The sequence below is a fragment of the Arthrobacter wenxiniae genome (assembly GCF_013376105.1).
In the GTDB taxonomy this organism is placed as follows: domain Bacteria; phylum Actinomycetota; class Actinomycetes; order Actinomycetales; family Micrococcaceae; genus Specibacter; species Specibacter wenxiniae.
In genome coordinates, this window is the sequence record NZ_JAAMFM010000015.1 from 1 (window position 1) to 56916 (window position 56916).

General features: G+C 67.4%; 51 protein-coding genes, 1 tRNA gene, 1 other RNA gene and 1 pseudogene (1 of these 54 only partly in view). 29 read left to right on the forward strand and 25 right to left on the reverse strand.

Annotated elements, in window-relative coordinates:
- The first annotated feature begins 90 nt into the window (after positions 1–90).
- The 7 genes from G6034_RS10995 (at position 91) to G6034_RS11025 (ending at position 4574) form a co-directional block, all read left to right on the forward strand.
- Positions 91–897 (forward strand): carbon-nitrogen hydrolase family protein, encoded by an 807-nt coding sequence (locus tag G6034_RS10995; protein ID WP_176635164.1) that lies wholly within the window; start codon positions 91–93, stop codon positions 895–897.
- 63 nt (positions 898–960) lie between these two features.
- Positions 961–1476 (forward strand): SUKH-4 family immunity protein, encoded by a 516-nt coding sequence (locus G6034_RS11000; RefSeq protein WP_176635165.1) that lies wholly within the window; start codon positions 961–963, stop codon positions 1474–1476.
- 79 nt (positions 1477–1555) lie between these two features.
- Positions 1556–1972, forward strand: coding sequence for a CoA-binding protein (locus tag G6034_RS11005; RefSeq protein ID WP_176635166.1), 417 nt, complete (start codon positions 1556–1558; stop codon positions 1970–1972).
- Between the two features lie 19 nt (positions 1973–1991).
- A complete protein-coding gene (locus tag G6034_RS11010; RefSeq protein ID WP_176635167.1) occupies positions 1992–2861 on the forward strand; it encodes a polysaccharide deacetylase family protein in 870 nt (289 codons plus the stop codon).
- A gap of 186 nt (positions 2862–3047) precedes the next feature.
- Complete coding sequence (locus G6034_RS11015) at positions 3048–3620, forward strand: dihydrofolate reductase family protein (RefSeq protein ID WP_176635168.1); 573 nt, start codon at positions 3048–3050, stop codon at positions 3618–3620.
- Positions 3617–4021 carry an MmcQ/YjbR family DNA-binding protein gene (locus G6034_RS11020; protein WP_176635169.1) on the forward strand — a complete coding sequence of 135 codons (405 nt, stop codon included), beginning with the start codon at positions 3617–3619 and terminating at the stop codon, positions 4019–4021. Before G6034_RS11015 ends, G6034_RS11020 begins: the two co-directional genes overlap by 4 nt.
- On the forward strand, positions 4005–4574 hold the full coding sequence (locus G6034_RS11025; RefSeq protein ID WP_343038023.1) for a DUF1990 domain-containing protein: 570 nt from the start codon (positions 4005–4007) through the stop codon (positions 4572–4574). The genes G6034_RS11020 and G6034_RS11025 overlap by 17 nt, the downstream gene beginning before the upstream one ends.
- A 68-nt stretch (positions 4575–4642) precedes the next feature.
- On the opposite strand, the gene purL is transcribed toward G6034_RS11025, so the two are convergent.
- The 3 genes from purL to purS are packed head-to-tail and all read right to left on the reverse strand — an operon-like array spanning position 4643 to position 7968.
- Positions 4643–6961 carry a phosphoribosylformylglycinamidine synthase subunit PurL gene (gene purL, locus G6034_RS11030; RefSeq protein ID WP_176635170.1) on the reverse strand — a complete coding sequence of 773 codons (2319 nt, stop codon included), beginning with the start codon at positions 6959–6961 and terminating at the stop codon, positions 4643–4645.
- Positions 6962–7714, reverse strand: a complete 753-nt coding sequence (gene purQ / locus G6034_RS11035) for a phosphoribosylformylglycinamidine synthase subunit PurQ (RefSeq protein ID WP_176635171.1) — start codon at positions 7712–7714, stop codon at positions 6962–6964.
- Positions 7711–7968, reverse strand: coding sequence for a phosphoribosylformylglycinamidine synthase subunit PurS (gene purS, locus G6034_RS11040; protein ID WP_176635172.1), 258 nt, complete (start codon positions 7966–7968; stop codon positions 7711–7713). Before purS ends, purQ begins: the two co-directional genes overlap by 4 nt.
- A gap of 335 nt (positions 7969–8303) precedes the next feature.
- On the opposite strand from purS, the gene G6034_RS11045 reads away from it, so the two are divergent.
- Positions 8304–10994 carry an exo-alpha-sialidase gene (locus G6034_RS11045; RefSeq protein ID WP_176635173.1) on the forward strand — a complete coding sequence of 897 codons (2691 nt, stop codon included), beginning with the start codon at positions 8304–8306 and terminating at the stop codon, positions 10992–10994.
- A 409-nt stretch (positions 10995–11403) separates the two neighbouring features.
- Here the strand turns inward: G6034_RS11045 and G6034_RS11050 are convergent, their stop codons facing one another.
- Positions 11404–12318 carry a 3-methyladenine DNA glycosylase gene (locus G6034_RS11050; RefSeq protein WP_176635174.1) on the reverse strand — a complete coding sequence of 305 codons (915 nt, stop codon included), beginning with the start codon at positions 12316–12318 and terminating at the stop codon, positions 11404–11406.
- A gap of 3 nt (positions 12319–12321) precedes the next feature.
- Entirely contained in the window at positions 12322–12786 is a 465-nt protein-coding gene (locus tag G6034_RS11055) for a MarR family winged helix-turn-helix transcriptional regulator (protein ID WP_176635234.1), read from the reverse strand.
- A gap of 91 nt (positions 12787–12877) precedes the next feature.
- Between G6034_RS11055 and G6034_RS11060 the strand changes: the two genes are divergently transcribed.
- Positions 12878–13102, forward strand: coding sequence for a hypothetical protein (locus tag G6034_RS11060; protein ID WP_176635175.1), 225 nt, complete (start codon positions 12878–12880; stop codon positions 13100–13102).
- A 134-nt stretch (positions 13103–13236) separates the two neighbouring features.
- Positions 13237–13455 carry a hypothetical protein gene (locus tag G6034_RS11065; protein WP_176635235.1) on the forward strand — a complete coding sequence of 73 codons (219 nt, stop codon included), beginning with the start codon at positions 13237–13239 and terminating at the stop codon, positions 13453–13455.
- 79 nt (positions 13456–13534) lie between these two features.
- Here G6034_RS11065 and G6034_RS11070 read toward each other — a convergent pair whose 3' ends face one another.
- Positions 13535–14821: an aspartate kinase gene (locus G6034_RS11070; RefSeq protein ID WP_176635176.1), complete on the reverse strand. Its 1287-nt coding sequence runs from the start codon at positions 14819–14821 to the stop codon at positions 13535–13537.
- Between the two features lie 289 nt (positions 14822–15110).
- Here G6034_RS11070 and G6034_RS11075 point away from each other — a divergent pair, with 289 nt between their 5' ends.
- Complete coding sequence (locus G6034_RS11075) at positions 15111–15401, forward strand: hypothetical protein (protein WP_176635177.1); 291 nt, start codon at positions 15111–15113, stop codon at positions 15399–15401.
- 90 nt (positions 15402–15491) lie between these two features.
- Here the strand turns inward: G6034_RS11075 and ilvD are convergent, their stop codons facing one another.
- A complete protein-coding gene (ilvD, locus tag G6034_RS11080; RefSeq protein WP_176635178.1) occupies positions 15492–17387 on the reverse strand; it encodes a dihydroxy-acid dehydratase in 1896 nt (631 codons plus the stop codon).
- 78 nt (positions 17388–17465) lie between these two features.
- On the opposite strand from ilvD, the gene G6034_RS11085 reads away from it, so the two are divergent.
- Positions 17466–18302 carry an MmyB family transcriptional regulator gene (locus G6034_RS11085; RefSeq protein WP_176635179.1) on the forward strand — a complete coding sequence of 279 codons (837 nt, stop codon included), beginning with the start codon at positions 17466–17468 and terminating at the stop codon, positions 18300–18302.
- Between the two features lie 80 nt (positions 18303–18382).
- Here the strand turns inward: G6034_RS11085 and recR are convergent, their stop codons facing one another.
- From recR to ffs, 3 genes are all read right to left on the reverse strand, one after another.
- Positions 18383–18982, reverse strand: coding sequence for a recombination mediator RecR (recR, locus tag G6034_RS11090; RefSeq protein ID WP_176635180.1), 600 nt, complete (start codon positions 18980–18982; stop codon positions 18383–18385).
- Positions 18983–19039: 57 nt separating this feature from the next.
- A complete protein-coding gene (locus tag G6034_RS11095; RefSeq protein WP_176635181.1) occupies positions 19040–22357 on the reverse strand; it encodes a DNA polymerase III subunit gamma and tau in 3318 nt (1105 codons plus the stop codon).
- 83 nt (positions 22358–22440) lie between these two features.
- Positions 22441–22536, reverse strand: an RNA gene (gene ffs / locus G6034_RS11100) — signal recognition particle sRNA small type.
- Positions 22537–22721: 185 nt separating this feature from the next.
- On the opposite strand from ffs, the gene G6034_RS11105 reads away from it, so the two are divergent.
- The 4 genes from G6034_RS11105 to G6034_RS11120 all read left to right on the forward strand — a co-directional run bounded on the left by G6034_RS11105 (position 22722) and on the right by G6034_RS11120 (position 25118).
- Positions 22722–22934 (forward strand): hypothetical protein, encoded by a 213-nt coding sequence (locus tag G6034_RS11105; protein ID WP_176635182.1) that lies wholly within the window; start codon positions 22722–22724, stop codon positions 22932–22934.
- Positions 22935–23323: 389 nt separating this feature from the next.
- Positions 23324–23408, forward strand: a tRNA-Ser gene (locus tag G6034_RS11110).
- 114 nt (positions 23409–23522) lie between these two features.
- The gene (locus G6034_RS11115) at positions 23523–24611 is read left to right on the forward strand and encodes an alanine racemase (RefSeq protein ID WP_176635183.1); all 1089 of its coding nucleotides are present in this window, start codon (positions 23523–23525) and stop codon (positions 24609–24611) included.
- Between the two features lie 24 nt (positions 24612–24635).
- Entirely contained in the window at positions 24636–25118 is a 483-nt protein-coding gene (locus G6034_RS11120; protein ID WP_176635184.1) for a glutathione peroxidase, read from the forward strand.
- Here the strand turns inward: G6034_RS11120 and G6034_RS11125 are convergent.
- On the reverse strand, positions 25115–26002 hold the full coding sequence (locus tag G6034_RS11125; RefSeq protein ID WP_176635185.1) for a Cof-type HAD-IIB family hydrolase: 888 nt from the start codon (positions 26000–26002) through the stop codon (positions 25115–25117). The two genes, G6034_RS11120 and G6034_RS11125, sit on opposite strands and share 4 nt — an antisense overlap.
- A gap of 120 nt (positions 26003–26122) precedes the next feature.
- Between G6034_RS11125 and G6034_RS11130 the strand changes: the two genes are divergently transcribed.
- Both G6034_RS11130 and G6034_RS11135 read left to right on the forward strand, forming a co-directional pair.
- A complete protein-coding gene (locus G6034_RS11130; protein WP_176635186.1) occupies positions 26123–26422 on the forward strand; it encodes a type II toxin-antitoxin system VapB family antitoxin in 300 nt (99 codons plus the stop codon).
- Entirely contained in the window at positions 26415–27188 is a 774-nt protein-coding gene (locus tag G6034_RS11135; protein ID WP_176635187.1) for a LytR C-terminal domain-containing protein, read from the forward strand. Before G6034_RS11130 ends, G6034_RS11135 begins: the two co-directional genes overlap by 8 nt.
- 9 nt (positions 27189–27197) lie before the next feature.
- Here the strand turns inward: G6034_RS11135 and G6034_RS11140 are convergent, their stop codons facing one another.
- The 5 genes from G6034_RS11140 to kynU all read right to left on the reverse strand — a co-directional run bounded on the left by G6034_RS11140 (position 27198) and on the right by kynU (position 32118).
- Entirely contained in the window at positions 27198–27824 is a 627-nt protein-coding gene (locus G6034_RS11140) for a TetR/AcrR family transcriptional regulator (protein WP_176635188.1), read from the reverse strand.
- A gap of 55 nt (positions 27825–27879) precedes the next feature.
- A complete protein-coding gene (locus G6034_RS11145) occupies positions 27880–29142 on the reverse strand; it encodes a type II toxin-antitoxin system HipA family toxin (protein ID WP_176635189.1) in 1263 nt (420 codons plus the stop codon).
- Positions 29139–29345, reverse strand: a complete 207-nt coding sequence (locus tag G6034_RS11150; protein ID WP_176635190.1) for a helix-turn-helix domain-containing protein — start codon at positions 29343–29345, stop codon at positions 29139–29141. The genes G6034_RS11145 and G6034_RS11150 overlap by 4 nt, the downstream gene beginning before the upstream one ends.
- 310 nt (positions 29346–29655) lie before the next feature.
- A complete protein-coding gene (locus G6034_RS11155; protein WP_176635191.1) occupies positions 29656–30624 on the reverse strand; it encodes a type IV toxin-antitoxin system AbiEi family antitoxin domain-containing protein in 969 nt (322 codons plus the stop codon).
- A gap of 216 nt (positions 30625–30840) precedes the next feature.
- On the reverse strand, positions 30841–32118 hold the full coding sequence (gene kynU / locus G6034_RS11160; protein WP_176635192.1) for a kynureninase: 1278 nt from the start codon (positions 32116–32118) through the stop codon (positions 30841–30843).
- Between the two features lie 235 nt (positions 32119–32353).
- Between kynU and G6034_RS11165 the strand changes: the two genes are divergently transcribed.
- Complete coding sequence (locus tag G6034_RS11165; RefSeq protein WP_343038025.1) at positions 32354–33667, forward strand: MFS transporter; 1314 nt, start codon at positions 32354–32356, stop codon at positions 33665–33667.
- A gap of 50 nt (positions 33668–33717) precedes the next feature.
- On the opposite strand, the gene G6034_RS11170 is transcribed toward G6034_RS11165, so the two are convergent.
- From G6034_RS11170 to G6034_RS11180, 3 genes are read right to left on the reverse strand one after another with little or no spacing between them, the layout of a single operon-like run.
- A complete protein-coding gene (locus G6034_RS11170) occupies positions 33718–34500 on the reverse strand; it encodes a nitrilase-related carbon-nitrogen hydrolase (RefSeq protein WP_176635193.1) in 783 nt (260 codons plus the stop codon).
- Positions 34501–34535: 35 nt separating this feature from the next.
- Positions 34536–35879, reverse strand: a complete 1344-nt coding sequence (locus G6034_RS11175) for an APC family permease (protein ID WP_176635194.1) — start codon at positions 35877–35879, stop codon at positions 34536–34538.
- Positions 35876–36766, reverse strand: coding sequence for a carbon-nitrogen hydrolase family protein (locus G6034_RS11180; RefSeq protein ID WP_176635195.1), 891 nt, complete (start codon positions 36764–36766; stop codon positions 35876–35878). Before G6034_RS11180 ends, G6034_RS11175 begins: the two co-directional genes overlap by 4 nt.
- A gap of 98 nt (positions 36767–36864) precedes the next feature.
- On the opposite strand from G6034_RS11180, the gene G6034_RS11185 reads away from it, so the two are divergent.
- Both G6034_RS11185 and G6034_RS11190 read left to right on the forward strand, forming a co-directional pair.
- The gene (locus G6034_RS11185; protein ID WP_176635196.1) at positions 36865–37617 is read left to right on the forward strand and encodes a FadR/GntR family transcriptional regulator; all 753 of its coding nucleotides are present in this window, start codon (positions 36865–36867) and stop codon (positions 37615–37617) included.
- Between the two features lie 77 nt (positions 37618–37694).
- Positions 37695–38021, forward strand: coding sequence for a hypothetical protein (locus G6034_RS11190; RefSeq protein WP_176635197.1), 327 nt, complete (start codon positions 37695–37697; stop codon positions 38019–38021).
- Positions 38022–38266: 245 nt separating this feature from the next.
- Here the strand turns inward: G6034_RS11190 and G6034_RS20310 are convergent, their stop codons facing one another.
- The 5 genes from G6034_RS20310 to G6034_RS11215 all read right to left on the reverse strand — a co-directional run bounded on the left by G6034_RS20310 (position 38267) and on the right by G6034_RS11215 (position 46483).
- Entirely contained in the window at positions 38267–39430 is a 1164-nt protein-coding gene (locus tag G6034_RS20310) for a Wadjet anti-phage system protein JetD domain-containing protein (RefSeq protein WP_176635198.1), read from the reverse strand.
- Entirely contained in the window at positions 39420–42794 is a 3375-nt protein-coding gene (locus G6034_RS11200) for an ATP-binding protein (RefSeq protein ID WP_176635199.1), read from the reverse strand. The genes G6034_RS20310 and G6034_RS11200 overlap by 11 nt, the downstream gene beginning before the upstream one ends.
- On the reverse strand, positions 42791–43483 hold the full coding sequence (locus G6034_RS11205; protein WP_176635200.1) for a DUF4194 domain-containing protein: 693 nt from the start codon (positions 43481–43483) through the stop codon (positions 42791–42793). Before G6034_RS11205 ends, G6034_RS11200 begins: the two co-directional genes overlap by 4 nt.
- Entirely contained in the window at positions 43480–44922 is a 1443-nt protein-coding gene (locus G6034_RS11210) for a DUF3375 family protein (RefSeq protein WP_176635201.1), read from the reverse strand. Before G6034_RS11210 ends, G6034_RS11205 begins: the two co-directional genes overlap by 4 nt.
- A 190-nt stretch (positions 44923–45112) precedes the next feature.
- Positions 45113–46483, reverse strand: a complete 1371-nt coding sequence (locus G6034_RS11215) for an FAD-binding oxidoreductase (protein ID WP_176635202.1) — start codon at positions 46481–46483, stop codon at positions 45113–45115.
- 144 nt (positions 46484–46627) lie between these two features.
- On the opposite strand from G6034_RS11215, the gene G6034_RS11220 reads away from it, so the two are divergent.
- The 3 genes and pseudogenes from G6034_RS11220 to G6034_RS11230 all read left to right on the forward strand — a co-directional run.
- A complete protein-coding gene (locus G6034_RS11220) occupies positions 46628–48517 on the forward strand; it encodes a plasmid pRiA4b ORF-3 family protein (protein WP_176635203.1) in 1890 nt (629 codons plus the stop codon).
- Positions 48518–48794: 277 nt separating this feature from the next.
- Positions 48795–50054, forward strand: a complete 1260-nt coding sequence (locus G6034_RS11225; protein ID WP_176635204.1) for an amidohydrolase — start codon at positions 48795–48797, stop codon at positions 50052–50054.
- A 639-nt stretch (positions 50055–50693) separates the two neighbouring features.
- Positions 50694–51095 (forward strand): annotated as a pseudogene (locus G6034_RS11230) (phosphatase); the annotation flags it as partial.
- A 356-nt stretch (positions 51096–51451) separates the two neighbouring features.
- Here G6034_RS11230 and G6034_RS11235 read toward each other — a convergent pair.
- Complete coding sequence (locus G6034_RS11235; protein WP_246295695.1) at positions 51452–52477, reverse strand: AraC family transcriptional regulator; 1026 nt, start codon at positions 52475–52477, stop codon at positions 51452–51454.
- A 112-nt stretch (positions 52478–52589) separates the two neighbouring features.
- Between G6034_RS11235 and G6034_RS11240 the strand changes: the two genes are divergently transcribed.
- From G6034_RS11240 to G6034_RS11260, 5 genes are all read left to right on the forward strand, one after another.
- On the forward strand, positions 52590–53357 hold the full coding sequence (locus G6034_RS11240; RefSeq protein ID WP_176635205.1) for an SDR family NAD(P)-dependent oxidoreductase: 768 nt from the start codon (positions 52590–52592) through the stop codon (positions 53355–53357).
- Between the two features lie 80 nt (positions 53358–53437).
- Positions 53438–54874, forward strand: a complete 1437-nt coding sequence (locus G6034_RS11245) for an extracellular solute-binding protein (protein WP_218063831.1) — start codon at positions 53438–53440, stop codon at positions 54872–54874.
- On the forward strand, positions 54875–55840 hold the full coding sequence (locus G6034_RS11250; protein WP_218063832.1) for a carbohydrate ABC transporter permease: 966 nt from the start codon (positions 54875–54877) through the stop codon (positions 55838–55840). It abuts the gene before it with no gap.
- Positions 55837–56679 (forward strand): carbohydrate ABC transporter permease, encoded by an 843-nt coding sequence (locus G6034_RS11255; protein ID WP_176635206.1) that lies wholly within the window; start codon positions 55837–55839, stop codon positions 56677–56679. The genes G6034_RS11250 and G6034_RS11255 overlap by 4 nt, the downstream gene beginning before the upstream one ends.
- Before the next feature lie 91 nt (positions 56680–56770).
- On the forward strand, positions 56771–56916 hold the beginning of the coding sequence (locus tag G6034_RS11260) for an NAD(P)-dependent alcohol dehydrogenase (RefSeq protein WP_176635207.1). The gene runs 874 nt beyond the window's last position; only the first 146 of its 1020 coding nucleotides appear in the window; it begins with the start codon at positions 56771–56773; the stop codon falls past the right edge of the window.

Sequence of the window (56916 nt, forward strand, 5' to 3'; positions counted from 1 at the left end):
GCGGAACTCACGTTCCGCCGTCGCCCCTCCTTTTTTGGGGGCCGGGAAGACTACGCTGGAGGTAAGTCAACCCACGGTAAGGAAGAAGTCATGAAGGTCAGCGTTGGACAGTTCAACCCGGGCGGCGAGGTGGCCGGGAACCTGGCGGTCATGCGCCGGCTGGCCGCGGAGGCCCGGGCGGACGGCGGGCGCCTGATTGTCTTCCCCGAGGAATCCATGTTTTCCGTGGGCCGCGTGGCGGGCGAGTTCGCGGCCGCCGTGGACGCGGAATGGACCACCTTTGTCCAGGGCATCTCCCGCATCGCGGCGGACGTTGGCATCGCCGTGGTTGCCGGCGGGTACGAATCCAGCGGCGAGGCGCGCCCCTACAACACGCTGGTGGCCGTGGACGAGGACGGGGCAATCCTGGGCACCTACCGCAAGCTGCACCTTTATGATGCGTTCTCCTACCAGGAGTCGCGGAAGATCAAGCCCGGCGACAACGGGGTGACCCTTGTGGACATCGGCGGCTTCCGGGTGGGCATCATGACCTGCTACGACATCCGCTTCCCGGAGGAAGCGCGGGCGCTGGCACTGGCGGGGGCGGACCTGATCTGCGTCGCCGCGGCGTGGTTCAAGGGGGACCACAAGGTGGAGCACTGGGAGACGCTGCTGAAGGCGCGCGCCATTGAAAACACGGTGTGGATTGCGGCGGCCGGCACCTCCAGCGACCACTGCATCGGCCACTCGGCGGTGCTGGACCCCATGGGCATTCCGCAGGACTTCCTGGAGGAGGAGGCGGAGGGCGTGGCCACGGCGGACGTGACGCACAAGCGCATCGAGGAAGTGCGCGAATTCCTGCCGGTGCTGCGCAACCGGCGCTTTGAGAGTAATGCGGCGGTGGTTCCGGCCCGGTAGAAATATTCCATTGACGGCACGGTTCCCGGTGGTTAGTGTCGGGATTAAGGGCAGGAGGAAGCCATGAACGATTCCAGAATTTGGGCGGCGCTTGAGCCGCTGCACCCCTCGGCGTTGGAGGACATGCCGATGGATGGCACCTGGCTGAAGCCCCCGTACCACAACGATCCCGCCGGACGCGCCGTGGTGTGCAACGACGACGACTTCCAGTTTGTGGTGGTCGACCGCAAGAAGGGCTCGGTGCTCTTTGTCTGCGAGGACGACGAATCCCTCATTGCCTCCAGCCTGGACACCTTCGTCCGCATCGTGTCCGCCTGGGGCTCCATTGACCGCGACGCACCCGGCCCGGAGGACGACGAGGAATTCTCGGCGGTCAGGAAGTCCTTCGAATCCCAGCTGAAGGTCCTGGACCCGCCGGCGGCCGGCCCCAACGAGTTCTGGTCCCTCTACACGGAGGAGCTGACCAGCGACGACTACGTGGACTTCGACGACCTTGACGACGACGAGGATGAGGAACCCGAAACCGACACCGGGGACAACGACCGCCCCGGCGCCGACGAGTCCTTCAGCGTCGCCTAACCACTGACCCCCATACCGTCACGGCCCGTTGGGCGCGGTCATCCCTCCGCTTGCGCCGTGGCGGCCTAATATTGGAGACATGGCCCACGTCAACGATCCCGCCACCGTCCGCCGCCTGCTGACCACCCCGGGCCGCTGGGCCGTGGTGGGGCTGTCCAACAACCCGCTGCGTGCCGCCTTGGGCGTGTCGCTGTTCCTGCAGCGGGACCTGGGCCAGGAGATCATCCCGGTGAGCCTGAAGGGCGACGACGTTCACGGCGCCAAGGGGTACAAGGCCCTGGCCGACGTTCCCGGAAACATTGACGTCGTTGACTGCTTCGTCAATTCGTCAAAGGTAGGGTCAGTGGTGGACCAGGCCATTGCCGTGGGTGCCAAGGCCGTGTGGCTGCAACTGGGCGTCATCGACGAGGCCGCCGCCCAACGGGCCGCCGACGCCGGGCTGGACGTCGTCATGGACACCTGCCCCAAGATCGAGGCCGGAATGCTGGGGCTCTAGACACCACCGAAGGACGCCCATGCCCCACCACCTCCGCACCGCGACCAACACCTCCCGCTGGATTGTCCTGGGCGCGGTGGTGGCAGTCCTCGCCGCACTCGCCGTCGGGGCCCTTCGCTTGTCCGCCGGAGTCACGACGGCGCCCGGCGCAGCCACGGCGGCAGCCACGGCGGCAGCCGCGGGCCCCGGCGCAACGGGCGTTCCGGCGTCGTCCGCGCCGGCGGCCGACACGGTGGACCCGAGGACGGGGCGCCACAGCACCCTGGGGACACTGGTGCCGGACTACACGCTGCCGCCGATTGAAAACGGCATGGTCCCGGTCATCACCAGCATCCCCACCGGGCAAAAGGTGGTGTTCCTGACCATTGACGACGGTGCGGTGAAGCGGGAATCGGACCTGGCGCTGCTGGAGAAGAATGGCATCAAGGCCTCGCTGTTCCTGGCGCACACCTTCATTGCCGGGCATGCTGCCTTCTACCACGCCTACCTCAACGCCGGATACCTCATTGAAGACCACACCATGACCCACAACCTGGGCTTCATCGGCCTCCCCTACGACCAGGTCAAGGCGGAGATCTGCGGCATGGCGGACTATGAGGAAAAGTACTTCGGCCGGCGCCCGGTGCTCTTCCGCCCGCCGGGCGGCCCGTACACCGAGGCCGTGCGCAGGGCCGCGGCCGAATGCGGCATGAGGGCCATCGTGGACTGGAAGGCGAAGGCGAACGCACGGTCCATGCAGTACCAGGTGGGCGGTGCACTTCGTCCGGGGGACATCGTGCTGATCCACTTCCGGCCCGAATTTCCGGCCGACCTGGCGGCCTTCATGAAGGCGCAGAAGGCTGCCGGACTGAAAGTTGTGCTGCTGGAAGACTACCTCGGCGTGAAATGACGGCCCGTGCGGACGCGGGACAGCTGGACAAGGAGAACGGAAGCATGGATATTTCCCGGCAGGACGCGGCCGAAGTCCTGACGGAGCGGCGCGCCCTGGCGGTGCTGCGTTCGGCGCCCCTGGGGGCGTTTTGCACAGGGTGATTTCGTCGCCGCGCATCGGCATGGTTCAGGTAGCGTGGAACCCATGACCCGCATTGTGTACTACACGGCCAGCACGCTCAACGGGTACCTGGCCGACGACGACAACTCGCTCGCCTGGCTCTTTGCCGTGGACGACGCCGGCTCCCCGGACATTGCGGCGTTCATGGCGGGGATGGGTGTTTTTGTGGAGGGATCCACCACCTACGAGTGGGTGCTGCGCGAGGAAAAGCTGTTGGAGAACCCTGCCAAGTGGCAGCAATACTACGGGGACAGGCCGACCTATGTGTTCACCTCCCGCGAGCTGCCCGTGCCCGACGGCGCCGACGTCAGGTTTGTTTCCGGCGCCGTTGCGGACGCCCTGCCGGGCATCATCGCGGACGCCGGTGCCCTGGATGTCTGGGTGGTGGGCGGGGGCGGGCTGGCCGGCCAGTTCCTGGACATCGGCGCCCTCGACGAGCTGGTCGTGACCATGGCCCCCGCACTGCTTCGCGGCGGCGCGCCGCTGCTCCCGCGCAATCTCGGTCCGGACCGGCTGGAACTGCGCAGCGCCGGCATGTTCGGCCAGTTTGCCCAGCTCACGTACGCCGTGAAGAAGCCCGGAACGGCCGCGCCATGAGCCTCGGTGCGGACGGGCTCCGGGCCGCGGCCCTAAGGTTTCCCGGCAGCTACGAGGACTTTCCCTTTGGGCCGGAAACGTCCGTCTTCAAGGTCAGGGCCCCCAGCGACGGGGACAGCCGGGCGGGAAAGGTGTTTGCGCTGGGCGACTTCAACCAGCCTGTACTGTCCATCAGCCTGAAGTGCGACCCCCTGCTGGCCGCCCAGCTGCGCTCCGCCAACCCGGGCATCGTCCCCGGCTACCACCTGAACAAGCGGCACTGGAACACGGTGGACTGCTCGGTGGTGGACGCTGGCACGGTGCTGGACATGCTGGAGGATTCCTACGACCTGGTGGTGGCCGGGATGACCAAAAAGCAACAGGCAGCCTTGGACTGGAGCGCGCGTGTTGCCAAAGGCTAGCCGCGACGGCTTGTTTTATCCGGAACTGGGCAGGACGCGCCTCATTGCCGAGGAACCGACGGGCTCCGGCACGTGGCCGGACGGCTTTGACCACGTGGACCGGCAGATCCGCGTGGGTTCCGGCGACGAAGCGTTCAAGGCGCTGGCCGAGGGAATCATGAGCTGGCAGATCCAACGGCGCGCGGGCCTGCGTGTCTCAGCTCCCCCGCGCGCCGTGGCCGGGGCACGGGTGGTGAGCGGCTTCGGCGTCGGGGACCTCCGGCTGCCGGTCCCGTGCCAGGTGGTCTGGGCGCTGGAGCGCACCGGCGTGCTGCGCAGCGACGGCACCGAGGTGGAGCTGGCAGGGTTCGGCTACGGCACGCTGCCCGGCCATCCGGCGCTCGGCGAGGAGGCCTTCCTCGCCATGAAGGCGTCCGACGGCGGCGTCTACTTCCGCCTCCTGGCGTTCAGCAAGCCGTCCGGGCTGCTGTTCAGGCTGGGCTCGCCGGTGACGAAGCTGACCCAGCGCAACGTCACGAGGTCCTACCTGCAGGCGGCCCGGTCCCTCGTTTAAGCAACTGTGACGCAGCAGGTGTGCGGAATTCGCCGAATTCGTGCACCTGCTGCGTCACAGTTTGGGGACTAGCCGAAGTGCTTCGGAAGGGTCCCCTCGTGCGCCTCGCGGAGCTCGTCCAGCGGGACGGTGAACAGGCCCTGGATGTCCAGGGCCCCGCCGGCCGCGTCCACCACGCCGATCCGGGAGACCGGGAAGCGGCGGGCGGTGCACATGTCGTTGAAGCGGACCTCTTCGCTGCGCGGAACGGCCACAATGGCGCGTCCCTGCGTCTCTGAGAACAGCATGGTGAAGGTGTCAACGCCGTCACGGGCGGCAACCTCGTCCAAGGCCACGCGGGCACCGGTGTTGAAACGGAGCGAGGACTCCACCAGGGCAGCTGCCAGGCCGCCTTCGGAGAGGTCGTGCGCGGCGTCGACCATGCCGTCGCGGGAGGCGTTGATCAGGATCTCGCCCAGTTCCCGTTCACGCTGCAGGTCCACCTTCGGCGCGGCGCCGCCCAGGTGGCCGCGGAGATTGGCCCACTCGGAGCCGTCCAGCTCGGCGGCCGTGGTGCCCAGCAGGTAGATGGCCTGCCCGTCCTCGGCCCAGCCCGACGGCGTGCGGCGGGCAACGTCGTCGAACCTGCCCAGCACGGCCACCACGGGGGTGGGGTGGATCGGCGTGCTGCCCGTCTGGTTGTACAGCGAGACGTTGCCGCCCGTGACCGGGATGCCGAGCTCCATGCAGGCGTCGGACAGGCCACGGATGGCCTCGGCCAGCTGCCACATGACGTCCGGGTCCTCGGGGGAGCCAAAGTTCAGGCAGTCGGAGACCGCCATGGGGATGGCGCCGGAGGTGGCGACGTTGCGGTAGGCCTCGGCCAGGGCCAGCTGCGCGCCGTGGTACGGGTCCAGGAAGGTGTAGCGGCCGTTGGCGTCGGTGGCCAGGGCCACGCCCAGGCCGGTCTCCTCGTCCACGCGGACCACGCCGGCGTCGTCCGGGAACGCCATGGCCGTGTTGCCGCCCACGTAGCGGTCGTATTGGTTGGTGATCCAGTCCTTGGAACACATGTTGGGGGAGGCGATGAGCTCCAGCACGGCGGCCTTGAGCTCCTCCGGGGTGGCGGGGCGCCCGGCGTCCTGCACGGAACCGGTGAAGGTGTCCGCCTGGAGGGCGTCCTGCCAGTCGGGGCGGGCGTACGGGCGATCATAGACGGGGCCGTCGTGCGCCACGGTGCGCGGGTCCACGTCGACGATGACTTCGCCCTCCCACTTGATGATGAGGCGGCCGGTGCCCGTGACCTCGCCGAGCCAGGAGTACTCCACGGCCCACTTGTCCATGACGGCCTCAAACGCGGCCACGTTGCCGGGGGAGACCACGGCCATCATGCGTTCCTGCGACTCGGACATGAGGATCTCACCCGGGGTCAGGGTGGGGTCGCGCAGCAGCACGGATGTCAGCTCGACCTCCATGCCGCCGTCGCCGTTGGAGGCCAGCTCGCTGGTGGCGCAGGAGATGCCCGCGGCGCCGAGGTCCTGGATGCCCTCCACCAGGGAACCCTTGAACAGCTCCAGGCAGCATTCGATCAGCACCTTCTCGGCGAAGGGGTCGCCCACCTGGACGGCGGGGCGCTTGGACGGCTTGGTCGAGTCGAACGACTCCGACGCCAGCACGGAGGCGCCGCCAATGCCGTCGCCGCCGGTGCGCGCGCCGAACAGGACCACCTTGTTGCCCAGGCCGGAGGCGTTGGCGAGGCGGATGTCCTCGTGGCGCATGACGCCCACGGCCAGCGCGTTGACCAGCGGGTTGCCCTGGTAGATCGGGTCAAAGACCATCTCGCCGCCAATGTTCGGCAGGCCCAGGGAATTGCCGTAGCCGCCGATCCCCGCCACGGCGCCGTGCATGACGCGGGCCGTGTCCGGGTGGTCGATGGCGCCAAAGCGCAGCGGGTCCATGACGGCCACGGGGCGGGCGCCCATGGAGATGATGTCCCGGACAATGCCGCCAATGCCGGTTGCGGCGCCCTGGTAGGGCTCCACGAACGACGGCGAGTTGTGGCTTTCGATCTTGAACGTGACGGCCCAGCCGTCCCCGAGGTTGGTGACGCCGGCGTTTTCGCCGATGCCCACCAGCATGTCCTTCTTCATTTCCTCGGTGACCTTCTCGCCAAACTGGCGCAGGTGGTTCTTGGAGGACTTGTAGGAGCAGTGCTCGCTCCACATGACGGAGTACATGGCGAGCTCCGCGCCGGTGGGGCGGCGCCCCAAAACCTTCACGACGTCGTCGTACTCGTTTTGCTTCAGGCCCAGCTCGGCCCAGGGCAGCTGGACGTCCGGGGTGGCGGCGGCGTTTTCAACGGTGTCGATGTTGAACTTCTGCGCAGAATCGGTGGATACGTCAGACATTTACTTGCCTCCCAGAAGCGTGTTCAGGACGGAGGTGAAGAATCCGAGTCCGTCGGTGCCGGTGTGGCCCGGGCCGTAGCCGGCCTCCACGGCGTGCTCGGGGTGCGGCATGAGGCCCACCACGTTGCCGGCGGCATTGGAGATGCCGGCAATGTCCCGGCGCGAGCCGTTCGGGTTGGCGCCCACGTAGCGGAAGGCCACGCGGCCCTCGGCCTCGAGGGCGTCAAGGGTTTTCTCATCGGCGATGTACTGGCCGTCCTGGTTCTTCAGGGGCACGGTGATGTCCTGGCCGGCCGCGTAGGCGTTGGTCCAGGCTGTGGCATTGTTTTCCACGCGCAGGACCTGGTCGCGGCACAGGAACTTGAGGTGGTCGTTCTTGATCATCGAACCGGGAAGCAGGTGCGCCTCGGTCAGGATCTGGAAGCCGTTGCAGATGCCCAGAACGGGCAGCAACGCGTCCGAATTTGCGGCGTCCACAATCTTGGCCATGAGTGGCGCGAACCGCGCGATGGCGCCGGCTCGCAGGTAGTCGCCGTAGGAGAAGCCGCCGGGAATGATGACGGCGTCAACACCGCCCAGGCTGGAATCGCCGTGCCACAGTTCGACGGCGGTGGCACCGGACACGCGCACCGCGCGGGCGGCGTCGCGGTCGTCGAGGGTGCCGGGGAAGGTGACCACGCCAATGCGGGCACCGTTCAGGGGCGCGCCGCCCTGGCCCGCCGGGTACGAGCCGATTAGGGGGGTTTCAGTCATGGCTGGTCCGCCACCACTTCGACGTTGACCACGTCTTCGATGACCGGGTTGGAGAGCATGGTTTCCGCGGCCTCGCGGGCCTGGGCAAGGATCTCATCGGTCACGTCGCCCTCAACCGTCAGTTCAAAGCGCTTGCCCTGGCGGACGGAGGAGAAGGCGTTGAAACCCAGGCGGGGAAGGGCGCCAACAATGGCCTTTCCCTGCGGGTCGAGGATTTCGGGCTTGAGCATGACATCAACAACGATCCGGGGCATCCGTTGGACTCCTGTTTAAAAGGGGGTGGCCGCGGAGTGCCGTCTTACGCCGTCCTTGGCCAGGCGATTGCGGCCTGAAAACCGGTAGATGAAGCGCTCCGCGAGCTTGCCCCTCCATTCTAGACGAGTGTTTGCCAACTCCCGGAATCGGTGGCGGGCGGCATTGGCGGCGAAACATTGCCTCGAGTTCTTGCGCGCGGCTATCCATGTGATCCATCACATAGTACGGTGGTACCACATCCCACCTCCCGGGTCATCGGGACGGGACAACCTTGAACGGGATGTGCTTTCGTCCAATTCATTACGGCCCCTTGATGGCCGCTCGAAAGGATCACATGAAGTCCACCGAGAAATTGCGCCGCTGGAAGAGCGGGCCCCGGATTGCCGTCGCCGGCGCGCTGAGTGCAGGCCTGCTCGCGACCATGGTGTCGCCCGCCCTGGGCGCTGTCCCGGCCGCCGTGCCTGCCGCCGCCGTGCCTGCCGCCGCCCCGAGCTATGCGGAGCAGGTGCTTGCGAGCAACGGCGACAACGCCATCGATCCCGTCCTGGGCAGGTACTACCGCATCCCGGCCTTGGCGGACCTCGGCAACGGCGTGCTGCTGGCCGCCTACGACGGCCGCCCCGACGGCGGGGATTCGCCGTCGCCCAACTCGATTGTCCAGCGCCGCAGCACGGACGGCGGCAGGACGTGGGGTGCGCCCACCTACATCGCCCGCGGACAGGTCGCGGCCCCCGGGGTCCTGCGCTACGGCTTCAGCGATCCCAGCTTTGTGGTGGACAAGGAGACCGGCACGATCTTCAACTTCCACGTCTACTCCAAGGACCAGGGCTTTGCCGGCAGCACCTTCAGCAACGACGACGCCGACCGCCAGGTCATCGGCACAGAGGTCTCCGTCTCGACGGACGGCGGCCTGAGCTGGTCCACGGACCCGGCCAACATGCCGTCGCTGCCCGTCCCGGCCGCCTACCCCGCCGGATCCAGCTACGCGGGCTTCGCCGGTCCGCTGCTCACCTCGGTGGCCAAGCCTGCGGGCGCCACGGTCAACGGCGTGGCCAACGTGGGCGGCGTCGCGGGCATGTTCGCCTCCTCCGGGGAGGGCATCCAGCTCAAGTACGGCCAGTACAAGGGCCGTCTGATCCAGCAGTACGCCGGCAAGGTCAAGCAGGCCGACGGGAGCACCGTCATCCAGGCCTACAGCGTCTTTTCGGACGACCACGGCTCGACGTGGCGGCGCGGGGCCTTCGTGGGCACCGGCATGGATGAAAACAAGGTGGTGGAGCTCTCCGACGGGCGCGTCATGCTCAATTCGCGCGACAGCGCCAACGGCGGCGGGCGCAAGGTGGCCATTTCCGCCGACGGCGGCGCCAGCTACGGTGCAGTCAGCTACGACTCCGCCTTGGTGGACCCCACCAACAACGCCGGTCTGACCCGCATGTTCCCCGACGCCGCCGAGGGTTCCGCAGCCGCCAAGGTGCTGCTGTTCTCCAATGCCAACAACCGCTCGTCCCGCTCCAACGGCACCGTCCGCTACTCGTGCGACAACGGCGCCACCTGGAGCGCCGGCAAGCAGTTCAAGCCCGGCACCATGAGCTATTCCACCATCACGGCCCTTTCGGACGGCAGCTACGGGATCCTGTACGAGGGCGATTCCAACACCATCACCTTCGGCAAGTTCAACGCCGGCTGGGTCGATGCATTCTGCGACGCCGGCCTGGCGGCAGCGCCCGTTACGGGGAGCAACGGCGCCACGGTCTCAGCGTCCATTACCGTGACCAACACCTCCGCGGCGCCCATCGACGGTGCCACGGCGACATTTGCCCCGCAGCCCGGTTGGGAATTCGGATCTGCACAGCTACCCTCCATTCCGGCGGGCGGCCAGGCGGTGGTCACCGTTCCCGTGACCATCCCGGCCTACGCCAAGGCAGGCGGCACCAGCATCACGGCCCGGGCCACCGTGCTGGGCCACGTGCTCAGCGCCTCGGTTCCCGTGACCATCACGGGCGGCGCGACCGAGACGATTGTGGGCGCCGCCATCACCGGCGCCCGCAACGACGCCGGCCGGGACCTGGCGGCCAACCCGTATGCGGCCGGCGACTCCGTCCCGTACGCCTTCGCCGTGGCCAGCACCGGCAACATCACCGAAGCCGTGGTGCCCCAGTCCGGGAACGTGGCACCCTTCGTGCCGCCGGGCGCCGGCAACTGCCGGTTCCTCACCCTGGCGGTGTGGGGCAGCTACAACTGCACCACGCCCAAGCACGTGGTGACGGCGGCGGAAGCCTCCAACGGCTTTTTCGTCCCCGTGACAACGTGGCAGGTCACGGGAACCGGCGCGGCGACGCAGAACTACACCATCACCGGCGACGAAGTGGACTTGCTGGTGCGCAACCCGCAGCTCACCGGCACCGCCTCCGTGGCCTGGAACGACGTCGACGGTGACGGGTTCGCCAACGCCGGCGACACCGTCACAACCACCGTCACCGTGACCAACTCCGGCAACGTGATGCTTACGGACGTGGCCGCGCCCGGCGCCGGCTCCCCGGTCGACGCCCTGGCGCCGGGCGAGTCCGCCACGTTCGTGTCCAGCCGGGACGTGACCGCTGACGAGCTGGCCGCGGGCCAGGTCCAGGCATCCACCGTTGCGGCCACCGGGCACAACGGCGCAAAGACCACCGCCGCGCACCTGCCGGTGGCCGCGCTGGCGCTGCCTGATGTCCCCGCCAAGCCCACGTTCTCGCCGTCCCTTGAAAGGGCCAACCTGAAGGGCCAGCCGCCCGTCGAGCTGGGATTGAAGGACGGCAAGTACAGCGTCGGCGACACCGTCACGGTGCACGGCGCACCCGCCAGGCAGTGGGGCTACGTCTACCTGAACCAGCACGGGCAGCGGTTCGGCTGGTTCCTGGCAGACGCTGAAGGAACCATCACCTTCACGGTTCCGGAGGGGACCAAGAACGGACTCGATACGCTGGTCCTGCTGGACAGGGACGGCGGGCAGGTCTCCTTCGGGGCCTTCCACGTCACGCCCTAGCAGCACCACATTGACGGGGGTCGTTTCGCCGCACGGCGGGGCGGCCCCCACCCGTCGGCAGGACTTGCCCCCTGGTTTCGGTTCCCGCGCGCCCCGACAGGGTACGCCGTCATGGCCGAGCGCCTGGCACCCCAGCCCGCCGACCTCGCCTGAACGACCCTCCCGCGCGATCGGGGCGTTTTCTGCCGACCCTCCCGCGCGATCGGGGCGTTTTCTGCCGTCGCTCCCGCGCGATCGGGGCGGTTTCTGCCGACCCTCCCGCGCGATCGGGGCGGTTCTCATCAATCCTCCCGCAGGGGTCCGGGAGTGCAGTCAAACAACGCCCCGCTTGCAACCGAGGGTTGAGGAATAACGCCCCGCTTGCAACCGAGGGTTGAGGAATAACGCCCCGCTTGCAACCGAGGGTCTGTCAGGGGGCGGCGCCGAGGACGTCCAGCGCCGCGCTGAGCCGGCCCCGCAGCACTGCCGCCTCGGCGCTGAAGGCGCGCTGGCGGGCCACATAGTCTGCCTTGCCGGCCGCCGTCTCGATCGGGATGGGCGGGTAGCCCCACGCGGCAAGGTCGTACGGTGAGGCCCGCATGTCCATGGCGCGGATCCGCCACGAGAGCTCAAAGCAGTCCATGACCAGTTCGCTTGGCAGCGCCGGCGAAAGCTTGTAGGCCCACTTGTACAGGTCCATGTTGGCGTGCAGGCAGCCGGGCTGTTCCAGCTCGCGCTGGGTCGCCCGCGTGGGCCTGAGTTCGTTGAGCCCCGACGCCTGCGGCGTGTAGAAGCGGTAGGCGTCAAAGTGTGTGCAGCGGATCCGGTTCTCCTCGACCACGGCGTCCGTGCCGCCGGCGCCGAGGCGCAGCTCCAGGTATTCATGCCGGACCGCGTTGGCCTCCTGTTTATACACCATGGCCCATTCATGCAGGCCAAAGCAGCCAAACTGTGCGGGCCGCGCGGCTGTCCGGCCCAGGATGATCCGGGCAAATTCCAGCGCATCCCTGCGCTGTTCCCTCAATGCCTTTGCGTCAAGCACGACGCCGGCACCCGGGCCGGGTGCCCCCGGAACCCGGGTGCCGGCGTCGTCCGCCGGGCGGTAGAACTTCCAGCCCAGCCGCTCCCCGGCGCCCTGCAGGACCACGCCCGCTCCGGGGTGCCAGCGGCGCAGCTGGCCGGGCTTTTGCGTGTAGTAGGTGAATAGGAAGTCCTCCACGGGGTGCAACCGGCCGGCGGACCGGCGGGCCAGGTACGGAGCGGCGTAGCGGTCCACCCGCTCCTGGTGTGCTGCCTCGCGGGCCCGCCACGTGTCCCGGTCGAGGGGCGGAGTCGGTGGGGTCATGGTCTAATTATCCGCCACGCCGTCCGCTCGGGTGGCGGCCTCGATCAGCGCGGTCATGCTGTGGTGCAGGGCAATGGCCGAGTCGCGGTCCAGGCCCAGCCGTGCCAGCATGGTGCCGGGTACGGAGAGGGCCTTCTCGCGCAGGGCGGCCCCGGCCGGGGTCAGGTCAACGGCAAGGGCCCGGCGGTCCTCCTCGGACCGGCGCCGGGTGACGTAGCCCAGGGCTTCCAGGCGCTTGAGCAGGGGCGACAGCGTGGCCGGTTCGAGCAGGAGGGCCCCGCCGATGTCCTTGACCTGGCGCGGCGCCTGTTCCCAGAGGGCCAGCATGACCAGGTACTGCGGGTGGGTCAGTGACAACTTGGCCAGCACCGGCCTGTACGCGGCGATGACGCTGCGGGAGGCCACGCTGAGCCCAAAGCATAGCTGGCGTTCCAGCAGCAGGTCGTTGTCCTGGACAGTCACAAACATCTCCTGGGTCGGCACGCGCGGCATTAGTTAGTGCACTAAGTAAGACGGTACTATGAATCCCATTGCCTCCCAAGACGATGAAGGATCCCCCATGGCAGACGAACCACGCGTCCAGCGGTTCATGCGTTTTACCGGCCGCCTGCGCATGATCTTCGGCCCTGCCCAGAGCAGTCCGCTGGACCATGAAATGACGGCACAAAACAAGGAGCTGCTGGCCCGCCAACAGGCGGCGACGGAGCAGTGGACCACCGTCGCCCGCGCCGATGGGACCACTTACCTGGTGCCCAAGGACCCCGACGACCAGTCCCTGCGGTAGCCGCCGTCACGCCATTTCGGGACCGGCTGTGCGCGGACAATTAGGGTATGTTTTTATTATCTTTTTGACTGCTGGTCAACTAGGATGAGGAGACATGGATCACCCTACGTCCAGCTGGAGAGGGGGTGTTGATCATGGCACGCGACGAGAGGTTCGTCACCCGGTTCATGCACGCCACGGAGAAATTCCAGAAGGTCTTTGGCCCCGCGGACCAGGGAGACCCGGATGCACCGGTGGTGCATCGACATGATGCCTTTGAAGATGCAAGCGAAGCGCAGTTGGCCCACTTTGAGCAGCGGACCGATTCCGACGGGCACCACTACGCCGTCGACAAGGATCAGGAGCCCGCCTGAGCCGGCGGAATGAAGGACAAAAAGGGTGCCGGCCGCGGCAAGACGCGGCAGGCACCCTTTTAATACGCCCAGCGAATGGTCAGCGGCCGGTGCCCCCGTAGACGGTGGCCTCGTCCTCGCCGTCGAGCCCGAAGGCCTGGTGCACGGCGCGGACTGCCGTGTCCAGCAGGTCCGCGCGCGTCACCACGGAAATGCGGATCTCCGAGGTGGAAATCAAGTCGATGTTCACGCCGGCGTCGGACAGTGCCTGGAAGAAGCTGTAGGACACGCCGGGATTGGAGCGCATGCCGGCGCCGATCAGGGAGAGCTTGCCGATCTTGTCGTCGTAGATCAGGTCCTCGAAACCCACCTCGTCCTGCTTGGTGCGCAGGGCTGAGAGCGCGTCCTCCCCTTCCACCATGGGGAGGGTGAAGGAGATGTCGGTCTTGCCGGTCCCCTTGGTGGAGATGTTTTGCACAATCATGTCAATGTTGGAGTGCGCGCCGGCGATGATGCCGAAGATCATGGCGGCCTTGCCGGGGATGTCCGGCACCCCGACCACTGTGACCTTGGCTTCGGACCGGTCGTGGGCCACGCCGGAGATGATGGGCTGCTCCAAGGCAACTCCTTCTGTGAACTTGATTTTGTCGTCGGGGCTGGGCAGCACCCAGGTTCCTTCGTGGTCGCTGAAGGACGACCGGACATGGATGGGCAGGCCAAAGCGGCGGGCATATTCCACGCACCGCAGGTGCAGGATCTTGGCGCCGGAGGCCGCCATTTCCAGCATCTCCTCGCTGGAGATCTTGCTGATCTTCTGGGCGGTGGGGACCACCCTGGGATCGGCCGTGTACACGCCGTCCACGTCGGTGTAAATCTCGCAGACGTCCGCATTCAGGGCCGCCGCCAGGGCGACGGCCGTGGTGTCGGAGCCGCCGCGGCCCATCGTGGTGATCTCGTGGGTGGTGCGGCTCATGCCCTGGAAGCCGGCCACAATGGCCACCTTGCCCTTGTCCAGGGCCGTGCGCACGCGGTGCGGGTCCACGTCGATGATGCGGGCTTTGCCGTGGATGCCGTCGGTGATCATGCCCGCCTGGCTGCCCGTAAAGGACTGCGCCACGCCGCCCTGGGCGCTGATGCCCATGGCCAGCAGCGCCATGGAAATCCGTTCGCCGGCAGTCATGAGCATGTCCAGCTCACGCGCCGGGGGGTGTTCGGCCACCTCGCTTGCCAGGTCCAGCAGTTCGTCGGTCGTGTCGCCCATGGCGGAGACCACCACGACCACCTCGTGGCCCTCGTTCTGGGTCGCCACCACGCGGCGGGCAACACGGAGGATGCCCGCGGCATCGGACACGGACGACCCGCCGTACTTTTGGACGATCAAGCTCATGGGTGCACACTCATCGGCTAACCTAACGCAACAACTTTACAAGAATTCATACACTGCCACTCGCTCCCGAACAGCGCCGCGCGCGGACTGGGCGGCATTGTTCGCGCGGCATTGATGGCGCGGAGGGCAGTTGCAGCCAAGTTTAGCCCCGGCGCCCTGCCGATCCGGAATTGCGGTGTCCACATGACGGACAGCCGCCCGACGCCGGGTGCCCGCCGTGGTTCCGCCCGCCCCGCCCCAGGAGGGGGCAAAGGCCCGCCGGGGGCCGGTTAGGGGGAGGGTCGCACGAATGGCTCGGACCCGGGCAACGGATCCCGGTTTCCCGGTGCTTCCTCCCGGCATCACGGACCAGTACAGCGACTCTGCGTGTTACGGGCCGCTGACTGGGCAGCCGGCCGCGCGCACGGACCGCGTGGCGTGGATGCTGGGCATGAACCCCTTTGTGGTGGTCGCGGACGCAATCCCCTACCCGGAGGTGCCCGCGAACGGACCCTCTTCCCAAGGCGTGCTTGAATCCACCAGCCAAGGCGCGCTGCGCACGCCGGAACGGAAGCTGCCGAACGGCACCCGGGCCGCGTAAGCTCCCGGCCGCAACGCCAAGCCGCGAGGGCGGCGTCAAGCCGAGGCAGATCCCTGGCATCCCCCGTTCTCGACGCCGCCGGAAGTAGTGCTACCCCACGGGCACCGCAGTCCGCGGGGCGCCCCTGAGCACCACGTCGTCGGGGATCTGCCGGACGGCGCCCCTGTCGGCGCTGGTGGCCATGGAGGCGTAGGCACGCAGGGCGGCGGAGACCTCGCGTTCCCGCGCGACCGGGCGGTAGCCGGTGGTCGCCTCGAGCAGCCCGCGCCGCGCGTCCAGCTCGGCCGGGTCAACCAGGAGCTCCAGGGACCGGTTGGGGATGTCGATGCGGATGAGGTCCCCGTCCCGCACCAGGGCGATGGTGCCGCCGGAGGCCGCCTCGGGGGAGACGTGGCCAATGGAGAGTCCCGAGGTGCCGCCGGAGAAGCGGCCGTCGGTGATGAGCGCGCAGACCTTCCCCAGGCCCAGGCCCTTCAGGAACGACGTCGGGTACAGCATCTCCTGCATGCCCGGTCCGCCGCGCGGTCCCTCGTAGCGGATGACCACCACGTCGCCGGCCTTGACCGTCTTGGAGAGGATCTTCTCCACGGCCTCGTCCTGGGATTCGCACACCACGGCCGGGCCCTCGAACGTCCAGATGGATTCGTCCACGCCTGCCGTCTTGACCACGGCGCCGTCCAGCGCGATGTTGCCGCGCAGCACGGCCAGGCCGCCGTCCTTGGAGAACGCGTGCGCGACGTCGCGCAGGCAGCCGCCGGCGGCGTCGGTGTCCAGGGACGTCCACTCGGCCGACTGCGAGAACGCGGTGGAGGAGCGTTGGCCGCCCGGGGCCGCCGTCCACAGGGCCTGGGCAGCCGCGGTTGCCTTGCCGCCGCGGATGTCCCAGTCGTCCAGCCATCCGGTGAGGTCGTTGGAGTGGACCGAGCGGACGTTCGTGTGGAGCAGCCCGCCGCGGTTCAGTTCCCCCAGCAGGGCCGGGATGCCGCCGGCGCGGTGCACGTCCTCCATGTAGTACGTCTTGTCGCCGGCCACGTTCGGGGCCACCTTGGCCAGGCACGGCACCTGGCGCGACTTCGCGTCGATGTCGTCCAGGTCGTACTTCAGGCCCGCCTCCTGCGCCGCGGCGAGCAGGTGCAGGATTGTGTTGGTGGAGCCGCCCATGGCGATGTCCAGGGCCATGGCGTTGTCGAACGCCTCGAAGCTGGCGATCGAGCGCGGCAGCACGGAGTCGTCGTCGTCCTCGTAGTAGCGCTTGGCCAGTTCGACGGCGGTGGCGCCGGCGCGCTCGTAGAGCGCCTTGCGCGCGGTGTGCGTTGCGAGCAGCGAGCCGTTGCCGGGCAGGGACAGGCCGATGGCTTCGGTGAGGCAGTTCATGGAGTTGGCCGTGAACATGCCGGAGCAGGAACCGCAGGTCGGGCAGGCATTGGCCTCGATGAGCTCGATGTCGGCGTCGGAGACGGACGAGTCAACGGCGTCGGAAATGGCGTTGACCAGGTCCAGGGAGCGGATGGAGCCGTCGGTCAGGGTCACGCGGCCGGCTTCCATGGGCCCGCCGGAGACAAAGACGGTGGGGATGTTCAGGCGCAGGGCCGCCATGAGCATGCCGGGGGTGATCTTGTCGCAGTTGGAGATGCACACCAGCACGTCGGCGCAGTGGGCGTTGACCATGTACTCCACGGAGTCGGCGATGAGGTCGCGGGAGGGCAGCGAGTACAGCATGCCGCCGTGGCCCATGGCGATGCCGTCGTCCACCGCGATCGTGTTGAATTCACGGGCGATGGCGCCTGCCTCGTGGATGGCGTCGGAGACGATCCTGCCCACGGGGGCGAGGTGGGTGTGGCCGGGGACAAACTCGGTGAAGGAGTTGGCGACGGCGACAATCGGCTTGCCGATGTCGGACTTGGCAACGCCGGAGGCCATCATGAGGGCGCGGGCGCCCGCCATGTTGCGTCCGTGGGTGACTGTGCGTGAACGTAAGGGAGGCATGGGCTTAGTCAACCAGCGTTGGCCCCGGCGGTGGAAGACGGTGCTGGTACTAGTAGTGGCAGTGCTAGATTTACAGGGGTGATTGAAGAACGACGCCGGGAGCTGGGACAGTTCCTGCGCGACCGCCGCGCCAACCTGGTCCGTGCCGAACTGGGCCTGCCCCCCATCGGGCGCAGCCGCACGCTGGGACTGCGCCGCGAAGAGATTGCCGCCTTCGCCGCCGTCAGCGTCACCTGGTACACGTGGCTGGAACAGGGCCGGGACATCAACGCCTCGCGCCAGGTGCTCGAATCGGTTGCGCGGGTGCTCCGCCTGACCTCCGCCGAGCAGCAGTACCTGCTGGCCATGGGCGGCTATGCCGCCATCCCCTCCGAGGAGGTGGCGGCGATCGAGGCCGCGCCGCCGCACCTCCAGGCGTTGCTGGACGCGCTGGACTTTCCGGCGTTTGCCGTGGCCCCGGACTGGGGGATTGCCGGCTGGAACGCCGCGTATGCGCTGCTGTATTCGCGCATTGCCGGGGTGGGCGCTGCCGAGCGGAACCTGCTGTGGCTGATTTTCACCGACCCGCAGCTGCGGCGGATGCTGCCGGACTGGGAGGAGACCTCGCGGCATTTCGTCGCAGAGTTCCGTGCGGAGGCGGGGCCCCGGCTGGGTTCGACGGCCCACGCGTCCCTGGTGGCCAGGCTCCAGGCGGCCAGCCCGGAGTTCGCGAGGATCTGGGCGGACAGGGGCGTCGAACGCTTTTCCTCGCGGCAGCGCGTGTTCCTCCACCCGGCGGTCGGGGAACTGGTGTTTGACCAGCACCGGCTGGTCCCCTCGGACGCGCCCGAGCTGCACTTTGTGCTTTACGTTCCGACGCCCGGCACGCCCACCCGGCAGCGGCTGGCGGGTCTTTCGCGCACGCAAACCCGTTGACGCGTTGGAGATGACGACGCCTCTTTGTTCCTCAGAGCCGTCGTCTTCTCCAGCGGGGCCGGCCGGGACGGCCACGCACCTTAGGTCAGTGCGTTGCGCCGGCCCTCGAAGGCCCGCCCCAGGGTGACCTCGTCGGCGTATTCAAGGTCGCCGCCCACGGGCAGGCCCGAGGCGAGCCGCGTCACGGCGATGCCGATCGTTTTCAGCATGCGCGACAGGTACGTGGCCGTCGCCTCTCCCTCCAGGTTGGGGTCGGTGGCGATGATGATTTCCTCGATCCGGCTGTCGTTGAGCCGGGTCAGCAGCTCTCGGATGCGCAGCTGGTCCGGGCCGATCCCGGCAATCGGATTGATGGAGCCGCCGAGCACATGGTAGCGGCCCCTGAACGCGCGGGTGCGTTCCACGGCCAGCACGTCCTTGGACTCCTCCACAACGCAGATGACAGTGGGGTCCCGGCGCTCGTCCCGGCAGATGGTGCAGGTTTCGGACTCGGTGACATTGCCGCAGATGGTGCAGAACTTGACCCGTTCCTTCACCGTGACGATGGCACGGACCAGGCGCTGCATGTCCTCGGTGTCCGCCTCCAGGATGTGGAATGCCAGCCGCTGGGCGGACTTGGGGCCGATTCCCGGCAGGCGCCCCAGTTCGTCGATGAGCTCCTGGACTGCTCCCTCGTACACTTTTGACTCAATTCTTTTGGTTCCGGCGCTGGCGGGTGAAAGTGAAGGCCGTGCGGGTCAGTAGCTGCCGCCGTTGAGCGGTCTTTCCTCCACCAGCTGTCCGCCCAGAATACGCTCCACGGCGGCCTGCCCGGCCACGCCCGACTCCTCGATGGTGACGTCATCCTCGCTCGGGACGTCCTCCTCATACGGTGTGCCCGCCGGCCGCGCCTGCACACGGGTGCGGCCGGCCTGCGCCTCGGGGCTGTTGGCCAGCCGCTGGTACCTGCTCAGCTTTTCCCCATCGGACTGTGCGTCCGGGGACGTGTACGACGCCGTTTCCCCCGACACGTTCTGCCCGCCTGCCTGCTCCGAATCGGCTTGGCCTGCTGCGGCGGACGGTGCGGGGGAGGGGGCTGCCACCGCATTACGGGCCCCCGGCTGGCCGGGCGCCGCCTGCGTTGTTGCCGGGGATGGGCCGCCCGAGACGGGAGCGGCGGACGCGGCACCGGTTGGCGCAGCACCCGTTGACGGGGAGGCCGCGGGCTGGGCCCATTCGGGGGCGTTGGCGGGGGCGCCCCAGCCGGGGTCGGCCACGTGGTTCCGCGACGGGCCGCCCAGGGAGACGCCCCAGTCCTGCGGCGCTTCCTGCGGGCTGACCAATCCGGCAGCCCCTGCCTGTGCCGCCAGCAATTGGCTGCGCCGGGGTGCCGCCGGCTCCCTGGGAGCTCGCGCGGGTGTCTCCGCCGGGTTGTCCGCGGGCAGGTCCCAGCCCGTGGTCCACGCCGAAATGGGGGAGACCTTCGGCCGGTACGGCACCGTTGGCTGCGCGGCCGGTTCGGCCTCCGGCGGAGCCTGCCCGCCGGAGCGCGGGTCCGGAGTGTGCCCAGGCGAGCTGGTGGGTTGCTGCCCCCCGGCCGCCGGCGCGGGATGGGAGGGAGCCGACTTGGCAGCCGCGGCATGGGCGGGCTGGGGTGCTCCCGGCACGGGCGGGGCATCGCGGAATTGCTGGGTTGCGGGCTCGGCCCAGTCGTCAAAGGGCGGTTCGTCCGCCCAGCTGGGTTCCTCGGGGATGGGTCCGTCCCAGTCCGAGACCTGAACTCCGGGGCCCGCCCCGGCCGCCGGCTGCCCGTTCCCGGCCATCGGGTCTGGCATTGCCGAGGATGGTGCGGCCGGGGCCGGGGCTGGTGCTGCCGGGGCTGGTGCTGCCGGGGCTGGTGCTGCCGGGGACGGCGGCACGGGGGCCGGTGCTGGCGGGGACACCGCCGCGGGAGACGGGTGTGACTGGGTGGTCGGGGCCGGCGGGCGGTTCTGGACCGAAGGCGGTTGCGGCGCCGCAGCGGGTGGCTGGTCGGCGCTGGCGGGCGCATTGCCGGCACGGGGACCGCCGGCAATGCCGGCCGTCCCCGGGTCAGCCGGTCCTTTTGGGTTTGGCTCAGCGCTCGATCCCGGGTCCGGAGCATCGCCCGTGATGGGGTCAAGCTGGCAGGTGATCCCCAGCGTGGTGTGGATGGCCTGGCGGAGGTTGTCGGCGTGGCCGCTGTTGCCAAAGGTTTGGATCAGCGCCGTGGTGGGGAGTGCCACCCGGAGCGTTTCGCCGTCGAAGGCGCGGGGAACCACATTTTGGTTCACGATGGCCCACGACGCCTTGCGGATGTTGCTGAGGTTGGACAGGATTTCCGGCCACGCGCGGCGTATGACCTCGATCCCCGTGCCGCCGCCGGAAGCCTGCGGCGTCGGTCCCTGTTGCGCGGCCGGCGCGGGAGCCTGCCCCTGAACCCGGGCTGCCGCCCGCTCCGGCGCCGGCGCCGTTTCGTGCTGCGCAGCCGGGGCAGCCGCCTGCTGCCCTGCGGGGGCCGTAGGAGCGGCGTCGAGGTCGTCCCAGGTGGGCGCCCGGCCGGGGGCCCGGACCACAGGCACTTGTGTCGACACGGGTGCGGGCGCGGTCGGAGCTGGCGCCTGCGAGGCGGCGGCCGCCGGGGCCGCCTGCCTCGGGGACCCGGCCGCCGGGGCGGTGGCATCCGGCGCGCCGTCTTGGTGGCGGCGGGCCATCTGCGCGCCGGCTTCCGCCTTGGCCTTGGCAAGTTGGGCGCGCACGGCAGCCAGCCCGCCGCCCGGGGCGGCGGGGGCGGCGTCGGCAAGGGACGGCGTCGTACTTTGGACGGGTGCGGCCGCCGGTGCCGGGGAAGGCGCCGCAGCGGCGAACTCCGCGCCCGCCGGGGCCCCACCGTAGTTGAGGCGGCGTTCCATGGCGTCGAGGCGTGCGGCCATGCCGCGGGTGGAGGAATCCGCCCCGGGCAGCAGGAGGCGGGCGCCGAGCAGTTCCAGGTGCAGGCGCGGCGAGGTGGCGCCCGTCATCTCGTTGAAGGCCGTGTTGGTGACGTCGGCGGCCCTCGAGAGCTCGGAGGCACCAAGCTGGGCGGCCTGTGTCTGCATGCGGGCAATGAGCTCGTCCGGGGTGCCGCGCAGGATGGCGTGGGCGCTTTCCGGCATGGCCTGGACAATGATGAGGTCGCGGAAGCGCTCCAGCAGGTCCTCGACAAAGCGGCGGGGATCGTGCCCGGTCTGGATGACCCGGTCCACGGACTTGAACACGGTGGCGGCGTCGTTGGCGGCCAGGGCCTCCACTACGTCATCCAACAGGGACGCGTGTGTGTAGCCCAGCAGGTCAACGGCCAGCTCGTAGTCCAGCCCGGCTGTGCCGGCGCCGGCCATGAGCTGGTCAAGCACGGACAGCGAGTCCCGGACGGAACCGCCGCCGGCGCGGATCACCAGCGAAAGCACCCCGGGCGCCACAGGCACGTCTTCTTGTTCGCACAGGCGTGCCAAATACGCCATGAGCGGCTCCGGCGGGACCAGGCGGAACGGGTAGTGGTGGGTGCGCGAGCGGATGGTGCCGATGACCTTGTCCGGCTCCGTGGTGGCGAAGATGAACTTGATGTGCTCCGGCGGCTCTTCGACAATCTTTAGCAGGGCGTTGAACCCTGCCGAGGTGACCATGTGGGCCTCGTCGATGATGAAGATCTTGTAGCGGTCCCGGATGGGCGCGAAGGTGGCGCGCTCACGCAGGTCGCGGGCGTCGTCCACACCGCCGTGGCTGGCCGCGTCAATTTCAATCACGTCGAGGGAGCCGGCACCCCCGCGCGCCAGCTCGATGCAGCTGTCGCACTCGCCGCAGGGGTGTGAGGTGGGGCCTTGGGCGCAGTTCAGGCAGCGTGCCAGGATTCGCGCGGAAGTGGTCTTTCCGCAGCCTCGGGGGCCGGAGAACAGGTAGGCATGGTTGACCCTGTCCTTTTCCAGCGCGGCCATGAGGGGAGCCGTCACATGCTCCTGGCCGATCACGTCCGCAAAGGAATCGGGACGGTACCGGCGGTACAGGGCTGTTGGTGCGCTCACAGTTAAAACCCTATCCAATCTGCCTGACAAATGGCCGGTCGCCAGCAGATTCCTACGCGTTGCTGGGGATAAGTCCGGGAGAAAATAAAGACCCCCCATGCACCCGCCAGAGCCCGCATACCCTTGCTACCTTCCGGTCCTGGGGGAGTTCACAGGGTGACGCCACATGAGGGGCCGGGAATCAGCTTACCCGACGGAACGGGGACGGGCGAATCCACGATAGGCGCCGCTGGGGCCGTGCGGCCATACCAATTTGGAGGCCGGGGTGGTACGTTCGCCACAGGGGCGCTCCTGCATTTGGCCGCGATTAAGCCCCGGGCCGCCACGCCCCGCTGCCCGAGGCCCTGAGGAGATGACGGTAGTCATGATCTACGGAATTTTGCAATGGATATTCCTGGCGCTGGCGTTCATTTGCGGCATTTCCGCCGTGTTGCGCATCGAGTCCTTCTCCACCAACAGTACCCAGCGGGTGCACCACCACGCCGACCAGCAGGTGCTGCTGGGGATCATGACTGTCGTCTTTGCCGTGGCAGGATTTGTCGTCGCCGCGCTGGCGGTACGGCAAGGACTCAGATAGGGACCCAAGCGGGGCCGCGCCGGCCCTGTGCCTGGCCCCACAACGGGGCGCCGCGCCCGGGCAGCCTGTTGAACTGAGACGGCAATGTTTCAAATTCTGAAATATATGGCCACAAAATGTCACACAGGCGTGACAATGTTGTAAAGTTGCGAATGCACACCACCCGCGGAGGGAGCACCGCGGAGGAGTGCAGGGACTGGCACCTAGCGCGTCCGTCCCCTGCAAGAAGGTCTGCCTTCCGATGGACCGCATAAGAAATGGGGGCAGTGGGGCTTGAACGGGGCCCCACTACCCCTCTTTCTTGACCGGTGACTGCGAGGCCGGGCCGGATTCGTGACTTGGGCACTTCGTCAGGTACTCTTGAACCTGCCGTGTTCGCCACGGCAGCTGGAGGATTCGCCTAGCGGCCTATGGCGCACGCCTGGAACGCGTGTTGGGTTAACGCCCTCGGGGGTTCAAATCCCCCATCCTCCGCACCTAAAAGTAGTCCCGGACCTGCCTTGGCAGGCTCCGGGACTACTTTTTTGCCCTGTGTCCCGGGCCGCACCCCGGCGTGGCGGGGATCTTCCCGCGTGGCATCATGAAGCCATGGATCAGCTCAACTTTGCCGCCCCCGGGTTCCCCTCCACGCCGTTCCTGTGCGTCGACGCCGCCACGATGGACCGGAACCTCGCCGCAATGGCGGACCGGGCCGCCATGGCCGGCCTCTCCCTGCGCCCCCACGCCAAGACCCACAAGGTGCCGGAGATCGCCGGCCGCCAGCTGGCGCTGGGCGCCGTCGGCCTCACTGTTGCAACCCTGGGCGAGGCAGAGGTGTTCGCCGACGCCGGCTGCACGGACTTGTTCCTGGCCTACCCCCTGTGGGTGACCCCGGCGCGGGCGGCACGGGTTGGCGCGCTGGCCTCCCGTGCGGCACTGCGGATCGGCCTCGACTCTGCGGACGCCGCCCGTGAGCTGGGCCGGGCCGTGGCAGGCGGCGACGTGCAGGTCGTGGTGGAAATTGACAGCGGCCACCACCGCAGCGGATGCCGCCCGGAAGAGGCGGACGCCGTGGCTCAGGCGGCCCTGGACAACGGGCTCGCCGTGGCGGGCGTCTTCACGTTCCCCGGCCACGGCTACGGGCCGGGGAAGCGCCGGGCGGCCGCCGGGCAGGAGGCAGCGGCGCTTTCGGCGGCGGTGGCGTCCCTGGCGGCCGCCGGCATCGCCGCCGGCACTGTCAGCGGTGGGTCAACGCCCACCGCCGCGGAGGCGGACGCCGGCGTGCTCAATGAAATCCGCCCCGGCGTGTACGTGTTCAACGACGCGCAACAGGTGGAGCTGGGCACCTGCGGGTGGGACGACGTTGCGCTCACCGCCGTCGCCACCGTGGTCAGCAGCGCGGGCCGCAACGTGATCCTCGACGCGGGCAGCAAGGTCCTCGGCGCCGACCAGCCTGCATGGGCCACGGGAGGCGGGCGCATCCTGGGCATTCCCGAAGCCCGGATCACGGCCCTCTCCGAACACCATGCAACGGTGGCCATCCCGGAGCGGATGCCCCTGCCCCGGCGCGGTGACATCCTCCAGGTCGTGCCCAACCACGTCTGTGCCGCGGTCAACCTGGCCGACGAACTGGTGGTGGTCCGGGACGGCGCGCCTGCCGGCACCTGGGCCGTGGCTGCGCGCGGTCTGAACAGCTGAGCCGCCGTGTAATAGACTGAAAATGTGACTACCCCAACCTTGCAGAGCATTCCCCTGACCCTCAACGACGGCAGCGAAAGCAGCCTTGGCGCGCTGGGCGGCAAGGCCGTCCTGGTGGTCAACGTTGCCTCACAGTGCGGGTTCACGCCCCAATATGACGCGCTCGAGGCCCTCTACGAGAGGTTCCACGCGCGCGGCCTGGAAATCCTTGGCGTGCCCTGCAACCAGTTTGGCGGGCAGGAGCCCGGCACGGACGGGGAGATCGCCGATTTCTGCCGCAAGAACTTCGGCGTGACGTTCACACTGGCAGCCAAGGCCGACGTCAACGGCCCCGACGCGCACCCCCTCTACGCCGCATTGACGAACGACGGCGCCGAGCCCGTCAAGTGGAACTTTGAGAAGTTCCTGCTCAACCACGACGGCGAGGTGCTGGTCCGCTTTGGCTCTGCGGTCACGCCGGACGCACCCGAGCTGGTGGCGGCCGTGGACGCGGCCCTCGCCGCCTAGCTTGTCACGGCGTCAAGCCAGGCCTTGAGGAAGGCGGCGCCCGCGTCATCGTGGATGACGTCCCTGTCCAGGCCCAGGTCCACCGAGGTGAGGACGGGGTATGGCTTCGGGGGAACGCCGTCGTCCGGGCGCACATCCACATGCTTGACCCGGTGGTCCTGGTGGTGCAGCCAGTCGGCCATGGCGTAGTCGGTCCGGGAGTCCCCCATGGTCCGCCACGCCTCCGGGACAATCCCCTGCGCGGCCAGCAGCTCCACGGCCCGGCTGGCGCCGAGGTCCTTGCCAAGGCGGACGGACTCGATGTCGGTGGAAATGATGGTGGGGTCCACCCGGTAGTCAACACGTCCCGAGGCGGCCGGGGCCCTGTGGTCGAGCCGGACCGCGCCGAGGTCGTGGCGGGCCAGCAGCTCGAGGACCTCGGCGTCGAAGCGGTCCTGCTGGGCCAGGTAGTCGGCGTTGTCGACCGTGACCTGCTGCTCCACGGACACCATGGCCCGCTTCGTCCCGTCGAAAAACATGAGCTCGGCATACCGCGCGGCCACCAGGGTGCGGATGTCCTCCCCGAACGCCTCCGGCATGGCCAGCCCGCGGTCCAGGTGGACGGTGCCCGGGCCGTTGGCCGTGAAGCTGAACCAGGTGGCGCCCTTTTCGCAGATGGCGTGCACCACGGAACGGGCGGGCAGTCCGGCGTTGATCATGGGGCCCATGACCTGCTCGGCGATGAACGTGTCGGAGCGGCCGGTGTTGAAGACCACGGGGATCCCCTCGGCCACCAGGGCGATCAGGCTCGTGATGATCCCGGCGGACACGGTGCGGGTCACGGGGCTGGCAATGGGGCCGTCCACGTCCAACAACAGGGCCAGCGGCGGGGCTTCTCTCGTCATGGTCCCATGATCGCAGCCTTCGCCCCGTGCGCCGAACCCGACTGTAACCATTTGGCAACACACCCCCGGCTCGGATGGGCGGCAGTTCCCATGGGGACATCCAATCCATAGTCTGTAGAAGTGATCTTCAAAGCAGTGGGCGACCAGCGACCCTATCCGGACCATGGCTACGTCACGCCCAAGGACTGGGCGGCCGTGGCCCCGCGTCAGGTCCGCCTGGCCGACCTGGTGACCACCAAGGCCCAGCTGGACCTGGAGGCGCTGCTGGCCGAGGATTCGACCTTCTTCGGTGACCTCTTTCCACACGTGGTGCAGTGGCACGGCACGCTTTACCTTGAGGACGGGCTGCACAGGGCTGTGCGCACCGCCCTGCACCAGCGGACCATACTCCACGCCCGCGTGTTGGTGATCGATGATTGACAGCTCCCCGGACGGTTCCCCGGACGACGGCGTCCAGCTCACCGCACGCCAGGCGCGCATGGCCGCGCGGGAGGCAAGACGCCAGGCCAAGGACCAGGCCTACGAGGAGCGGCTGGCCCGGAAGCGGTCCAAGGACGTGCACTTCCTGCGCGGGCACCATGTCATAGACTCCGCGGCGCTGGCCGAGGCGTTTCCCGAGCCGGAGACGCCCGAATATGCCCCCGGGACCGTCCGCCGCCGCATAACCCACGGCATCACCCTGGTGCTGCTGCTCGCCCTGGTGGTGGCCGGCGTGGTGCTCGCGGGCATGATCCAGCGCGGGGAACTGGTGGTCCACTTTGGCGCCGCCAAGCACTCCGCCGCCCCCGAGACCTGCCCCTCAGGACCCTTTGACTATCCGGCCAACAAGGACGTGGCAGTCAACGTCTACAACGGCGGGCGGAAGGAAGGGCTGGCAGCGGGCGTTGCCGCCGAGCTGAAGAAGCGCGGCTACAAGGTCAAGGCCGTGGCGAACGGCGGGACCCCCTATGACGCCCCGGCGGTGGTGGTCTCCGGGACGGCCGGCCGGGCGGCCGCCTTCAACCTCCAGCGCAACGTGGCCGGGTCCGAGTACGTCCAGGACGACCGGAAGGACGCCACTGTCGACTTCATCGTGACCAGCAGCTACACGGGACTTGTCGACGCGAAAAAGGTGGACCAGACGCCCGGCGCCCTGTCCTGCCCGCGGCTGAGCCCCACGGCCAAGGCGCCGGCCACGGCGGGCTGAACCGGCACGCTACCCGATCGTGGCGGGGCGCCCGTCGTCGTCGAACACGGCGCCAACGCCCGCCTGGATGAACCGGACGGCGGCGGCAATGCGTTCCTCGTCCGGGGTGTCCGCATTGCGCCGCGCCGCGCTGGCCGTCAGCGAGCCGTGGATCAGCTGGACCAGTCCGTCCACGTCGGCCTCGGGCAGGAAGCGCCGGTCCATGCCGTCGCGCAGGATGTCCGCGAGCAGCTGGTTCAGCTCGCCAACGTGCACGGCCAGCTTCGCAAACGATTCCCCGGACAGCACCGACCGCATGGCGGGCCCCGGCGGCAGGTGCCGGCGGCTGAGGTCCTCGAGCTGGGCGCGGACATACAGCGACAGCTTGTCCACCGGGTTGTCAAGACCGCCAAGATCCGTTTTGAGGTCCGTGACGAAGCGCCCCGTTTCGTCCAGCGCGTAGGCCACCAGGAGCTGTTCCAGGTCCGCGAAGTAGTTGTAGACGGCGGTGCGGCCAACGCCGGCGGTGCGCGCGACGTCGGTCATGGTCAGTCCCGGAAGGCCGTGGCTGAACAGGAGTTCGCCAAAGGCGTCGAGAATCTTGCGCTGCGTCTGCTCGCGCTGCGCCGCATTGCTCGGGGCGGCTATTCGTGGCATACAGACATTTTACCGTCAAGGCGTCAGCAAAAACACCTACGGCCTGTGGGACGTGTCAGGGCAGCATGGCGGTGCGCCGGATGCCCAGGACGCGGACGACGGCGGCACTGACGTCCCGCTCGAACGGCAGTTCCGCCGCGGCCAGGGCGGAGGCGGCCATTGCCTTCTCGATGCTCTTTGCCGCGAGCCGCTCGGGCAGGTGCAGGGTGCGGGCGAACCGCAGCCAGTCGTTGCGGCCGAGCCCGTTCCGGCTCCCGGCGCTGCCTCCGAGCGGCAGTGCCATGCCCGGGTCGCGGGACGGGTCGCCGTCGGTCAGCTCGGTCAGGATGCCGCCCGGTACACCGGCGGCAAAGCCCTGCTCAATCTCCGCCGCCAGCGTGCACTGAAGGTCGTAGGCCGGCGCCACAAACCATTCCCCGCCGGGCTGGCGGACCACGGAAATGTTCTTGGCATGCAGGTTGCCGTTGCCGGTCAGCCAACTGAACAGGAACTGCAGGAACACGTTGCGGGCGGCCAGCACGTGCGCCGAACACATGGCGACAACGGCCGCGGCCACCGCCTCGGTGGGGACGTCGTACTTGCGCGAGGGCGGCAGGCCGAGCAGCTGCGCGCCGTCCTCCGTGGCGAGGGGCCCTGCCGGGGAACGGTCAAAACGGGAGACGAGCAGGGCGGCCTGGCCAACGCCGTCGTACACCAGGCGGGAGGCGGCCACGGGAATGGACAGCGCCTTTGCCTTGGAGAGGAGCAGGTGTTCTGTCTCCACCTGGCGGGCGTGGCTGCCGTCGTTGAACTTGAGGATGTACGCCCGCGAGGGGTCCTTGTCGTGGACATAGGAGGCGGTGACCTTGTCCTGCAGGCCCGGCAGCGCGGACGGGTCGACGGGGCCGGGGACGGCGGCAAAGTCCGCGAACCGGACGGCGTCCATGGTCCCGGCAACGGCCAGCAGGGGCGGCACTTCCTCCAGGGGCTCCCCCGCGGGCACGATCCGGACGTCGCCCACCGGGTTCTGGCCGGCGGCGAGCAGAAGGGAGAACTCGTCTGTGATGGTGGTCTTCACGGCCCACCGCAGCTTGGCGAGGCGCTCCCCCTCGGGCAGCAGTCCGGCAAAGAACGCCGGCACGGTGCCGTGGGCCAGGGTCACGGGCACGTCCAGCGCGGGCAGAGTGGCCGCGATGGCGGGCCCGCCGGAGCTGAGGTAGCTGGGCAGGTAGGAAAAGACAACCCCCGCGCGGGCATGCCGGGTCAGGGTCGCGGCGGGGCGGCCCTGTTTGTAGACCACGGCGTGGTGGATCTTCTTGGCGTCCTCGGGATCCTTCATGGTGCCTGCACCGTCAGGTTCAGGCTCAGTCCCAGGGCGTTGGCCACGGCGGCAAGGATGTCCAGGCGCACGGTCTCGCGGCCGTTCTCCAGGTCGCTGAGCACGCGGGGGGAAATGTCCGCCAGGTCCGCCGTCTCGACCTGGGTCAGGTCCAGGGCGTGCCGCCGGGCGCGGAGCGCCGCGCCGATCTGGGCTGCATCCATGGGGTGCGCTTCCTTCCGGGCCGGTGAGGCAGGGCCGTTGCCAGTGCCGGCCGGGACTTGCATGCCGTGCGCATGTGGCGGGCCCCGGCAGCCCAAATTCCACCTCTTGCTTACATCCTAGGACCTGCTCCGTGAAATTCTGCGTGATCCTGCCGAAACGGGATGCTGTCCGGCGCGAGCTGTCGCCGGAACGTCGCCTTGCCTGTGCGAAACGCGGTCAATCCGTGCCGGTTTCCCTGAGCAAGGGGCGGACTCGCGAGGAAGGGGAGGGCCTGCACCTGCCTCGCGAGTCCGCCCCTGCCTCGATGGTTTAAGCCACGGCGGAGGCCTCGGAGGCGGTGAGGGCGGCCAGAATCCGTGCCTTCACGCTCCCGGGGCTTGACAGGTCCTTCCACTCGAGGCGAACGAACCGCCACCCGGCCTCCATGAGCCGCTTCTCCCGTTTCCGCTCCGCGAGCAGGACCTGCGGGGTGGGGCCGAAGTCAAAATATTTCGTGTCGCCGTCAAACTCCACGATGACCTTTCGGTCCCGCCAGGCAAAGTCGGGGCGGTAGAGGTGCCCGTCCACCCACAGTTCAAGCTGAAGTTCGGGCTGCGGGATGTCCATGTCCACAATGATCAGGCGGGTCCGTGATTCTCCCGGCGACTCGCTTCTGCCGTCGAGCGCCTGGAGGACCCGCGCTGCCCGCCGCACTCCGCGGCGGCCGGGGAAGGCAGCGACCATGGCCCACATGACCTCGATCCGGGCGCCCCGGTGCAAGGCGCTGTCGCCGATGACGACGGCCTCGGCAAACCTGCCCGTGCGGGCGCAGTCCACAACTGTGCGTTCGAGCGTGGTGGCCGTGACGTTCCGGCCGTCGCGCAAAGGCAAGGAACAGAGGTCGGATGCCGCCAGCCTGTCGTGATGCGAGACCACATCCTTCGGGGTGCCTGTTCCGGAGGTGGCGGAGATGGACGAGACATGCACCTTGGGCCCGCAGTTCCAGATGAACAGGCCGTGGAGCCGTGCTGCGCTGAAATATGAATAACGCGGGCTGCCCGGCGCTGTCACAATGTGCGCCAACAGCCTCAGTTTGTCCCGTTCCCATGGTTTTTGGATCTGCCACACTTCGGCCAGCACATAGGCTCCCCGTCGCAGGCGGTAGACGTTCCCCTGTTTCAGGGCGGCGGCCAGGACACGGTCGCCAACGCCGGCCCCGGCAAGCTGGGCGGTTGTTGCCACCGGAGTCCCGGCCGGCCACGCGGTGTTCATCCGTTCCTGCAGCGTCCGTTGTCCCATGCACCGAGTCTTGCCTCCGTCGGCAGGACCGGCAAGGCGATGTTTCGGGATTGTGGATAACCCGGCCGGCACGGTCCGGGCAAGGCAAAATCAGGTCAAAGGTTGCCAGAGTTCCGGCGAGGAAGCGCCGGACTCGCGAGGCAGGGGAGGGCCTGCACCTGCCTCGCGCGTCCGCCCCTGCCTCGCGCGTGCGCCCCTGTCTCGCCGGCCGTGCCCCTACGTGACCTGCAGCCGCTCCCGGAACTGGGGCGCGTCCCACAGCCGGTTGTCGAGGATGTCAAAAAGGGCGTCCACGGCGTCCCAAACATCGGCGTAGCCCAGGTACAGCGGCGTGACGCCGAAGCGGAGGACCTGGGGTTCGCGGTAGTCGCCAATGACGCCGCGGCTGATGAGCGCCTGCATGATGGCGTAGCCATCCGGATGCGCGTAGCTGACGTGGCTGCCGCGCCGGGCGCGGTCCAGGGGCGTGACCAGCTCCAGCGGATGTGACCCGCGCCTGGCCTGCACCAACGAAATGAACAGGTCGGTCAGCGCCAGCGACTTCTCCCGCACCGCGCCCATGTCCGCCGCCAGGCTCACATCGAGCCCGCACTCCACCAGCGCCATGGACACCACCGGCTGCGTTCCGCACAGGAAGCGGCCGATCCCCGCCACCGGCTCGTAGGAGTCCTCCATCGCAAACGGCCGGGCATGCCCCCACCAGCCGGAGAGCGGCTGCCAAAAACGGTCCTGGTGGCGGGCGTTGACCCAGATGAACGCGGGGGAGCCGGGGCCGCCGTTGAGGTACTTGTACGTGCAGCCCACAGCAAAGTCCGCCCCGGCCGCGCGCAGGTCCACCGGAACGGCACCGGCCGCATGGGCGAGGTCCCAGACCACCAGGGCGCCGGCGTCGTGCACCAGGGAGGTGGTGGACGCCATGTCCCACATGGCCCCCGTGCGGTAGTTGACGTGGGACAGTGCGACGACGGCCACGTCGCCCCCCAGCGCGGCCTCCAGCGGCTGGCCCTCGTCAATGAGGCGCACCGTGTAGCCCCGGCCCAGGAAGTCGGCGATGCCCTCGGCCATGTAGATGTCGGTGGGGAAGTTGTCGCGCTCGGTCACGATGACCTTCCGTGCCGGGTCCTGTGCCTGCTGGATGCGCAGCGCCGCGGCCAGCGACTTGAACAGGTTCAGCGAGGTGGTGTCAGTGACCACCACCTCGCCGGGCCCGGCGCCGATCAGCGTCGCCAGCTTGTCGCCCAGGCGTCCGGGGAGCTCAAACCAGCCGGCCGTGTTCCAGCTGCGGATCAGCCCCGTGCCCCATTCCTGTTCAATCACGCGCGCGGCCACGCCCGGCGACGTCCGCGGCCGGGCCCCGAGCGAGTTGCCGTCGAGGTAGATGACGCCGTCCGGCAGCAGGAAGTCATCGCGGAAGCGGCGCAGGGGATCGGCGGCGTCGGCGGCCACGCAGGCTTCCCTGGTGGCGGGCGGTGCGGGCTGCGGTGCTGTGTCCATGGGGGGCGTCCTTGCCGGGGTTGGTGGGCGGCCGCGGCCGGCCGGGAAGGAAAATCGGCCGCGCGGGGTGGCGGCCACGTCCCAATCTATGGCGGGGCCCATGGCTGGTCAAGGACGCTGGTCAAGGGCGCCGGTCAAGGGCGCTGGTCAAGGGCGCCGGTCAAGGGCGCCGGTCAAGGACGCGCGCCAAGGACGCCGGTGCGGGTATGGCCGACGCATTGACTACCCTTGGCAGGTGAGCAATTTTGTCGTGAAGAGGCCGTGGACCGGCCGCATTGGGGCCCTGCTGGGGATCATGGTCATGGCCGTGAGCCTGCGGGCGGCCGTCTCCGTGGTGCCTCCCCTGCTGGGCGAGCTGCGCTCCGAGCTGGGCTTCGACGCCGCCACGATCGGTCTGCTGGCCATGCTCCCGCCGCTCATTTTCGCCGTATTCGGGCTGCTGACGCCGGCGCTGATCTGCCGATTTGGCCTCGAAAAGGTGCTGGTTGCCGCAGTCGGGCTCGCCGTCGTGGGGCAGCTGGTGCGGGCCGGGAGCGGGCACGTGTGGCCGTTCCTGGGGTGGTCGGCCGTGGTCATGGCCGGCTACGGGATCGGCAACGTGGTGCTGCCGCCGCTGGTGAAAAAGTACTTCCCGGACCGGGTGGGCGTGGTGACGGCCGGCTATGTGACGCTGCTGGCCGTGGGCACGGCAGCGAGCCCGCAGCTGGCGGTCCCGGTGGCCGGTCTGACCGGCTGGCGCGTGTCCATCGGCCTGTGGGCCTCGGTCAGCTTCCTGGTGCTGCTGCCGTGGGCCGTCCAGGCCCTGCGCGACCGGCGGGTGCGCCGGGCCGCCGCTGATGCCGCCGCGGACGACGCCGGCCGCGCACCCGGCGCTGCCGTCCCCGGTTCCGCCGGGGCCGGGAGCCGGGGCGCCGCACCTGCCGCCGCGCCCCGGCTGGTGCCGTGGCGCTCGCCGGTGGCCTGGGGGCTGGCCATCTTCCTGGCCGGCAACTCGGCGCAGACCTACGTCTACTTCACCTGGCTGCCGCCGTACCTGACCGGCCACGGACTTGACCCGGCCACGGCCGGGTCGGCGCTGGCCTATTTCGCCATTTTGGGCCTGCCCGTCAGCCTGCTGGTGCCGCTGTGGGTGCCGCGCATGAAAAACCCGATCGTCGCGATTTCGCTCTTCGCCCTCTTCTGGACGATCGGGCACCTGGGCCTCTACTTCTCGCCGATGGACGGCACCTGGCTGTGGGCGACGTCCGCCGGGCTGGGCCAGGGCACCTTCGCCACGGCGCTGCTGATGGTGAACCTGCGCTCGCGGACCACGCACGGGTCCGCGGTGCTGTCCGGATTCAGCCAGGGCGTGGGCTACGCCGGGGCAGGCATCGCCCCCCTGTTCTTTGGCACCATCCACGACGCCACCGGATCCTGGACCTGGTCCTTCGCCACACTGGGCGTGTGCCTGGCGGTCATGATGACGGGCGCCGTCATGATCAACCCCAAGCGCTACATTGAGGAGTCCGCCGCGGCGCCCGTCCCCGACGCCCTGCCCCGCAGCACCTGACTCACAGCTGCCGGGGTGCGGGGGATGACTGATGCGGCGGTGCCGTCCGGCTAGCGCAGGCGGCGCTGTCGGTGCACCGGAAAGTGCCGGCGGACCTCCGCCATGGAATCCGGGGAAACGTCCGCGGTGAGGACGCCCGGGTCGAGACCGAGCTCCGCCACCACCTCGCCCATGGGGCCGGCCAGCAGCGAATTGCCCACCGACACAGGCGGAGCCTGGCTCACGCCCGCAACGTAGAGGCTGTTTTCAATGGCGCGGGCGGCCAGCAGGGTGCGCCACTGGTTCGTCTTCAGCTCCCCCGGCACCCAGGACGAGCAGGCCAGCAGGACCTGGGATCCGGCGTCGGACAGGGCCTGTGCCTGTTCCGGGAACCGGAGGTCGTAGCAGGTCAGCAGGCCAAAACGCAGGCCTCCCACGTCGAAGGTGACCGGGTCCGTGGACGGGGCAGGGGCAACAAAGGCGGACTCCTGGAAGCCCTGCGCATCAAACAGGTGGATCTTGCGGTAGGCGGCCAGCAGCCCGCCGTCGGCGCCAAATGCCGCGAGCGTGTTGTAGGCGCGGGCCGGGTCCGGGGAGGACTCCACCACGCCGGCGACCAGGGCAACGCGGTGGCGCGCGGCGATCCGGGAGAGTTCGGCGCCCACCTCCCCGTCCAGCGGCTGGGCCGCCGCCGGGAAGGTCGCGTCGATCTTCTTCTTTTCATAGCTGGCGTATTCGGGGAAGGCCACCAGCGCCGCACCCGCCGCGGCCGCCCGCCCGGCGAACGCGTCGATGGCGCGCAGGTTTGCGGCGGTGTCGGTGCCGGATGCCAGCTGGCCCAGGGCGATGCGCACGTGGGGACCTTTCCGTGGGGGGCGGCTCGATGCGCCTAGACTACCGCTTCTTCCAGGGTGGCCATTTCCGGCGGGGCCTTGCGCAGCCCCTTCGTGATGAACAGCAGCACCACAATGCCCAGGGCCAGCCAGCACAGGCCCAGCGTGAGGGCGTGGATGTCCAGCTGCGAGAGCAGGTAGCCGCAGATCACCGCGCCGACGGCGGGCACCACGACGTAGCTGACCGGGTTCAGGTGCCGGCCCGCCCGCCGTGCGCGGACAAAGTGGAAGATCACCGAGACGTTGACCATCGTGAAGGCCGTGAAGGCGCCAAAGTTGATGAACGACGTCGACGTGGCCACGTCCAGGAAGATGGCGATCAGGCCGATGGTCCCGGCGATCACAATGTTGGCGACGGGCGTGTGGTACTTGGCGTTGAGCCGGCCGAACACGGCCTTGGGGAGGACTGAGTCGCGGCCCATGGCATACATCAGGCGGGAGGCGCTGGCCTGCGCCGCCAGGCCGGAGGCGAACTGCGCCGCGACCAGGCCGGCCAGGAACACGGCGCCGAAGAACGTGCCCCCGATCTGCAGGGCGATCTCGCTGGCGGCCGAGGCGGAGTCGGCAAACGCGCCCCCGGGGTGGACAAGCTGCGTGAAGTAGGCAACCACCACGAAGATGCCGCCGCCGATGAGGGCGATGAGCATGATGGCCCGGGGCATGTTCTTCCTGGGGTCGATGGTCTCCTCCGTCAGGGTGGTGACGGCGTCGAAGCCGAGGAAGGAGTAGGCGGCAATGGCGGCGCCGGCGCTGATGGTGCCCAGGCTCGTGCCGGCGTTGACGAACGGCGTCGAACTGGCCAGCCCGCCCGCACCGGAGGCGTGCACGATGTGGCCGATCGAGAGGGCCACGAAGAACACGATAACCAGGATCTGGAACGCCATGAGCACGTAGTTGGCCTTGTCCGCGACCTTGATGCCCAGGATGTTCAGGAACGTGGTGATGGCGATGAACAGCAGGATCCACACGGCGATGGGGATGCCCGGGAACTGCGCGCTGAGGAACGAGCCGCCAATGAGCCAGATGACCATGGGCAGGAACAGGTAGTCGAGCAGGATGGCCCAGCCCACCAGGAAGCCGACGCGCGGGTCGATTGACTTGCGCACATACGTGTACGCGGAACCGGCCACCGGGTAGGCCACGGACATGCGCCCGTAGCTGTGGGCCGTGAACAGCATGGCCACCATGGCCACGAGGTAGGCGGACGGGGAGGCCCCGCCGGTGGTTTCGGCGATGATGCCGAAGATGCCCAGCACAATGATGGGCGTCAGGTAGGCCAGCCCGAACAGGACCAGGGAACGGAGGTTCAGGGTGCGGATCAGGGTTGCTTGCGTTGTCATGCGATGCTCCTCGATGAGCGGAGAACGGGGGTCCAGGTGGCCGGGTCGATCCGGCCCTGGTAGACGGGGAGCTCGATTGCGGGCTCGCCGGGGCGGAACTGGGACCACATGCGGTTCAGGCCGGCCGTTCCGTGGCGGCGGACATGTTCGACGGCGGACAGGTCCAGTTGGGCGGTGAGCACGGCGGGTTCCGCCGAGCCGGCCTCGGTGATGACGCGGCCTTCCGGGTCCACGATGATGCTGCGGCCCTGGCCGGTGGGGCCGGCGCAGTTCACGCTCACCACGAAGACCTGGTTGGTGATGGCGTTGGCCCGGGCCAGGACCAGTTCCTGCTCACGGTCCGGGGTGGTGGTCTTCACCACGTTGATGATGACCTCCGCTCCCATCCAGGCCAGCTGCCGGGTGACCTCTGGGAACCACGCGTCGTAGCAGATGTTGAGCCCGGCCCGGCCGAAGCCGTCCAGGTCCACGGTCACAAATTCGTGCCCGGGATCATATGGCTCAAAGGGCCGCCAAGGGAAGATCTTCCGGTAGAAGCCGGCTATCCCGCCGTCGGGGGAAAGGACCAGCTGCGTGTTGAACAGCTGCCCATCCTCCCCGCGCTCGCAGATGCTGCCGGGGACCAGCCAGACCCCAAGGTCCTCGGCAATCCTCCGGAGTCCCCTGACGCGGGGGCCGGTGAGCGGTTCCGCCGAGGCCTGCAGCGCATCGGCGCGCTGCCGGTCCGGTGCGCCGTCGCCAAAGAGGTGGAGTTCGGGAAACACCACCAGCCTGGCGTCGGGCTGGTGCGCCAGGACGGCGCGGACTTCCCGGGCAAAGCCGGTGAGGGGCTCGCCGATGAGCCGTGGCGGGGCCTGTGCTGCGATGACGGGCAAGATGCGGGACATGTGTGACGCTCCATGCTGGGGGTTGTGACCTGATTCATAATAGATCATATTGATCCCTTAAGGAAAGGGGGTGGGAAAATTCCCCTACAGTGATCTTTATGGGCTTGGATTCAGGAGTGGGCGGGGAGGCCTCGCCGATCGACGGCGCCGCGCTGGCCGGCCTTGACCGGCGCAGCGCCATGGACGCCGTGCGCCTGCGCATCGGCACCGCCATCTACCTGGGGCTGCTCAAGCCCGGGGAGCGCCTGCCGGACAAGGATGAGGTGGCGCTGGGCCTGTCGGTCAGCCCCATCACGGCCCGCCGGGCACTGACCAGCCTGGCCGAGGAGGGTGTGGTGGTGCGCCGCCGCGGCCGCAACGGCGGCACTTTTGTGGCGGATGAACCGCCGCGCGCCGTGCTGGCCGCGCTGGCGGCCCCGCCGGCCGAATTCAGCCGCGTGCACCACCTGGTGGACCGCCGGCTGCTGGCGGAATGCGCCGTCACGCATTTCGCGGCGTTGAATGTTTCGGCGGAACAGCTTGCGCGGCTGGACGCGTTGACGCAACGGATGGCCGCTGCACAAAGCTGGTCCAGGTACCACCAGCTGGACGAGGAATTCCACCGCCTGGTGGCCGGAGCTTCCGGACTGGGCGGCGCCGTGGAGGCCTACCTTGAGGTCCTCCTGGAGCTGTATGAATACTTCATCCCGTACCCCATCGAGAGCCTGCACGCCTCCAACCAGGACCATGTCCAGCTGGTGGCCGCCCTGCGGGACGGGCAGGTAGGGGATGCGGTCGAGATCTCCCGGCGCCATGTGGACACGCTCCACCGGACCATGTTCATGGGGCTGGCCGACGGGGCGCCGAAGTAGCTCCCTCTTGACGGCGGACGTTGTCCGGCTCGCTGAAGGCGGACGTTGGCGGCCCCCGCTGGGTGGATGATGGAACCATGACTGAACTTGCCACGGCCGCACGCCGCACGGAACTGGACCACGCCACGGAGGACCTCCGGGAACTGTGCGAGGAGGTGGCCGTGCCCATGCAGGCCCAGCAGTACATCGCCTATTTCTGCGGCGCGGGCGGGCAGTCGCCGAGCGACAAGGCACTCCGGCGCCGGGCCTTCTATGCCGGGATTGACCGCTTCCAGCGGGCCGTTGAAGCTGTGGGCGACCTTGAGGCTGCCGGGTACGCGCCGCGCGAGGCGGCCAGCATTGAAAAGGAAAGCGCCCGCTTCGCGCGCCTGCGCCGGGAAATCAGCGCGGCCGCCGGGGACTAGCGCGGCAGCCGGTGGGGCAAGGCGCCCCCGGGTCCGGTGGCCGTCATGTTGATGACATCAATGGTGGGGCCAAGAGGTCAGGTCCCATTACGCGGCGTAATTCTTGTTTCCTCTTGGTGGTTGGAAGGATGGGTTTTCGGGGTCGTCTGTGGCGGGGTTGAGTCCGGCGTCCTGGTGGGTGGCCCATCCGGCGTTGGGGGCTTCACCATGCTGCTCCGGGGAGGTCCCGCGGGCACCCCCGCGCATCAGGGCAGCCGCCCCAGCACGTAGTCCCAGCGCAAGAGTTCCTGTTCCAGTCGCAGCTGCGGTGCGAACCCGCCCGTCTGGAGGGCCGCGTACAGGGCGGCCTCCTCGGCAGTGAGATGTGACAGGGCCGCATGCGTGGGAGTGTCCTCGCGGCCCCAAAAGTCGCGGTGCGCCAGCAGCGTTTCCTCGTCCATCAGGATGCTGCGCACGTGCGGGTGGTGGCTGCGCAGCTGGTCAAGGATGTGGAAGCCGTGCGTGTCGATGTCGCCCCAGTACAGCACCTCGGCGCCTTCCAGCCAGGCGGCGTCCCGCAGCCCGGAGAAGCCGTAGCCGCCGCCAAACACGGCCAGGGTCCGCGGCGCATCGGGCAGGGCCAGGAAGTTGACCAGGTTCTCCGTGGTGACGATCCGGTCCACGTCCAGGTCCAGGGCGGAGAATCCGGCGGCCGTGACCTCCACGTCCGCCAGGCCGGGCGCGGGCGCCGCGGCGGGGTCCAAAAAACGCAGCCTGACCCTGTCCGGGGCGTGCAGGAAGCCGTGCCGGCGGGAGTAGTTCTTCCCGGCAGGCACACGCTCGGGCGCCAGCACGGCCAGCTGCTCGTCGATGAGCCGCCGGTGCGTTTCGACGAACTTGGTGTGAACGCCCGGCAGCGACAGCTGCCGCAGGTAGATTCCGGGACGTGGATTCGCGGCCAGCCAGAGGGCCACCCGGGCCGAGGTCAGCGCGTCCGGGCCCTGTTTGAGAAGTTCCAGCGGCCGGCGCAGCGCCCAGGCACCCAGGGCGGGATGGAGCTCCGCCACGCTGCGGGCCAGTTCCGCAAACCGTGCAGCCTCCCGGCCCAGGCCCAGCAAGGCGATCTCGTCCGCGGCAGTGCCAAACACGGCGGCCGACGGCAGCATGTTCACCCCGATGGTGTTCGCTCCCACCGGGGCATGCTCCAGCGCGCAGCCCCGCGGCGCCGGCTCCCAGGAGGCGGCCCACGCCGCGGCCAGCGCATAGTCGGTGCGCAGCTGCGCGGCGCTGGGGTGCCTGATGGCACGACGCCGGGGATGGACGCCCGTGGGCGCCGTCGCCTCGCGCAGCAGCTCGCCGCTGTTCCACGACCGGAGCGAGGCGGCCCGCACGTCGGCCGGGGTGGTCCAGCCGGTTGCCCTAGCTGCCACGCTTGTCCCGTTCGGCCCGGTACTCGTGGATGGTCATGTTGCGCAGCTGGGAATCGTCGCCGGCCTCGTTGGCCACGAAGCCCACGTTGGCCACAAACGGCTCAATGACGTGGATCTTTTGCAGCGGCGTGACAATGAGGAGCTGGAGCTTGAGCCGCTTGAACAGTTCGAGCCCGTATTTGGCGGACTCGTCGGAGCCGCGGCCAAAGGCCTCATCGATGACCACAAAGCGGAAGGAGCGCTGGTTGCCGGGCCCCGCGGCGATGCCGAACTGGAAGGCCAGGGCGGCGGCCAGGATGGTGTACGCCAGCTTCTCCTTCTGCCCGCCGGACTTCCCGCCGGAGTCGGTGAAGTGCTCGTGCTCCTCGCCGGTCTCGGTCCACTTTTCCGAGGCGGAGAAGGTGAACCAGTTGCGCACGTCGGTGACCTTGGCCGTCCAGCGCTCGTCAAGGTTGGTCAGGCCCGGCCGGCCGCGGAACCGCTCCACGAGGGCCTCCACCTGCAGGAATTTTTGCTCCGAGTACTGCTCCTGGGCGCCGATGGAGCCTTCCGAGCAGGCCCGCAGCTCGCTGCCGAACTCGCGGACCTCGGCGTCCGAGGTGGCCTGCGGCTCCAGCTGGATGTGCCGGCCCGGGTTGTATTCGATCCGGGCCAGGGACTCGTTGATTTCCCCGATCCGGGAGACGATGTCCTGCCGGCGGGAATCCAGGAAGGCGTTGAAGGCCACGATCTCGTGGATGGTGTTTTGCGTCAGCGATTCCTTGAACCGTTCGGCAAAACGGGGGAGGTCGTTGTCCACGAGCTGCTGCAGGATCGTGTTGAACTCCCCGGCGGCCTCCAGCGAGGCGTCGAGCTCGGTGGTCTCCGCAGGGTACTTGTTGCGGAAATCGGCCATGAACCGGATGGTGGTCTCGGACGCCCGGATCACCTGCTTGTTGAGGGCGTCGATGCTGGCCGTGAGTTTGTCCCGGACCTTGCTTTCCATCTTGGCGGTGTTCTTGTATGTGAGCACCTCGGACTCGAGTGCCGCCTGGGCGAGCCTCCCCAGCTCAGCCAGCAGGCCGGCGTCGTCCGTCAGGGGCGCCTCGGCGAGGGAATCGCGGCACTCCTCGATCTGTTCGGTGAGGTCCTGGATGCCCTTCCTGTTCGCGCCGACCCGCTCCGCCAGAGTGCCCAGCTTGCCGGCTGCCTTCTCCAGCCGTGCGGCGGTGGCGGATTCGCGGTCCGTGAGCTCACGCAGAATGTCGCTGGAGGACTCCAGGGCGGCCTTTTCCCGCGCCAGCTCCTCAATGGTCCGGGCCGTGGCGCGCCAGTCCAGGCTGGCAAAGCCGGCGACGGCGGACACCGTGCCGATGAGCCGCTGCTGGCGTCCCAGGCTGCCCAGCTGGGAGTCGATGCGGTCCAGCCCGTCGGCGGCGGAGCGCACCTGGCCCTCGGCTGTTTCCAGGGCGGCGCGGAGGCGGGCGATTTTGTCGTGGTTGTCCCAGCCCAGGACGTAGCTGGAGCGGTCCGTGAGTTCCTTGCGGTCGTCCTTTTCGTGGCGCCCGCCGCCGCCCTTGAGCTGGCCTTTGATGGTCAGCGCCTTGGGGTAGCGGCGGAAGTCGGCCATGGTGGCGCAGCACTGGTGGTCAAAGCGGCGCCCCAGCTCGTCGAGCAGGAACTCCCGGAAGGGCGTCCCCGGCTTGATGCCGATCTTCCCCGCCAGCGTGTCCGGGGAGGCGGGGCGCGGGGTGGGGTTCCCGCCCACCTTCAGGTAGACCAGCCGGGCCCGCAGGTTGTTCCCGTCCACCCAGTCGCTGACGGCGGCGTAGTGTTCGCCGGTCACGAGCAGCGAGAGGGCAAAGCCGTGCAGGGTCCGCTCCGCGGCGCCTTCCCAGGCGGCCTCGGATTCGCGGACACGCAGCAGCTCGCCCGCGAAGGGAAGCTCGGCTTCGGCAATGCCGGTCCCGTCGCACAGCTTCTTGCGCAGCGCGATCAACCAGCCGGGCAGCAGGTTTTGTCGGTTCAGCAGGCTCTTCAGCTCGGCCGTGTGGTCCGCTGCCTGCTCGGAGGCCTCGGAGCGCTGCCGGTCCAGGGCGGTGCGCCGCCCCTGAAGTTCCTTGTTGTCCGCGGCCAGCCGTTTCTCGACGGCGGGCAGGGCCGCCGCGTTGGCGTCAAAGACCACCTGGTCCTCGGGCTCAAACAGGCCCAGGACCGTGGCGGCCTCGGCGTAGGACCCGTAGCGTTCACGCTGGGCACCGGACTCAATGGCCAGCCGGGCCAGTTCGCCTTCGATGGCGGCGATCCGGCCGCCGCCGCTGTTGCGGATGTCGTCGCGCAGGTCTGCCAGTCCGCGGTTGAGTCGGCCCACCTCGGCCGTCAGGGTGTTTTGTTCCGCAGCCACCCGGGCCGAGGCGCGTTCCAGCTCCTGCAGGTGTGCTTCGCTCAGTTCCAGCTTCTTGGTGGTGAACCAGGGCGAGAGCTGCTCGCGCTGCTCGTGCGCGCGGTCGTACTCCGCGGTCAGTGAGTGGTGCCGGGCGGCGTTGTCCCGGACGGGTTCCAGCATGCGGATCTGGTCCTTGGCCCGCAGCACGGCGTCGTGCGCCTTCTTCAGGTCGTCAAAGTGGTGCAGCAGGTTCTTGATCCGGGTGTCAACGTCGTCCTCTTCGAGCATGTTGGTGCGCACAAAGTGGGTGATGTTCTCCACCTGCTTCATGGACACCGTGCGGTGGAACAGGTCCATGGCCTGGGCCGAGCCGATCCCGAAGTGGCGCTTGAACGCGGCCGCGTACTTTTCAAACACGTCGAAGACGGCAACGCCGTCGTTGCGCAGGCGCCGCTTGAGCTTGGCCATGTCGGTGCCAAAGTCGGAGAAATCGGCCTTGATGCTTTGGGCGCCCTCGGCAATGGAGTAGAAGCGCGTTGGCTGGCCGGCCTCCTGCGTGGCCCACAGCGTGATGGCCAGGGTGACGGTCTTGTCCAGGGCCGCATTGTGGAAGACGCCCAGCACCACAGTGAAGCTGCCCGGCCCGCGCAGGGCCACCGGGCGGGAGGTGTCGCCGATGCCGCTGCGGGCGCTCTTGTGGAAGCCGCGCACATAGGACATGAGGCTGCGTTCCTTCTTTTGCGCCCCGGCCGCCTTGTTGTACTCGATCCTGTTCGCCGGCAGCAGCAGCGTGGTGATGGCGTCCACAATGGTTGACTTGCCGGAGCCGATGTCCCCGGTGAGCAGGCTGTTCTCGCCGTCGAGCCGGAAGGTGCGCACATTCTTGTTGAAGGTGCCCCAGTTGAGCAGCTCCAAGCGGTGCAGCCGGAAGCCCGGGCGGGTGCCGGCGTCGTCCTCGGTGAGGTCATCCAGGCTGAAAAGTCCGGCTTGGGTGCTCATGCGGTGGCTTCCTTTGCGGTAAGTCCTGCTGTTCCTGGTGAATGATCGACGCCGGGTTGCCCGCCTTGGACGGCCGGCCCGCCAAGGGCCGCGCGGTAGTCGGCGAGGCGGGCGTCGAATTCCTCCAGCCACTGGGCATCCACGTAGGCCTTGAGGATGCGGGCCACCTCGAAGGCCCCTTCCTGTCCGCGGAGCTTGCGCAGGAACCCCAGTTCCGTGACCTTCTTGATGTTCGCGGCCAGCTGGTCCTGGATGCGGGCCTCGTTGCTGGATTCGGGCAGGAAGACGGAAACCATGTCCCCGATCTGCTCCGTTGTCATGATGAGCCGGGTTTCGCTGTTTTGCTGGTCAAATTCGGCCAGCCGGGCCCGCAACAGGGCCAGCAGCAGGCTGACGTGGAAGGTCAGCTGGCGGCGGGGGATGAGCAGCGGCAGCTCGGGGTCGGCGTTGGGGCTGGAGCGCAGGAAGGCGTAGCCCTCGGTGTCGTCGAGCACCAGTTCCAGGCCGAGCACGGCCACGTAGTCGCGGGCTTGTGCGGAGAGCTCCGTGAGCCGCTGCCACAGTTTTTCGTCCGCCTCGCGGTACACCACGCCCTTGAACAGCCGGGTGATGGCCAGGGGCAGGCCGTCCGGGGCGGTGGACGCATCGGGCGTGCCGGCGTCGTCGGGGGTGAAGGGGTCTGGGGTCATGTCGGCCTCACAAAGATGATTTGGTCCACGGTGGCCTCGCGCAGGCTGCCGTCGGGCAGGGTCCAGGACAGTGTTTGGGACCGCTCGGAGTCGATCGTGGCCCAGGTGGATTCGGTGGCGAGCTGGAAGTAGGTGACCAGTTCGGCCAGCCCTTGGCTGAGGGGGAAGGCGTCGGTGATGTCCGCCAGCGTGGCCTGGCCGGCCTGCGCCAGGACGGCGTCGATGTTGCCAGCAAGTCGCTGCGGGTCGACATGGAACTGGGTGTACAAGGCGTTGGCGTCGACGTCCAGGTCTTCTGCGACGTCCACGCCGTCGTGGATGGCCACCTGCCGGCTCGGCTCGTAGAGGGGCCGCTCGAAGGGGAGCGCCACGGGGACGCCGTGGCCGGAGAGCGCCGCGAAGGCGCCGGGCGGCGGGGTCGCGCGGACGGCCACGGCGCCGGACTCGATGCTGCGGATCAGGACCATGATGCGCTTGTTTTCCAGGAAGACCTTGTCGTCCAGCAGCCGGCGGATTTGGGCGGAGAGCTGGCGGACGGTGGCCTGGGTTTGTTCGACGGCGGGCAGCCAGTCGTTCTGCATGGACGTGATCTGCGGGAGGCCGTCCTGCGTGGCGAGGGCGTCGATCCGGGTGGCCCGTTCCAGCAGTTCGTGGAGTTCGGAACGCAGTTGCGGGGACATGAGGTAGTCCCAGAAGCCCTGGAAGGTGCGGCCCTGCAGGGAGCCGCTGATGTCCTGCTGGGAGGAGAAGATCGATTCCAGGAGGTCCCCCTGGCCGCCTTCCCACAGGGAGATTTGCTCGCGCAGGCTCCGGTCCAGCTTGCGGAAGTTCGCCTCCACCTCACGGAAATCGGCCAGGAGGTCCTTGGCCTGGGTGGTGAGCTGGTGGAAGTGGTCCACCGCTTCCGGGCCGCTCATGACGGGGATGTCGCCGGAGCGGATCTGCTCCATCTGGGCGTCGATGGCGTCGCGCTGGCGCTGCAGTTCGGCGAGCCTGGCCTCGGGGTCGGTTTCCGAGCCGTGGACCAGGGTCTTGAGCAGGTTGAAGATGCTGGAGAGGCGCGACTGGGTCGGCACAAAATCGCGGCCGCGCAGGGCCTCCACCCAGCGGATCACGTCCTCGGTGGCGGCGGTGAGGTCGTAGACGGGCTCATCACGGCCGTCCGTGTAGAACTTCCGCAACCAGGCCTTCTCCGGTTCCGCCCAGTCGTCCAGGTATTCGGCGGCGGGGCGCGGGAACCTGTCCTCGCCGAGGGAGTCCCGCAGGCTGAACAGGACGTCGTCCAGGGCGTCGACAAGGTCCTGGCGGCCCAGGTTGCGCTGGTTGGGGTCGGTGAAGGCGGCCATGAAGAATGTCAGCGCGAGCGGAGCATTTTGGGCGCGAAGCAGCGACCATCCCGCGTGCGCCTCCCGCAGGGAGTTGATCGAAAAGTAGTCCACGGCACCGTTCCATTGGCTTCAACTGCGTCCAAGGACAATCGTAGGTGCAGGGGCCGACAAACGCTTATTGACGTCCGCCGGCGGCGCCGGCACCCGGGCGGTGGAGCCGCCCCGCGCTGACTGGACCGTAGTGGCTGCTCCTGGCGCTCGGAGCCGACTGCCGTCCCGTGACGGGCCTTGTGGAGCGGCGTCAGATCCCCTTGCCGGGGTTCAGGATGCCCAGCGGGTCGAAGGCGGCCTTGATCTTGTGCTGCAACTCAAGGGAAAGCCCGCCCACCTCCTCCTTGAGCCAGTCCTGCTTCAGCACGCCGATCCCGTGTTCGCCGGTCAGGGTGCCGCCGAGCCGGCGGGCAAGGTGGAACATCTCCCCCAGGGCGGCCTTGGCCGGCCCCTCCGTGATGGATTCGTCGTGGCCAACAACCACCATGGGGTGCAGGTTGCCGTCCGCGGCGTGCGCGATCACGAAGATTTTCACCCCGGTCCGGGCGGAGATTTCGGCCAGGCCCGCAACCGCCTCGGCCAGCCGCTTGCGCGGGACGCCGATGTCCCCGATGGAGACGCGGCCCAGCAGTTGCAGGGCGGGGATGGCGTTGCGCCGGGCGGCGACCAGCTCGGCGGCCCGGGCGTCGTCGTCGGTCTGTTCAATGGACAGGGCGAACGGGGTGATCGCCTCGACCAGGACCTGCTGCTCCAGCAATGCGCCGTAGCCGTCCGTCTGGGCGAGCAGGAAGGCGTTTCCCCGGATGGCATGGCCGGTGCCCATCATCGCGTCCACAGCGGCCAGCGTCCCGCCGTCGATGAATTCGAGGATGGCCGGCTGGACCCGGGCCGCGATGATGGCCGACGCCGCCTGCGCGGCGGCCGCCGCATCCGCGAAATAGGCGGCCACGGTGGCGGTGCGCAACGGTTTGGGCCGCAGTCGTAGGGTGGCCTCCACGACAACGCCCAGGGTTCCCTCCGAGCCGATGAGCAGGGCGTTGAGGTCGTAGCCGCTGACGCCCTTGATGGTGTTGCGGCCGGTTGTCAGGATCCGGCCGTCGGCCAGGACCGCCTGCAGGGAAAGCACCGACTCGCGGGTCACCCCGTACTTGGCGCACCACATCCCTCCGGCGTTGGTGGCCACATTGCCGCCGATCGAACAGATCGCCGTGCTGGCCGGGTCCGGGGCATAGAACAGTCCGTGCCGCGAGGCGGCGGCATTGACTTCGGCATTGAGCACGCCCGGCTGCACCACGGCCTGCTGCTCCACCGGGTCAATGGAGAGGATCCGGTTCATCCGGCTGACATCCAGCACCACGTTGCCTGCCGTGGCGGAGGACCCGCCGGCCAGGCCCGTGCCCGCCCCGCGCGGCACGATCGGGACCCGGTAGCGGGTGGCAAGGCGCAGCGCCTCGACCACGTCGTCCACCGATTCCGCGTAGACGATCCCGTCCGGAACGCCGCCGGGCACGTAGCCGGACCGGTCCACGGAGGCCCGGGCCCTCTCCTCCGGGTCCGTCGAGACGAGCCGGCAGGCCGCCAGCAGGGCCGCGGCGCCACCACCGGCTGGGAGCGTAGTCATGCCTCCACCTTCGTCCATGCGGGCGGCGGCCGCAAGGCTTTCGGCGTCACGCCGCGGCTGCCCGACTGATTTCGGACAACAGGCTCTCCGTGCCGCTGCCGTTCCGGGTCGCCTGACCGGCCCCGGACATGGAAGCATGGAGACATGGCAAAGAAGACCAGGCATCGCAGCAACGCCGCGCGCGGCTCCACTTCGGTCAGTGCACTGCGGGCAGCGCGGGGAATAGACGCCCTGACGCCGGCCTTTGTGCGTTGGTTTGAGGGCACCCAGGACCTGCCCGCAGGCGCTGCCATGGTGGTTCTGGAACCCGTCAAAGCCTTGGTCACCGCGTACTTTGAGGCTTCCCCGGCATCCGAGGTCACGAGCTTTGAACCCGTTCCGTTCGCCCTGGCCTTGGACGAAGTGATGGGCGGGGTTGATGAGGACGACGCGGACCTCCTCGAATTCACCGTTGAATCAATCCACGGCTACCTCGAGTTCCTCAGCGAAACGGACGCCTGGACAGGCAGCACGGAGGACTTCGACGCCATTCAAGACCTTTTCTCCGAGGACTACGAGGACTACGAGGACGACGACGAGGACGGCTGGGAAGGCGGCATCCCCGACATCGTGGTCCCGGACTTGACCGTGGCGGAGGAACTGGCCGGCCTGTCCGGCACCGTGCTGGCCCAGCGCCTGGACGCGCTGCTGAGGTGGATTGGCACGGGCAAGGATGTCACGTCCAGAGGCTGGCTGCGCATGAAGGACATCGAGGGGGCCGGCGCAGCCATCGGCCTGGCCGTCAGGGGTGCCAGGCTCTCGGCGCACAAGGCCAAGGACTCCCAGGAAGCACTTTTCGACGATCCCGCGGCGGGCAGCGACGCCGCCCGCACGGTCAAGTCCATGAATGACGAGCCGTCCATGGCCCTGTTCTGGAACGCCCTGCAATCGGCACTCCTCATCGAGATCGGTGCCACCAGGGCCTGGCTGACACCCCTGGCGGAAAGTTACCTGGAGGCCGCGGGGGAGGACAAGCTTGCCGTGCTGCGCGATTTCACCACCTCCTTCATCGAACTGGCCGTCAAGGGCGAAGAAGTGTGGAATCCGTGGATGCTTGAGGCCGCCGCCATCGAAACGGCGGTCCTGGTTGCAGCCACGACGGACACGCCGCCGGCCATGGAGCGGATCCGGTCCCTCACGGCCCCGGCCGGCGGGGAGGGTGGGGAGTCCGGCCCACAATTCGGGGATGAGATGACGGGCCGCATTTTGCTCCACCGCCTGGAATACCTGGCGGAGTTCGGCCTGCTTGCCATCGGCGACCACCTCAGCGTGCCGCCCGCTGTCGTCGGTTGCGTGGCGGCAGCGCTGGAGGGGTCACTCAACGTTGAGGACGGGTCGGAAGTCGAGCTCGAACGGGCGGACATTCGCATTGTTCCGCCGTCGGAAGCGAGGAAACGGCCAAGGCCCGCCCCCAAGCGGAACCCGAAGGCGCCGATCCTGCAGCTGAAGGTCATGCTCAAGGGATCCAAGCCGCCCGTCTGGCGCCGTCTGCTGGTCCGCTCCGACCTGACACTGGCTGAACTCCACCACATCATCCAGGCCTCTTTTGCGTGGCAGGACTGCCACATGCACAATTTTCAGGTCGGGGGGTGGCTCGGGCCCGAGTACGGGCCCGCGGATGAAGAGGGGCTTGGCGGCCCGCCCATCGAGGAGGCCGGCGTCGCCATCCGGGAACTGCTGGCCAACGAAGGGGACAGCGTCACCTACACCTACGACTTTGGCGACAACTGGGAACACTCCATCAGCGTGGAGAAGGTCCTGCCTGCCGACGCCGGTGCCCGTGCAGTGCGGTGCACCGGAGGCCGCGGCGCGGCCCCACTCGAGGACAGTGGCGGCGTCTGGGGTTGGGCTGCCATGGTGGCGGCCGCCAACGATCCCAGCCACGAGGAACACGAGGACTTCCGCGACTGGCTCGGCCTCGAGCGCGGGGAAACCCTTGACCCGAAGGCCTTCGACAGGGACGCCCTGGACGAGGAACTGGCCCGTCTGTTCTGAGCCGGCCCCGTCTGGGCCATGGGCAGGCGCTTCGCCACCTCGACGAACAGCAACGAAGGTGGCGCCACCCCTGGGTGCGGGTCAACCCGGTGGTGGCCGGCCGCGGCCGTCCGACTTGTTGCGCCGGCGTGTGGACATCGAATGGAGCGGGGAATACCGTTGCACTCGAGGGCCTTGTCCGTAGTCTTGAGCCCGCACGGGATGACGTAAATGCCCGGGACGTGCCGCAGCTGAACCGCAGCAGGGTGGCGGTCCGGCCTTGCAGGAAGGTGGACGGATGCCAGACTTCAATGCAGTTCTCGCCACGCTGGAGCAGGAGTTGGGGTGGCAGCGCGAGCTCTACAAGGACTTTCACCGCCAGCCCGAGCTGAGTCTGCAGGAGCATGCCACCGCCCGGGCCATTGAGGACAGGCTCACCGGCTGGGGCTACGCCGTCCAGCGGATCGGGGGCACCGGCGTCGTGGGTGTCCTGGAAAACGGCACCGGCGTGTGCGTGCTGGCCCGTGCCGACATCGACGCCCTGCCCGTCACCGAGGCCACGGGCCTGGACTACGCCTCCACCGCCACGGGGACCGACAGCGACGGCTCCACGGTGGGCGTCATGCACGCCTGCGGGCACGACATGCACATCACCGCCCTCCTCGGCGCCGCCAAGCTGCTCGCCGACCAGCGCGGCGCCTGGTCCGGGACGTACATTGCGCTGTTCCAGCCGGCCGAGGAGACCGCCGCCGGCGCCCGCGCCATGCTCGACGACGGACTGGCCGCCAAGGTGCCCCGGCCCGACGTCGCGCTGGCCCAGCACGTCATGGCCACCGAGGCCGGGACCATCGGCACCACGGCCGGACCCATCCTGTCGGCGGGAGATTCGATCAGGATCACCGTGCACGGCCGCGGCGCGCACGGGTCCATGCCGCACAATTCCGTGGACCCGGTGGTGCTGGCCGCCTCGATCGTGCTGCGGCTGCAGACCATCGTCTCGCGCGAGACCATGCCGGGGGAGTTCGCGGTGGTCACGGTGGGGGCCTCCAATGCCGGGTCCAAGCCGAACATCATCGCGGACCGCGCCGTGCTCCTGCTCAACATCCGCACCTATGACACGGAGCTGCGCGGGCGCGTCATCGCCGCCATCGAGCGGATTGTGCGCGGGGAATGCGCCGCGGCCGGCTCGCCCAGGGAACCGGAGTTTGAATACTACGACCAGTACCCGCTGACCACCAACGACGCCGCCGCCAACGCCAAGGTGACGGGGGCCTTCACGGCCCACTTTGGCAACGGCGTCGTGTACCACGCCGCCCCGCAGACGGCGTCGGAGGACTTCAGCCGGGTGCCGGATGCGTTCGGGGTGCCGTACGTGTACTGGGTCGTGGGGTCGGTGCCGCGGGACGTCTACCGCGATGCGGTGGAGCAGGGCACGGTGGCGCAGGACATCCCGGCAAACCATTCACCGTTCTTCGCCCCGGCCATCGACCCCACGCTCGGGGTGGCCACGCAGGCGCACGTGGTAGCGGCGTTGGCCTACCTCGCCAAGGGGAAGTGAGCGCCGTGGGCGCAGCGTCTCCCGCCGCCGTCGTCCGTACCGACGGCAGGCCCAAGCAGGTGCCCGGCCGCCGCCCGGCGTCCCGCAGCACGTGCCACGGCCGGCGCGCCCAACGGGATGCCGGCCTGCCCCTTGGCGTGGTGCCGTCGCACTATGGAGTCCCCCGACCAACAGGGGCATGATGGAGGAAGCGGACACAAGAAGGCAATGCCAGGGGAAGGTCCGCCAGCCGGCCGGAATGCCGGCGCGGATGAAGGAGTTGATGGGCCATGGACATGGTGACACTCGGCTACATAGGTCTCGGCATGATCGTCGTGACAGTGATCATGAGCATGATTGCCATTTACGGAGGGCACGGGCGCCGCACGCACATCCGCTAAGGGACGCGGAGTTTGGCGGGCCGGGTCGTCGCTGGGTCACTCAACTGTCGGTTTGTGCGGGAAGGACCGTGCGCCGGCCACTCAACGGTCGGCTCGCCGCGCCCCGGCCGTACGGGGCAGCGCAAGGCGCGTGCCGGCCTCGTGCGTTCCCCCATGCAGGGTTCGCGGGCCGTTAAGGCGGCGTTCAGCTGTAAACCACCGCCGCGTACCTTCACCTTGGCACGGTTGCAGGCATCATCCCGCATCCGAAAGGTCCGCCATGAACGACCTGAAAACGCTCCTGCCCATGCTCGGCCACATCCGAGGAAAGCGCAGCGCCGTCACCTGCAGCCTCAAATGCGACAACGCCTGCTCCAAGGCTGTCTGCAACACCTCCGCCAACAGCTACTTTCGCGACATCGCCTCGGCCGAGTTCTCCCGCCGCTCCGCGCTGGGCCTGGGGCTCGCCGGCGCCCTCAGTGCCGCCGTCGTCGTCCAGGGCGCCGTGCCCGCCCATGGCGCCACGGGCGACGCCGGCAGCCACGGCAAGGACGGCAAGCTCGCCTTCACCCCGATCAAGCCCGTCGACGCGTCCGTGGACGCCTTCAACGTCCCGAAGGGCTACAGCTGGGCGCCGGTCATCCGCTGGGGCGACCCGCTGTTCTCCGACGCAAGAGTCTATAAACACCCCACGCTTTTTTCCACCTTACCCAGCCCCAAACGGGCTCTTGATTACCCGTGTCTTTCTATGAGCCCCCAGCCCAGTTGTCTTCTCGGGAGGACAGGGCAATGCGGAGAAGGGCTCCGCCATATTGCCGACAAGAAACGGCAAGCCGAATGCCTTCAACAACTCATAGACGAGCCGGACGGCCACCCAACACTCGACTGATCACCAAGAGCCACCCGTTAACTGCAAATCAATTAGTACAAAACAGACGTCGGGACGTGACTTAGCAGGAGGATTCCGGCCAGATCCGGCGCGGCAACGCGCCCCGAATCATGGCCACCTTGACGTAACGTCGCCATCGCGATTCTGCGTCATTGGGAACTTGTATAAACCCTATTAGAATCCCGATAGCCCGATGGCGTGATTCCCTGTTCTCTCATAAATTGTCTATTAAAATTCGATATATTTGAATAACCACATTCTTTTGCAATAATCGAAATTAACTTTGTCGTCAAGCGAAGCTGTTTGCATGCGTGTGCAATACGCATTTTGCGCACTATGTCCGTGAAAGTCTGACTGCTCGCTTGCTTGAAATACCGTGAAAACGCGGATTCCGACATTCCGACCATAGACGCGGCGCGGGATAAAGATACACTACCGTGCATATTTTGGAAGATATAATCAAGGGCGCGGTTCATCACATCTGCTGTATGCGGATCGTCCGGAGGTCGAATACCCTCGGCAGAGAGGGCTCGAAAATCGGTTTGCGGGGCCGAATTAAGCACGTCGAGCACCCTTAAGATGTGAGTCAATCGCTTGACGCCAGCAGTTACGCCTATCGCTTCGAGCTCCTCTGCCGCCCGTGCTGCGGTCGCTCCGAAGAACTCGATGCCGCGCGTCGAACGCGCGAGCAGCGGACCGAGTTCATTCAACTCGGGTAGCTGCTCCCGGCAACTATCGAGCCACGAACCCAGAAACTGGAAAGCAACGTCGCGCCCGACCACAACTTCGCCAGGCAACACGTCACTGATCCAATTATGCGGCAGATTTGGTCCGACGAGCACAACCTGACCAGGCGAGAAAATACCGATACCGTTGCCTACAATATAATGCCCTGTAGATTCTCGGACCAGGTGAATCTCATACTCAGGATGATAGTTCCACTTGGCATAGGTGCTGGGATAGTCGTGTGAGTGCCAGCGCGCGGAAATCCGCGGATCCCGGGGGACCACTTCGCGGATAGCGGGTTGCTCGAGCATTCGCACGGCATCGACACCGGCATCGGTCGGCCTGGACAGTCGCTCCGTCATTTGCCGCCACTCCTGAACGTCATATTGGTCGTCGAGATACCGCCACCGGACCACTCCAGTACGCAAAATAGTATCAAAGTCCAGCATAAGCCACGCTAGCTTGGCGCGAACTCCCGTGGGTAAGCTCAAGTCACAATGCGGCACCGCTGACGCTATGAGGGTGACTGGCCGCATGAAGTCATTCAGAATCGGGTGTCGGATGAGTGTTCTTGATAAGTTCTCGTTGGATGGACGACGCATCCTCGTCACCGGCGGTAACCAGGGCATGGGCAAGGCGTTTGCTTTCGCCCTCGCCGATGCTGGTGCACGCGTAGCCATTTCTGGGCGCAACCACGAACGCAACGAGGCCACAGTCCGTGACGCAGCAGATGCCGGACATCACATTACCGCCATCGACGCCGACATCACCGACGATGCTGCCGTCATGACCATGACGGCAGACGCGGTCGATGCGCTCGGAGGACTCGACGTCCTCGTCAACAACGCTGGCGTGTGCTATCACGCCCCGGCCTTCGATGTTACGGATGAACAATGGGATGGCGTATTCGATTTAAATGTGCGTGCGTTATGGAAGTGCTGCCGCGCCGCCGGCTCCCATATGAAGGATAACGGCGGCGGCAGCATCATCAACATCGGGTCAATCTCCGCGATAATCGTCAATCGGCCGCAGATGCAGCCTGCATATAACGCGTCGAAAGCCGCAGTGCACCAACTTACCAAGTCGCTAGCCGCCGAATGGGCGCCGTTCAACATTCGCGTGAACGCTTTCGCACCCGGCTATGTGAAGACGGACATGGCCCCAGTTGACCGCCCCGAATTCCGGCGGTACTGGATCGATGACGTACCCATGCAACGCTATGCGACGCCCGAGGAGATCGCACCGAGCGTCGTATACCTCGCGAGCGACGCCTCATCGTTCATGACCGGCTCAACTCTCGTCATCGATGGAGGTTACACCCTCTGGTAGCAAGCCGTAGTACTGCGGAACTTTATGACAGCACTCCCGTGGCGAGTAACAAAGACACAACTACACACTAGGAGATCACAATGGACAAGACACAAACCGACACCGGCATGGCACGTCGCACGGTGCTCAGCGCAGGGCTCGGCGCAGGGCTTGGTCTGGCAGCACTGGGTCTGGCAGGCTGCACTCCCTCAGCGAAAACGAGTGGAAGCGGATCAGGCTGGAAGCAATTCAGCGGAACCACAATCAACTTCATTTCAGAAAACACAGCACCATCGGCGGCCATCGCGGCTAACAGCAAGCCCTTCGAAGACCTGACGGGTATTAAGGTTAACATCACCCAAATGGCGCTGGAAAATCTAGTGCAGAAAGTCAAGCTCGACATGTCGGGCGGCACCTCGCAGTATCATGTGGTCTACGCCGACCCCTACCAGGTACTCGCCCCCTTGAGCCAAGGACTCACGGACCTCAATCAGTTCGTGAACGATAAGAAGTATCCGCCCGTGGAAAAGGGACTCGCAGATTTCATTGCGTTGGATGCCGCTGGACGATTCGAAAGCAAGTCCAAGCTCTATGCACTTCCGTATGACTGCCCGACCATGATCTGGATGTTCCGCCAGGACCTTTTTGATAAGTACAAGTCGAAGATGCAGGCGGACCTTGGATTTGATCCGACTCCTTCCGGCAAGATTACGTGGGAACAGTACTATCAGATAGCAGATTGGTTCAACAAAAACGCCAAAGCTGACGTGCCATACGGCACCGGACACCAGGCCAAGCAGCACGACTCGCTCCAGTGTGACTTCTCCAATGTTTTGTGGGCTTACGGCGCTGACTACTTCGACGTGCCTGACATCGGCACGGTGGGCTCGCAGAACCCAGGCAAGTCGACACTTACGACCCCACAGGCACTGGACGCGGCCAAGTTCTACGACAAACTGCTCAAGGTCGCGCATCCGTCTTCGACCACGTGGGACTGGGATGGGCTGGGCAACGCATTCGCGGCTGGACAGGTTGCAATGTGCCCGAACTGGCACGAATACGCGGCTACGAACGAGAAGTCGCTGCCCGGAAAAGTCGGGTATTCGATCCTTCCGACCGGCCCGAAGCGCTCCGCGAACAACTGGGGCGGGACAGGTATCGGTATCAATGCAAATGCCAAGGGCAACGAGCAGGGTGCAGCCTGGTTGTTCGTAAATTGGGCGACATCGCCAGCGACCCAGGTCATGACGTTGAAGTCCGCGAAGGGCGGCGGCACACCGACCCGCACCTCGGTCTACGACATGGCGGAGGTCAAGAAAGCCGAGAAGCGACCAAGTGATATGCCGAACATGCTCACAGCTAGCGCCGTGCTCGAGGCTTGGAAGCCGGAAAACATCGGACTGCGACCGAAGGTGGCGACCTGGAACCAACTGGACACGATCGTCTACACCAATCTCTCGAAGATGATCGCGGGCTCGCAGGATCCGACCACCACCATGCAGGCAATGGCAAGCCAATTCGATAAGGTCAACGGTTAAATGAGCGAGCACCTCATCGCCAGAGCCCGCGATTCGCGGGCTCTGACACCCGTCGGCAGAAAAGCCCCACGACGACGATGGCCGAGCTTCGAGTTGCGAATGATGTTGCCTGCACTGCTCGTCCTTGTATTGATCACGGTGCTCCCCTTCATCATGCTCATCGCAATGAGCTTCGCGAAGGTGCGGCTGCTCGGTGGCGTGAGTCTGTCCATGAACGGCTTTGGGAATTGGTCGGATGTGCTCACTGATCCCGCAACGTGGCATTCGTGGGGTGTTACGCTGCTGTTCTTTGTGCTCGCCGTTGGCATGGAGATGATCGTCGGCACCGTCCTGGCGCTCATCCTCAACTCAATGAGACGAGGACAATCGTTGGCGTTCTCGCTCGTGTTGCTGCCCATGTTTCTTGCTCCGATCACTGTCGGATTGCTTGGCAACTTCCTGCTCGATCCGACCATCGGATTGTACTCGTGGGTGATGGAGTCATTGCATCTCGTCGGTGCCCACCAAAGCGTATTCGGCTCTCAGACTACCGCCATGCTCGCAGTCACCACACTGGACATGTGGGAGTGGGCACCGTTGGTTGCGTTGATCGTGCTCGCCGGTTTGACTTCAGTGTCACCATCCGTTCTTGAGGCTGCCAGTGTGGACGGAGCAGGGTACCTACGCACACTTTTTTCCATCGTGATCCCTTCGATTTTGCCCGTTTTGCTGGTCGCATTGCTCGTGCGTTCGATGGACGCCGTACGTTATTACGACATCGTCCACATCACCACGGGCGGGGGACCAGCCAATACAACATGGGTCATCTCTCTTCAACTCAACGAAAAAGTTCAGGCGACGGCTGTTGATGGCATCACCACACTGATCGGACAATCCGCCGTCATTGGGATCACCATGTTGGTGTTCACAATAATCATCGCGAACGTGTTCGTACGGGTACTCGACAGGAGAGGACTCATGAAATGAGTAACACGATCATGACCTCGCCGCGCACCCGCCGGGTCGCGAGCGGTCTAGCCATAGTTGCAGTCCTGTGGTCGGTCATCCCGCTCATATGGATGCTGATCACCGCGTTCAAACCGCAAAACGCCATCCGAACGTCGACTCCAGAATTCTTGTTCGCCCCTACGCTGGTCAACTTCCAAAACCTCTTCAGTGGCGGAAATTCGGTCGGTCCGTTCATCGTGAACAGTGTGATCGTGTCGGTCGTGTCAACGATCATCGCGGTTGGGCTGGGCGTCGTTGCCGGATATGGGCTTTGTCATTGGAAGAGCCGAGGTAAGAAGGACCTGGCGTTCTGGATCATCTCAACTCGGATGGCCCCTATTGCAGCTGTAATCGTTCCACTATTTGTCATGTTCCGACAGGTCGGGTTGATTGACAATCTCCTAGGTTTGATTGTCGCCTACCTCACGTTTAACTTGCCGTTCGCGATTTGGCTCATGAGTGCCTTCTTCGCCGAAGTGCCACCTTCTTTGCAGGAGGCCGCACAAATCGATGGATGCAATAAATGGCAAGCATTTCGACTGGTCGTGGTGCCGACGACCATCCCGGGTATCATCGCGACCGCGGTGTTGTGTTTGGTCTTCGCATGGAATGATTACGCGTTTGCCTCCAGTTTCGCAGGCCCATCCTCTCAGACACTGCCGATGACCGCCGGTTCACTAATCACACAAACCGGCGTCGACTGGGGCCAACTATGCGCGCTCGGATTGATCACGGTGCTGCCAATGATCGTTGTGGGCCTGGCAGTGCGAAAACATCTCGCGACCGGGCTCTCAATGGGAGCCGTGACCGGCGAGTAGCATGCACCATCACGATAAACAGGCAGATCGTCACATACTCGGCGAACCCATTCGGTTTGGCGCCAGAACGACTTCATGCAAAGGACACACCATGTTGAGCAATACAAGTGCCGTACTTTACGGCGAGAAGGACCTGCGCATCGAGGCGCGGCCGGTCGAAGACCCACGACCGGGCGAGGTCCTCGTCGAGATCGGCGCAGTGGGCATCTGCGGTTCCGACGTGCATTACTACGAGCA

Excerpts from the sequence above, each read along its gene's own strand:
- G6034_RS10995 (WP_176635164.1), top strand. The coding sequence starts at position 91 with ATGAAGGTCAGCGTTGGACAGTTCAACCCGGGCGGCGAGGTGGCCGGG.
- G6034_RS11000 (WP_176635165.1), top strand. The coding sequence starts at position 961 with ATGAACGATTCCAGAATTTGGGCGGCGCTTGAGCCGCTGCACCCCTCG.
- G6034_RS11005 (WP_176635166.1), top strand. The coding sequence starts at position 1,556 with ATGGCCCACGTCAACGATCCCGCCACCGTCCGCCGCCTGCTGACCACC.
- G6034_RS11010 (WP_176635167.1), top strand. The coding sequence starts at position 1,992 with ATGCCCCACCACCTCCGCACCGCGACCAACACCTCCCGCTGGATTGTC.
- G6034_RS11015 (WP_176635168.1), top strand. The coding sequence starts at position 3,048 with ATGACCCGCATTGTGTACTACACGGCCAGCACGCTCAACGGGTACCTG.
- G6034_RS11020 (WP_176635169.1), top strand. The coding sequence starts at position 3,617 with ATGAGCCTCGGTGCGGACGGGCTCCGGGCCGCGGCCCTAAGGTTTCCC.
- purL (WP_176635170.1), bottom strand. The coding sequence starts at position 6,961 with ATGTCTGACGTATCCACCGATTCTGCGCAGAAGTTCAACATCGACACC.
- purQ (WP_176635171.1), bottom strand. The coding sequence starts at position 7,714 with ATGACTGAAACCCCCCTAATCGGCTCGTACCCGGCGGGCCAGGGCGGC.
- purS (WP_176635172.1), bottom strand. The coding sequence starts at position 7,968 with ATGCCCCGGATCGTTGTTGATGTCATGCTCAAGCCCGAAATCCTCGAC.
- G6034_RS11045 (WP_176635173.1), top strand. The coding sequence starts at position 8,304 with ATGAAGTCCACCGAGAAATTGCGCCGCTGGAAGAGCGGGCCCCGGATT.
- G6034_RS11050 (WP_176635174.1), bottom strand. The coding sequence starts at position 12,318 with ATGACCCCACCGACTCCGCCCCTCGACCGGGACACGTGGCGGGCCCGC.
- G6034_RS11055 (WP_176635234.1), bottom strand. The coding sequence starts at position 12,786 with ATGTTTGTGACTGTCCAGGACAACGACCTGCTGCTGGAACGCCAGCTA.
- G6034_RS11060 (WP_176635175.1), top strand. The coding sequence starts at position 12,878 with ATGGCAGACGAACCACGCGTCCAGCGGTTCATGCGTTTTACCGGCCGC.
- G6034_RS11065 (WP_176635235.1), top strand. The coding sequence starts at position 13,237 with ATGGCACGCGACGAGAGGTTCGTCACCCGGTTCATGCACGCCACGGAG.
- G6034_RS11070 (WP_176635176.1), bottom strand. The coding sequence starts at position 14,821 with ATGAGCTTGATCGTCCAAAAGTACGGCGGGTCGTCCGTGTCCGATGCC.
- G6034_RS11075 (WP_176635177.1), top strand. The coding sequence starts at position 15,111 with ATGGCTCGGACCCGGGCAACGGATCCCGGTTTCCCGGTGCTTCCTCCC.
- ilvD (WP_176635178.1), bottom strand. The coding sequence starts at position 17,387 with ATGCCTCCCTTACGTTCACGCACAGTCACCCACGGACGCAACATGGCG.
- G6034_RS11105 (WP_176635182.1), top strand. The coding sequence starts at position 22,722 with ATGATCTACGGAATTTTGCAATGGATATTCCTGGCGCTGGCGTTCATT.
- G6034_RS11115 (WP_176635183.1), top strand. The coding sequence starts at position 23,523 with ATGGATCAGCTCAACTTTGCCGCCCCCGGGTTCCCCTCCACGCCGTTC.
- G6034_RS11125 (WP_176635185.1), bottom strand. The coding sequence starts at position 26,002 with ATGACGAGAGAAGCCCCGCCGCTGGCCCTGTTGTTGGACGTGGACGGC.
- G6034_RS11135 (WP_176635187.1), top strand. The coding sequence starts at position 26,415 with ATGATTGACAGCTCCCCGGACGGTTCCCCGGACGACGGCGTCCAGCTC.
- G6034_RS11140 (WP_176635188.1), bottom strand. The coding sequence starts at position 27,824 with ATGCCACGAATAGCCGCCCCGAGCAATGCGGCGCAGCGCGAGCAGACG.
- G6034_RS11145 (WP_176635189.1), bottom strand. The coding sequence starts at position 29,142 with ATGAAGGATCCCGAGGACGCCAAGAAGATCCACCACGCCGTGGTCTAC.
- G6034_RS11150 (WP_176635190.1), bottom strand. The coding sequence starts at position 29,345 with ATGGATGCAGCCCAGATCGGCGCGGCGCTCCGCGCCCGGCGGCACGCC.
- G6034_RS11155 (WP_176635191.1), bottom strand. The coding sequence starts at position 30,624 with ATGGGACAACGGACGCTGCAGGAACGGATGAACACCGCGTGGCCGGCC.
- kynU (WP_176635192.1), bottom strand. The coding sequence starts at position 32,118 with ATGGACACAGCACCGCAGCCCGCACCGCCCGCCACCAGGGAAGCCTGC.
- G6034_RS11175 (WP_176635194.1), bottom strand. The coding sequence starts at position 35,879 with ATGACAACGCAAGCAACCCTGATCCGCACCCTGAACCTCCGTTCCCTG.
- G6034_RS11180 (WP_176635195.1), bottom strand. The coding sequence starts at position 36,766 with ATGTCCCGCATCTTGCCCGTCATCGCAGCACAGGCCCCGCCACGGCTC.
- G6034_RS11185 (WP_176635196.1), top strand. The coding sequence starts at position 36,865 with ATGGGCTTGGATTCAGGAGTGGGCGGGGAGGCCTCGCCGATCGACGGC.
- G6034_RS11190 (WP_176635197.1), top strand. The coding sequence starts at position 37,695 with ATGACTGAACTTGCCACGGCCGCACGCCGCACGGAACTGGACCACGCC.
- G6034_RS11200 (WP_176635199.1), bottom strand. The coding sequence starts at position 42,794 with ATGAGCACCCAAGCCGGACTTTTCAGCCTGGATGACCTCACCGAGGAC.
- G6034_RS11205 (WP_176635200.1), bottom strand. The coding sequence starts at position 43,483 with ATGACCCCAGACCCCTTCACCCCCGACGACGCCGGCACGCCCGATGCG.
- G6034_RS11215 (WP_176635202.1), bottom strand. The coding sequence starts at position 46,483 with ATGACTACGCTCCCAGCCGGTGGTGGCGCCGCGGCCCTGCTGGCGGCC.
- G6034_RS11220 (WP_176635203.1), top strand. The coding sequence starts at position 46,628 with ATGGCAAAGAAGACCAGGCATCGCAGCAACGCCGCGCGCGGCTCCACT.
- G6034_RS11225 (WP_176635204.1), top strand. The coding sequence starts at position 48,795 with ATGCCAGACTTCAATGCAGTTCTCGCCACGCTGGAGCAGGAGTTGGGG.
- G6034_RS11235 (WP_246295695.1), bottom strand. The coding sequence starts at position 52,477 with ATGCTGGACTTTGATACTATTTTGCGTACTGGAGTGGTCCGGTGGCGG.
- G6034_RS11240 (WP_176635205.1), top strand. The coding sequence starts at position 52,590 with ATGAGTGTTCTTGATAAGTTCTCGTTGGATGGACGACGCATCCTCGTC.
- G6034_RS11245 (WP_218063831.1), top strand. The coding sequence starts at position 53,438 with ATGGACAAGACACAAACCGACACCGGCATGGCACGTCGCACGGTGCTC.
- G6034_RS11250 (WP_218063832.1), top strand. The coding sequence starts at position 54,875 with ATGAGCGAGCACCTCATCGCCAGAGCCCGCGATTCGCGGGCTCTGACA.
- G6034_RS11255 (WP_176635206.1), top strand. The coding sequence starts at position 55,837 with ATGAGTAACACGATCATGACCTCGCCGCGCACCCGCCGGGTCGCGAGC.